This window comes from Pseudomonas sp. AC255 (genome assembly GCF_979258175.1).
In genome coordinates, this window is the sequence record NZ_OZ409841.1 from 1595221 (window position 1) to 1651717 (window position 56497).

Consider the following 56497-nt stretch of genomic DNA (forward strand, 5'->3'; position numbering starts at 1 on the left):
CGGGGTGCAGAAACCGCAGGATTCGCGAGCGAAGAACTGCTCCATGTTGCGCAGCAGCGAGACCATGTTGACGCTGTCATCCACCGCCATCGCCAGACCGGTACCCATCCGGGTGCCGACCTTGGCTATACCGCCGGCATACATTTGTGCGTCGAGGTGCTCGGGCAGGAGGAAACCGGTACCGGCGCCGCCTGGCTGCCAGGCCTTGAGCTTGAAGCCGTCGCGCATGCCGCCGGCGTAATCTTCGAACAGTTCACGACCGGTGACGCCGAATGGCAGTTCCCACAGGCCCGGGTTCTTGACCTTGCCGGAGAAGCCCATGAGCTTGGTGCCCATGTCTTCGGAACCTTCGCGGGCCAACGATTTGTACCAGTCAACGCCGTCGGCAATGATCGCCGGCACGTTGCACAGGGTTTCGACGTTGTTCACGCAGGTCGGCTTGCCCCACACGCCGACGGCGGCAGGGAAGGGCGGCTTGGAGCGCGGGTTGGCGCGGCGGCCTTCGAGGGAGTTGATCAGTGCGGTTTCTTCACCGCAGATGTAACGCCCGGCGCCGGTGTGGACGAACAGCTCGAAATCGAAACCCGAACCGAGAATGTTCTTGCCCAGCAGGCCGGCCGCCTTGGCTTCTTCCACGGCACGGTTGAGGTGCTTGGCGGCGGTGGTGTATTCGCCGCGCAGGAAGATGTAGCCACGGTAGGTTTTCAGCGCGCGGGCACTGATCAGCATGCCTTCGATCAGCAGATGGGGCAGTTGCTCCATCAGCATGCGGTCTTTCCAGGTGTTCGGCTCCATTTCATCCGCGTTGCACAGCAGGTAGCGGATGTTGATGGATTCGTCCTTGGGCATCAGGCCCCACTTCACGCCAGTGGGGAAGCCGGCACCGCCGCGACCCTTGAGGCCAGCGTCTTTGACGGTCTGGACGATGGCGTCCTGATCCATCTCGGCGAAGGCTTTGCGTGCAGCGGCGTAACCGTTCTTGGCCTGGTACTCGTCAAGCCACACGGCTTCGCCGTCATCGCGCAGACGCCAGGTCAGCGGGTGTGTCTCGGCCGAACGCTGGATGCGGTTGGCTGGACCAAAAGATGTCAGGGTCATACGTAGCCCTCGAGCAGTTTGGCCACGCCAGCAGGCTGCACGTCGCCAAAGGTGTCGTCGTCGATCATCAGCGCCGGTGCCTTGTCGCAGTTGCCGAGGCAGCAGACAGGCAGCAGGGTGAAACGACCGTCGGCGGTGGTCTGACCCAGGCCGATGCCCAGATTGTTCTGGATTTCGCTGACCACCGACTCGTGGCCGCCGATGTAGCAGACCATGCTGTCGCAGACGCGAATGATGTGGCGGCCGACCGGCTGACGGAAGATCTGGCTGTAGAACGTCGCCACGCCTTCAACGTCGCTGGCCGGGATGCCGAGGATCTCGCCGATCGCGTAGAGGGCGCCATCCGGCACCCAGCCGCGTTCCTTCTGAACGATCTTCAGGGCTTCGATCGACGCCGCGCGCGGGTCTTCGTAGTGATGCAGCTCGTGCTCGATGGCCGAGCGCTCGGTTTCACTCAAGGTGAAACGGTCTGTCTGGATAAGCGTGCTGTTCATGCTTAGCGGTCCACGTCGGCCATAACGAAGTCGATACTACCCAGGTACGCAATCAAGTCCGCGACCATGCTGCCTTTGATCACCGAAGGGATCTGTTGCAGATGCGGGAAGCTCGGAGTACGGATCCGGGTACGGTAGCTCATGGTGCCGCCGTCGCTCGTCAGGTAATAACTGTTGATGCCCTTGGTCGCTTCGATCATCTGGAAGGATTCGTTGGCCGGCATGACCGGGCCCCACGAAACCTGCAGGAAGTGCGTGATCAGGGTTTCGATGTGCTGCAGCGTGCGCTCTTTCGGCGGCGGCGTGGTCAGCGGGTGATCCGCCTTGTACGGGCCTTCCGGCATGTTGCGCATGCATTGATCGATGATCTTGATGCTCTGGCGCATCTCTTCGACGCGGACCATGCAGCGGTCATAGGCATCGCCGTTGACGGCCAGTGGCACTTCGAATTCAAAGTTCTCGTAGCCCGAGTACGGACGCGCTTTGCGCAGGTCGAAATCGCAACCGGTCGAACGCAGGCCGGCACCGGTGACGCCCCATTCCAGGGCCTCTTTGGTGTTGTAGGCAGCGACGCCGACAGTACGCCCCTTGAGGATGCTGTTCTGCAGGGCGGCCTTGGTGTATTCGTCCAGACGCTTGGGCATCCACTCGACGAAATCCTTGACCAGTTTTTCCCAGCCGCGCGGCAGGTCGTGGGCGACGCCACCGATGCGGTACCAGGCCGGGTGCAGACGGAAACCGGTGATCGCCTCGATCACCGTGTACGCCTTCTGGCGGTCGGTGAAAGTGAAGAACACCGGGGTCATGGCGCCGACGTCCTGGATGTAGGTACCGAGGAACAGCAGGTGGCTGGTGATCCGGAAGAATTCGGCCATCATGATGCGGATGACATCGACCTTCTGCGGCACTTTGATGCCGGCGAGCTTCTCGACCGAGAGCACGTACGGCAGGTTGTTCATCACGCCGCCGAGGTAGTCGATACGGTCGGTGTACGGAATGTAGCTGTGCCAGGACTGACGCTCGCCCATCTTCTCGGCGCCACGGTGGTGGTATCCGATGTCCGGGACGCAGTCGACGATCTCTTCACCGTCCAGCTGCAGGATGATGCGGAACGCACCGTGCGCCGAAGGGTGGTTCGGGCCGAGGTTGAGGAACATGTAGTCCTCGTTGGCACCGGAACGCTTCATGCCCCAGTCTTCCGGACGGAAGCGCGCGGCTTCCTCTTCCAGCTGCTGTTTGGCGAGGTTGAGGCTGAACGGATCGAATTCGGTGGCGCGCGCCGGGAAGTCCTTGCGCAGCGGGTGACCTTCCCAGGTCGGCGGCATCATGATGCGCGACAGGTGCGGGTGGCCTTTGAAGTCGATGCCGAACATGTCCCAGACTTCGCGCTCGTACCAGTTGGCGTTGGGCCAGATGCTGGTGACGGAAGGCATGCTGAGGTCGCCTTCGGACAAGGCCACCTTGATCATCACGTCACTATTACGCTCCAGCGACATGAGGTGATAGAACACGGTGAAATCGGCGCCGGTCGGCAGCCCTTGACGCTTGGTGCGCAGACGCTCGTCCACGCCGTGCAGGTCATAGAGCATGACGTACGGCTTGGGCAGGTTGCGCAGGAAAGTCAGGACTTCAACCAGTCTGGCACGGGCCACCCACAGCACCGGCATGCCGGTGCGGGTTGCCTGCGCGGTGAACGCTTCGGCGCCAAAACGGTTGTTCAGTTCGACGACCACATCCTGGTCGTCTGCCTTGTAAGGCGGGATGTACAGAGCACTGCCTGTAGTCATGGTTATTTTTTCGCTTTCGGTCAACGTAAAGAATGAAGCCAGCTTCTCGTTACTTGGAACAGAACTGGATCAGACTTCGTCAGGGCTGCGCAGATTGGTGACTGCGATTCGCTGTTCGCGGCGCTGTTCCTTCTGCGATGGCATGTCGGCGCGATACACGCCTTGATCACCAACGACCCAGGAAAGCGGACGACGCTCCTGTCCAATCGATTCCTGCAACAGCATCAAGCCTTGCAGAAATGCTTCCGGACGGGGCGGGCAGCCAGGTACGTAGACGTCCACGGGCAAGAACTTGTCCACCCCTTGAACCACGGAGTAGATGTCGTACATGCCGCCGGAGTTGGCGCACGAACCCATGGAGATAACCCATTTCGGTTCGAGCATTTGCTCGTAGAGACGCTGAATGATCGGCGCCATCTTGATGAAGCAGGTACCGGCGATAACCATGAAGTCGGCCTGACGCGGCGAGGCCCGGATGACTTCGGCGCCAAAGCGCGCGATGTCGTGGGGCGCCGTGAAGGCGGTGGTCATTTCCACGTAGCAGCACGACAGGCCGAAGTTGTACGGCCACAGGGAGTTCTTACGTCCCCAGTTGACCGCGCCGCTCAGCACGTCTTCCAGCTTGCCCATGAAAATGTTTTTGTGAACTTGATCTTCTAACGGATCGGCAACGGTTTCCCGCTGGCCAATCGGATACTGCTCGTTAGGAGCATCGGGGTCGATCCTGGTGAGATTGTATTGCATTGCCAAAGCCTCATTGTTTCAGCTTCGCCTGCCGCTTGCGACGAGCTTCCGGAGCCCAGTCAAGGGCGCCCACTCGGAACAGGTAGACAAGACCTGCCAACAGAATTGCTATGAAAACGAGAGCTTCGACGAATCCGGTCCAGCCGCTTTCGCGGACGGACACAGACCATGCAAAGAGAAAGAGGGCTTCGATATCGAAGATCACGAACAGCATCGCGACCAGATAGAATTTGGCTGAGAGCCGCAAGCGGGCGCCACCGGTAGGTAGCATGCCCGACTCGAACGGTTCGTTTTTGCTGCGACCCCAGGCTTTTGACCCGAGGAGGCTGGAGACGCCAAGCATGAAGGCACACAGGCCGACGACACCCAGAAGGAAAATGGCAAAGCCCCAGTTGTGGGCCATGAGTCCTGTCGCTTCGGGCATGCTGGTAATCCTTAACAGAGAGCAAAGGTCTCTGAGCTTGATAAGAAATAAGGCAGTGACGATATGTCGCAGCAATCAATCGGGCTGATTTTATGGCTAAACACCCGGCAAGTAAAATTCCAAAGGCGAAATTATTTACCGGATTAAGGACATAGCGTCTCCTGAAGGCGCTGCGGCCCATGCGTTGCGGGCATTAGCCGGGTTTCCGTCAATTATGTTTTGTAGGCTTTGTAACGAACATAGTTGCCGCTAAATGATAATTGATATCGTTTGGCGTGGTTTTGTAACTGTTTAATGAGTGAGTGGCTGGGAAGTTGTCTTACTTGCGCGTTACTGCAAGTAGCGAAGCCTACCGTTTTAACGGAAATTTCTGACGCTTGTAGCGCTTCAGATCAATGTTTCGTCTCGCGGCTGACGGTAGCCCGTGGGAGCGAGCCTGCTCGCGAAAGCGGTGGATCAGCCTCCAGATGTGCAAGCTGACTTATCGCCTTCGCGAGCAGGCTCGCTCCCACAGGAAATTTATGGGGGCTTTGAGATTCCAACAGGCAAAAAAACGCCCCGATCCAGTCGGGGCGTCAGTCTTGCGGCTTTGCGGTTAGCTTTTTATTCGATCCGCAAAGGCCGTTTGCTCAGGTGAAGCCGAATCAGTGGAACTGTTCTTCTTCGGTCGAACCGGTCAGCGCGGTCACCGAGGACGAGCCGCCCTGGATCACGGTGGTCATGTCGTCGAAGTAGCCAGTGCCCACTTCCTGCTGGTGCGCAACGAAGGTGTAACCCTTGGCGGCGTCAGCGAATTCCTGCTCTTGCAGTTTCACGTAGGCAGTCATGTCGTTGCGGGCGTAGTCGTGCGCCAGGTTGAACATGCTGTGCCACATGTTGTGAATGCCGGCCAGGGTGATGAACTGGTGCTTGTAGCCCATGGCGGACAGTTCGCGCTGGAACTTGGCGATGGTCGCGTCGTCCAGGTTCTTCTTCCAGTTGAAGGAAGGCGAGCAGTTGTACGACAGCAGCTGGTCCGGGTATTCCTTCTTGATTGCTTCAGCGAAGCGACGGGCTTCTTCCAGATCCGGCTTGGCGGTTTCGCACCAGATCAGGTCGGCGTACGGAGCGTAAGCCAGGCCACGGGCGATCGCTTGATCCAGGCCGGCACGTACCTTGTAGAAACCTTCCTGAGTACGCTCGCCGGTCACGAATGGCTGATCGTACGGGTCGCAGTCGGAAGTCAGCAGGTCAGCCGCGTTGGCGTCGGTGCGGGCCAGAATGATGGTCGGCGTGCCGGCAACGTCAGCTGCCAGACGGGCAGCGGTCAGCTTCTGTACGGCTTCCTGGGTTGGCACCAGAACCTTGCCGCCCATGTGGCCGCATTTCTTCACCGAAGCCAGTTGGTCTTCGAAGTGAACGCCGGCGGCGCCTGCTTCGATCATGCTCTTCATCAGCTCGTAGGCGTTGAGTACGCCGCCGAAGCCGGCTTCAGCGTCGGCCACGATTGGCGCGAAGTAGTCGATGTAGCCTTCATCGCCCGGATTCTTGCCGGCTTTCCACTGGATCTGGTCAGCACGACGGAACGAGTTGTTGATGCGCTTGACCACGGTCGGTACCGAGTCAACCGGGTACAGCGACTGATCCGGGTACATCGATTCGGCGGAGTTGTTGTCCGCAGCCACCTGCCAGCCGGACAGGTAGATCGCCTGGATACCGGCCTTGACCTGCTGAACAGCCTGGCCGCCGGTCAGGGCGCCCATGCAGTTGACGAAATCTTTCTCTGGACGGAAGGACGGCTTGGCACCCTGGGTAACCAGGTTCCACAGCTTCTCGGCGCCCATCTTCGCGAAGGTGTGCTCAGGCTGAACCGAGCCACGCAGGCGGACCACGTCAGCAGCGGAGTAAGTGCGAGTCACGCCTTTCCAGCGCGGGTTCTCGGCCCAGTCTTTTTCGAGGGCTGCAATTTGCTGTTCGCGTGTCAGTGCCATGGAGATAAACCTCGTCGCGTCTTTTATGAAAAGTTGTTCTGCGGTGGAAAATTCCTGCGCTCGCTGACCAGAAGCTTAGGTGGTCAAGTCGGATTCGGCGGGGTAGGCGACGGGATGAACGATGGGCTCGAGGGGAAGTGAGCAGGTAGTGGCGCGGTGCGGGCGCATTCCGGCGTCGTGGGCCTTTATACGGTCTGCAGCGTGAAGCCGGGTTACCTAAATACGCTTCCGTCCCTCGGGACAACTTCGTTCCAGTCGGCAACCTCGTCAAACACACCTTGTGGGCGGTACAGACACGAAACGGTTCGCGGGATAGGTGCGAACGGCGCTTCGAAGGCCCTTGCCAGGGCCTCTGATTAGCGGGAGCGAGGCCATCATGCCTTCGCTTTTTGGCCTCGTCAAACGTTTTGTAGTGCTTTTTTAAGGCACTACATCTTTCGTCTAATACGACTAATCAGTCAGTTTTCGGTGCTTTAGTCCAGTGTGTCGACTTTCACCCGCAAGGTCATGTCATCCCGGCCTTGAGTCGAGTAGCTGCGGGTAAGCCCCTGTTTATCGGCCTGAGTCTGGCTATTGACGCCGGCGAGAGTGATCCACTCACCGAGGCGCCCGGTGACGGTTGTGTCGGTACTTTGCACGTTCACTACATCGGGACGTTCCTGGCTCATGCGGTCACGGTTGGTACTGATCGCCAGATGAACGGTCTCGCCGGTGACGCTGGCGGTGACGTAGAAACCCTGGGTGACGTTGCGGTATTGGGTCTCGCTGCTGTAACCGCCGTAGGAGTCGCTCTGGGTGTTGGTGATCGGCACGCTCTGGCCAACCTGAATCAGCGCCGGAGTGCCTTCACTGGTCTGCACTTGCTGAACGCCGCCATTGCGGCTGGTGGTGCTGCGGCTGATGATCCGGGTCTGGTTCGGCTGGGCGCCGTTGACCGCATAACCTTCGTCGCCACGGCCATTGTTTTCGTTGGTGTCGACGGTGATCAGTAAGCGCTTCGGTGCGGTATCGAGTTGCGCCAGCAGATCTTTCAGTTCCTGTATCTTGCCCGGCTCGGCTTTGACGATCAGCTGATTGCCGTAAGCGCTGACCTGACCGTCCTGGCCGATGAAGTCCTGCGCCACCGGCAGCATGTCGGCGCTGGTGTGGTATTTGAGGGGGACGATTTCTGTGGCTGCCAGCACCGAAAAACTGCAGCCGAGCAGCAGGGTGGTGAGCAGGGTGCGTAGGGACATGTCCGTTATCTCCGCGTTCGAAAGGCTTGATATTGCCAGTTTGTCGGCCCGGGGTGGGGCAAGTTGAATCGTAGACAGCAAAACGCCCCGGCATCCGAAAATGGCGGGGCGTTTTGTGGTGTGCTGGCGGCCATTGTGGCGAGGGGATTTATCCCCGCTCGGCTGCACAGCAGTCGCCGACCCAGCGCGCTCGATTTAACTGACTCACCGAGTTTTCTGGATTTGGGGCTGCTTCGCAGCCCAGCGGGGATAAATCCCCTCGCCACAGGGATCTAGAGGTCTCGGAATCAGGCCGAATGCCGAACCATGTCGACATGCGGAATGCCGGCCTCGAGAAACTCCTCGCTGACCAGGCTGAAGCCCAGGCGCTCATAGAACGCCGTGGCCTGCACCTGAGCGCTGAGCTTTTGTTGCTTCAAGCCGCGCGCTTCGGCTTCGGCGATGACCGCTTGCATCAGCGCGTCACCGACCTTCATTCCGCGCCAGTCTTTGAGTACCGAAACCCGACCGATATGCCCATCGGGCAGCAGTCGCGCCGTGCCGATCGGGAAGTCGCCTTCGAACGCCAGAAAATGCACGGCGGTCGCGTCATCGGCGTCCCACTCAAGCTCGGGTGGCACCGATTGTTCGGCGATGAACACCGTTTCACGAATGCGCCGGATCTCGGCGATATCCTTCTGCCAGTCTGCGACACGAACGCGAATTTTATTCATCGGCGAACCCCAGGCTTCCTTGCTTGACCAGTTCGCAGAGCAGGCTGCGGCCGTCTTCATCGCTCAGCCATTCGCCGAGGTTGTCGGCGTGCAGCGCGTCAGCGGCGCAGATCAGCTTCAACAGTTCGCGCAGCTTGCCCGGCAGGTAACGGCTCTGGCCGCTGGCGAACAGCAGCAGATCGTCGTCGACTTCCGACCAGGCCAGGCGCGCACTCGGGTTGCGGATCAGCACAGCGCCGTCCTGCAGGGCGGCGAGGAAGTCTTCTTCTTCGACGTCTTCCGGGCCGACCACCAGTTCCGGGTAGCGCGGCTCGGTCATGTACTGGCCGAACCAGGTCAGCAGCAGGCGCTCATCGCTCATGTGTTCGGCGAGCAGGCTTTTCAGACGATCCAGCGCATCGTGTTGAATCTGGTGCGGATCGACCGCCGGCTTGGCGTCGGCATCGGTGTAGCGCTCTTCGTCGGTCAGGAACTGGCTGAGGAAGTCGGTGAAGTGGGTCAGCACTTCAGCAGCGCTCGGCGCACGGAAGCCGACCGAGTAGGTCATGCAGTTGTCGACTGCGACGCCGCAATGGGCCAGGCGCGGCGGCAGGTAGAGCATGTCGCCTGGCTCCAGCACCCATTCTTCGGTCTCGTGGAATTCAGCGAGGATGCGCAGGTCAGCGTGCTGCAGGAGCGGGCTCTCGGAATCGCACATCTGGCCGATTTTCCAGTTGCGCTTGCCATGGCCCTGCAGCAGGAACACATCGTAGTTGTCGAAATGCGGGCCGACGCTGCCACCCGGTGCGGCAAAGCTGATCATCACGTCATCGACGCGCCAGCTCGGCAGGAAGCGGAAGTTTTCCAGCAGTTCACTGACTTCCGGCACGAACTGATCAACCGCTTGCACCAGCAGTGTCCACTCTTTTTCTGGCAATTTGCTGAACTCGTCTTCGGCGAACGGGCCGCGACGCAGTTCCCATGGACGCTCGCCATGTTCGATCACCAGGCGCGATTCGACTTCTTCTTCCAGGGCCAGGCCGGCCAGTTCGTCGGCGTCGATCGGGCTTTCGAAGTCAGGAATCGCCTGACGAATCAGCAGCGGTTTTTTCTGCCAGTAGTCACGAAGGAATTCGCGTGCTGTGAGGCTGCCCAGAAGTTGAAGAGGAATATCGGAATTCATATGTAACCTATTGAAAAAAGCACTTTTCAGACGGGAATAAAAACGCCCGGCGCGGCCGGGCGTCTCAAACGGAGCAAACGGTCGATCAGATGCGTTTGGCTTGTGCCACAGCGTTGCCGATGTAGTTGGCCGGCGTCAGTTGCTTGAGCTCGGCTTTGGCTTCGGCTGGCATGTCCAGGCCATCGATGAAAGTCTGCAACGCTTCAGGGCTGATGCCCTTGCCGCGGGTCAGTTCTTTCAGCTTTTCGTACGGGTTTTCGATGTTGTAGCGACGCATCACGGTCTGGATCGGCTCAGCCAATACTTCCCAGCAAGCATCGAGGTCAGCGGCAATCTTCTGCTCGTTGAGCTCGAGTTTGCTGATGCCTTTGAGGCTGGCTTCGTAAGCGATCACGCTGTGGGCGAAGCCGACACCGAGGTTGCGCAGGACGGTGGAGTCGGTCAGGTCGCGCTGCCAGCGGGAGATCGGCAGCTTGCTCGCCAGGTGCTGGAACAATGCGTTGGCGATACCCAGGTTGCCTTCGGAGTTTTCGAAGTCGATCGGGTTGACCTTGTGCGGCATGGTCGACGAACCGATTTCACCAGCGATGGTGCGCTGCTTGAAATAACCCAAGGAGATATAGCCCCAGATGTCGCGGTCGAAGTCGATCAGGATGGTGTTGAAGCGTGCGATAGCGTCGAACAGCTCGGCGATGTAGTCGTGCGGTTCGATCTGCGTGGTGTACGGGTTGAAGCCCAGGCCCAGTTCGTCTTCGATGAAGGCGCGGGCGTTGGCTTCCCAGTCGATCTGCGGATAGGCCGACAGGTGCGCGTTGTAGTTGCCGACAGCGCCGTTGATCTTGCCCAGCAGCGGCACGGCAGCGACTTGAGCGATCTGACGCTCGAGACGGTAAACCACGTTGGCCAGTTCTTTACCCAGAGTAGTCGGCGAAGCCGGCTGGCCGTGGGTGCGCGACAGCATCGGCACGTCGGCGAAACGGATGGCCAGTTCGCGGATGGCGTTGGCGGTCTGGCGCATCAGCGGCAGCATCACGTCGTCACGACCTTCGCGCAGCATCAGGGCGTGGGACAGGTTGTTGATGTCTTCGCTGGTGCAGGCAAAGTGGATGAATTCGCTGACCTTGGCCAGCTCCGGCAGCTTGGCCGCCTGCTCTTTGAGCAGGTATTCGATCGCTTTGACGTCGTGGTTGGTGGTGCGCTCGATCTCTTTGACGCGCTCGGCGTGCTCCAGCGAGAAGTTTTCAGCCAGTTCATTGAGAACGGCGTTGGCCTCGGCGGAGAAGGCTGGCACTTCAGGGATGCCAGCGTGGGCGGCCAGGCGCTGGAGCCAGCGCACTTCAACCAGAACGCGGGCACGGATCAGGCCGTACTCGCTGAAAATCGGGCGCAGGGCCTGGGTTTTGCCGGCGTAGCGGCCGTCAACAGGGGAAACCGCAGTGAGCGAAGAGAGCTGCATGGGGTGTTCTCGGACAGTCGGGCAACGAAATGGGGCGCGTATCATACATGAAAAAATCCGCCGGTCCGTCGCCAACTGACCGGCGTATTACGCGTTACAGACTACAAAGCCTTCGTGACGCGGCGTTTACTCGCTGCGCATCAACGGATAAAGCTCTTTAAGCAACTTGCGGCGGCTGATCACCAACTGCCAGCGATGACCACCGAGCTGACGCCACAGGCGCGCCGAGCGGATACCGGCGAGGAGCAGGGCGCGGATCTTCGAGGCATTGCTCGGCTGTTGCAGGTTGCGCATGTCGCCGTGCACCTGAATGCGCTGGCGCAGAGTGCTCAAAGTGTCCTGGTACAACGCACCGCAAGCGGCCACGACGTTTTCGTGGGCCGGGCCAAAATGCTCCACCTGCGACTGGATCTGCGGCAGGCGTTTGGCAATCGTCTCAAGCATGTCGTCACGCTTGGCCAGTTGCCGCTCCAGACCGAGCATCGACAGGGCGTAGCGCAACGGCTCGCGCTGCAAGGTGCTCGGATCGCGCTCAAGGGCGCCAATCAGCGCGCGATAACCCTCGCGCAGATTGATGTCGTCGCCGCCGTACACGTCCAGCGTATCTTTCGGGTCGCGGACCAGCAGGCTGCCGAGCATGCAACTCAGGCCGGCTTCGTTGGTCTGGCCAGTCTTGGCGATGCGATCGACCAGCACGGCGGCGAGAAACACGCCGCCCAGCGCCGTCAGTTGCTCCTGAGTCGGGCTCATGCCTGGCCGCTCCACGGCTCGGCCACTTCGATCACGCCGCCGCCGAGGCAGATTTCACCGTCATAGAAAACCACCGACTGGCCCGGCGTCACCGCACGTTGCGGTTCGTCGAACACGGCGCGATAGCCGCTGGCGGTTTTTTCCAGGGTGCAGGCCTGATCGCTCTGGCGATAGCGCACTTTCGCCGTCAGGCGCAGCGGCTGGCTCAGATCTATCGGATTGACCCAGTAGATTTCCGAAGCGAGCAGGGCGCTGGAGAACAGCCACGGATGGTTGTTGCCTTGGCCGACGATCAGCTCGTTGCTCTGCAGATCCTTGCGCAGCACGTACCACGGCTCGTCACCGGCATCCTTCAAGCCGCCGATGCCGAGGCCCTGGCGCTGGCCGATGGTGTGGTACATCAAGCCGTGGTGACGGCCGATGACTTCGCCTTCGGTGGTCTTGATCTCGCCCGGTTGTGCCGGCAGGTATTGCTTGAGGAAATCGCTGAAACGGCGCTCGCCGATGAAGCAGATCCCGGTGGAATCCTTCTTCTTGGCGGTGGCCAGTTCGTACTTCTCGGCAATCTCGCGCACTTGCGGCTTTTCCAGTTCGCCGACCGGGAACAGGGTCTTGGCGATCTGTTCGCCGCCGACGGCGTGCAGGAAATAGCTCTGATCCTTGTTCGGATCGAGGCCTTTGAGCAGTTCGGTGCGATCATCGATATCACGGCGGCGCACGTAGTGGCCGGTGGCGATCAGGTCGGCGCCGAGCATCATCGCGTAGTCGAGGAACGCTTTGAACTTGATCTCGCGGTTGCACAGGATGTCCGGGTTCGGCGTGCGCCCGGCCTTGTATTCGGCGAGGAAGTGCTCGAACACGTTGTCCCAGTACTCGGCGGCGAAGTTGGCGGTGTGCAGCTTGATGCCGATCTTGTCGCAGACAGCCTGAGCATCCGCCAGGTCGTCCATCGCGGTGCAGTATTCCGTTCCGTCGTCTTCTTCCCAGTTCTTCATGAACAGGCCTTCCACTTCGTAACCCTGCTCGATCAGGAGAAGGGCGGAAACGGAAGAGTCCACGCCGCCGGACATGCCGACAATGACGCGCTTCTTGGATGTGTCAGAAGGGGCTGGATCACGCATAGGGATTCAATGAGTGTCTTGGAAAAGGGCGCGATTCTATCAGGCTCGCGGCCGCAAGGCTAAAGAGAAGGGCGGATCAGTTCGAGGCTGAAGTGATGACCGGCCAGATAATCGTCGATGCAACGGATGATCAGTTCACTGCGCCAGTTATCGCGCTGGGCGATTAATTCGTCGCGGGTCAGCCACTTGGCGCCGACGATGCCGTCGTCAAGCTGGTAATCCGGGTGATGCTGCACGGCTTTGGCGCTGAAGCATATGCGCTGGTAAGTCACGCCGTTGCTCGGTGCGGTGTACAGATAAATGCCGATCACGCCTGTCGGTTCGACGTCCCAGCCGGTTTCTTCGAGGGTTTCGCGAATGGCCGCATCGATCAGGGTTTCATCCGGATCGAGATGGCCGGCGGGCTGGTTGAGCACATTACGCCCACCTTTGTGCTCTTCGACCATCAGGAAGCGACCGTTGTCCTCGACGATGGTGGCGACGGTGATGTGGGGGAGCCATTCCATAAAACCTTCCTCAATCTATTGGTTAAACCCCAATCCCTGTGGGAGCTGGCTTGCCAGCGATAGCGGTGGTTCAGTCACCATCCATGCTGGATGATAAACCGCCATCGCTGGCAAGCCAGCTCCCACAAAGTTTTGTGATGATCACAAAACCCGGAAACACAAACCCCGGCACAAGGCCGGGGTCTGTTCACCGCATTACAACCTTAAACCAGCGCAGCAATCGCCGCGTTGAAGGTTGCGCTTGGACGCATGGCCTTGCTGATCAGCTCGGCGTCGGCGTGGTAGTAACCGCCGATGTCGACTGGCTTGCCCTGAACGGCGTTGAGCTCGGCAACGATGGTTGCCTCGTTCTCGGTCAGGGTTTTGGCCAGAGTCGCGAACTGCGCTTGCAGTGCAGCGTCTTCGGTCTGGGCAGCCAGGGCCTGAGCCCAGTACATCGCCAGATAGAAGTGGCTGCCGCGGTTGTCGATGTTGCCGACCTTGCGCGATGGCGACTTGTTGTTGTCGAGGAACTGGCCGGTGGCCTGGTCCAGGGTTTTCGACAGCACCAGTGCTTTCGGGTTGTTGTAGTTCACGCCCAGGTGCTCAAGGGAAGCGGCGAGGGCAAGGAACTCACCCAGCGAATCCCAGCGCAGGAAGTTTTCTTCAACCAGTTGCTGCACGTGCTTCGGAGCCGAACCGCCGGCGCCGGTTTCGAACAGACCACCGCCGTTCATCAGCGGCACGATCGACAGCATCTTGGCGCTGGTGCCCAGTTCCATGATCGGGAACAGGTCGGTCAGATAGTCGCGCAGTACGTTGCCGGTCACCGAAATGGTGTCCTTGCCTTCGCGGGTGCGCTGCAGGGTGTACTTCATCGCGTCGACCGGCGCCATGATCTGGATGTCCAGACCGCTGGTGTCGTGGTCCTTCAGGTAGGCCTGAACCTTCTCGATCACCACGCCATCGTGAGCGCGCATCGGGTCGAGCCAGAAGATCGCCGGCGTGCTGCTCGCGCGAGCACGGTTGACGGCCAGTTTGACCCAGTCCTGGATCGGCGCGTCTTTGGTCTGGCACATGCGGAAGATGTCGCCGGCTTCGACAGCCTGTTCCATCAGCAGCTTGCCCTTGCTGTCGGTGACGCGAACAACGCCGTCAGCCTTGATCTGGAAGGTCTTGTCGTGGGAACCGTACTCTTCGGCTTTCTTCGCCATCAAACCGACGTTCGGCACGCTGCCCATGGTGGTCGGGTCGAAAGCACCATTGGCTTTGCAATCTTCGATCACAGCCTGGTAGATGGTCGCGTAGCAACGATCCGGGATCACAGCCTTGGTGTCGTGCAGCTGACCGTCGGTGCCCCACATCTTGCCGGAGTCACGGATCATCGCTGGCATCGAGGCGTCAACGATGACGTCGCTCGGCACGTGCAGGTTGGTGATGCCTTTGTCGGAGTTGACCATCGCCAGCGAAGGACGAACGGCGTAGACCGCTGCGATATCGGCTTCGATCTGCGCTTGCTGCTCGGCCGGCAGGGCCTTGATGCGCGCGTACAGATCGCCGATGCCGTTGTTCAGGTTGAAGCCGATCTGGTTCAGCACGTCAGCGTGCTTGGTCAGTGCGTCTTTATAGAACTCGGCAACGATCTGGCCGAACATGATCGGGTCCGAGACCTTCATCATGGTCGCTTTCAGGTGAACCGAGAGCAGTACGCCCTGGGCCTTGGCGTTTTCGATCTCGGCAGCGATGAACGCACGCAGGGCGTTTTTGCTCATCACGGCGCAGTCGAGGATCTCGCCAGCCTGAACGGTGGTCTTTTCTTTCAGAACGGTAGCGGCACCGTCCTTGGCGATCAGTTCGATCTTCACGGCGTCAGCGGCGTCGATCAGGACAGCTTTTTCGCTGCCGTAGAAATCGCCGGTGCTCATGTGAGCGACGTGGGACTTGGAGTCTTTGGCCCAGGCGCCCATTTTGTGCGGGTGCTTGCGCGCGTAGTTCTTCACCGACAGCGGAGCGCGGCGGTCGGAGTTGCCTTCACGCAGAACCGGGTTCACGGCGCTGCCCTTGACCTTGTCGTAACGCGCCTTGGCGTCTTTGTCGGCGTCGCTGGTCACGGTTTCCGGGTAGTCCGGCAGGTTGTAGCCCTGCGCCTGCAGCTCTTTGATCGCGGCTTGCAGCTGTGGCACCGAAGCACTGATGTTCGGCAGCTTGATGATGTTGGCTTCAGGCGTAACGGCCAGGTCGCCCAGTTCGGCGAGGTGGTCGGCTACGGCTTTGTCGCCCAGTTGCTCGGGGAAGCTTGCCAGGATGCGCGCTGCAAGAGAGATATCGCGGGTTTCCACGGCGATATCGGCCGAGGCGGTGTAAGCCTCGATGATCGGCAGCAGGGAATAGGTGGCGAGGGCAGGAGCTTCGTCGGTGAAGGTATAGATGATCTTCGAGCGGGTGGGCATATTCGGATTAACTCTCTCTTCTTTGCTAAAGCGTGCGCAGAAACTCGAGGGGCGCCGGGTAAGCGCGTTCGTTCAAAGTCATCCATGAACCGAATGTCGAGATTCTTCGCGGTGATGTTGGGTGCATCAGTAGAGCGTCAAGCAGTCAGGCTGCGGTAACAACCCGACCAATCAGGCGGAAAGTCTCGTGCTAGAGAGGCCAGCCGTCGTGACCCTGTGGTCAGCGGGCGGCATTATACATAGGTAGCTGGCAATCTGCCGATGGTTCATATGCAACGATTCTCGTCCATTGGTCTAAAGGTCGCAGGGCGCGACCGGGCAAAGACTCGTTACGAATGCTGGAGTTTGGCGCTTTTCCCTTTGCTTTCAGGCTTGTAGGAAACGAGATGTGCGCGGCGCAGGAACATAGGGTTTGCGTGTTGATTCAACTGGGTTACGCTCGAAGCAAGCCAGGTGTTCAATCCAAACAATGGAGTTCAGCATGGGTTACAAGAAGATTCAGGTTCCAGCCGTCGGCGACAAAATCACCGTCAATGCAGACCATTCTCTCAATGTTCCTGATAACCCGATCATCCCCTTCATCGAAGGTGACGGTATTGGTGTCGACATCAGTCCGGTGATGATCAAGGTTGTCGATGCTGCTGTTGAAAAGGCCTACGGCGGCAAGCGCAAGATTTCCTGGATGGAAGTCTACGCCGGCGAAAAGGCCACTCAGGTTTATGACCAGGACACCTGGCTGCCGCAGGAAACCCTCGACGCGGTCAAGGATTACGTGGTTTCGATCAAAGGCCCGCTGACCACTCCGGTCGGTGGCGGCATCCGCTCGCTGAACGTGGCCCTGCGTCAGCAGCTCGACCTGTACGTCTGCCTGCGTCCGGTGCGCTGGTTCGAAGGCGTGCCAAGCCCGGTGAAAAAGCCCGGCGATGTCGACATGACCATCTTCCGCGAGAACTCCGAAGACATTTACGCCGGTATCGAATGGAAGGCCGGTTCGCCGGAAGCCACCAAGGTCATCAAATTCCTTAAAGAAGAAATGGGCGTCACCAAGATCCGTTTCGACGAAAACTGCGGCATCGGCGTCAAGCCGGTCTCCCGCGAAGGCACCAAGCGCCTGGCGCGCAAGGCTCTGCAATACGTGGTCGACAATGACCGCGACTCGCTGACCATCGTGCACAAAGGCAACATCATGAAGTTCACCGAAGGTGCCTTCAAGGAATGGGCCTACGAAGTGGCGGCCGAAGAATTCGGTGCGACGCTGCTCGATGGCGGTCCGTGGATGCAGTTCAAGAACCCGAAAACCGGCAAGAACGTTGTGGTCAAGGACGCCATCGCCGACGCCATGCTCCAGCAGATCCTGCTGCGCCCGGCCGAATACGATGTCATCGCTACGCTTAACCTCAACGGTGACTACCTGTCTGACGCCCTGGCGGCGGAAGTGGGCGGTATCGGTATCGCGCCGGGTGCCAACCTGTCCGACACCGTAGCGATGTTCGAGGCGACCCACGGTACCGCACCGAAATATGCCGGCAAGGACCAGGTCAACCCGGGCTCGCTGATTCTCTCGGCCGAGATGATGTTGCGTCATATGGGCTGGACTGAAGCGGCGGACCTGATCATCAAGGGCACCAACGGTGCGATCGGCGCGAAGACTGTTACTTATGATTTCGAGCGTTTGATGGATGGCGCGAAGCTGGTTTCGTCCTCCGGGTTCGGAGAAGCGCTGATTTCGCATATGTAAAAGTTGCAGGCACGCAAAAACCGCCTGACTCGATGGGTTGAGTCAGGCGGTTTTTTATGACCGAATGTTTTGAAGCTTCAACTGGTTGCCGTTTGTTTTTCCGTGGCAATCGAGCTTGGCGCCGAAGCGACTTCGACCGAAGTTATCTTCACGGCATGCAAGCCTTTAGGGCCTTGAACGATCTCGAAGTTCACCGCCTGACCCGCTTTCAGGGTCTTGTACCCATCCATTTCAATGGCCGAGTAGTGGGCAAAGAAATCAATGTCCTTGCCATCCTCATCGCGACCTTCCCGGGCGTCGGTATTGATAAAGCCGAATCCCTTGGCATTGTTGAACCATTTCACCTTGCCGACAGCCATGCTCAAATCCCTCTGCAACAGACTCCATCGCTGGAGTATCATCCACGACATCCGCAATCGAATTCGATAAAAGAATTGACTCCGCGGATCTTTTTTACCCACTGTGGGCTCTATTGGTTGTAACACCGTTTTCCCGATAGTCAAGGTGACCGGGCAGTCGTAGTTGAAAACGTGTGCAACCGCCCCCACCACTGTATTCGCACAACTGACGAACCTTTTTTTCCATGCATGCAATCAGCCAGATTCGACTAACATTCAATCAGGATCGCCCGCTTCTCCAAAAGGATCTTCCACAGGAGCACGACGACGATTCGGCAGGCGTTGCTGTTCAGGAAGCAAAGCCCGCGTTACAGGCGCCGCCGATGTACAAGGTGGTTTTGTTCAATGATGACTACACACCGATGGATTTCGTCGTCGAAGTGCTCGAGGTGTTTTTTAACCTGAATCGCGAGCTGGCGACCAAGGTCATGCTGGCCGTCCATACAGAAGGACGGGCAGTATGTGGAGTGTTTACCCGCGACATCGCCGAGACAAAGGCCATGCAGGTCAACCAGTACGCCAGGGAAAGCCAGCATCCGCTACTCTGTGAAATCGAGAAGGACGGTTAATCGCCGACCACTTGGGTATGAGGTGAAGCTATGTTAAACCGCGAGCTCGAAGTCACCCTCAATCTTGCCTTCAAGGAGGCTCGTTCGAAGCGTCATGAGTTCATGACCGTCGAACATCTCCTGCTGGCCCTATTGGATAATGAGGCTGCCGCCACCGTTTTGCGTGCCTGCGGCGCAAACCTCGACAAACTCAAGCATGATCTGCAGGAGTTCATCGACTCCACCACGCCATTGATCCCCGTCCATGACGAGGATCGCGAAACCCAGCCAACCCTGGGCTTCCAGCGTGTCCTGCAGCGTGCTGTTTTTCACGTACAGAGCTCGGGCAAGCGCGAAGTGACCGGCGCCAACGTGCTGGTCGCCATCTTCAGTGAGCAAGAGAGTCAGGCCGTGTTCCTGCTGAAACAGCAGAGCGTGGCGCGCATCGATGTCGTCAACTACATCGCCCACGGCATTTCGAAAGTACCGGGGCACGGCGATCACTCTGAAGGTGAACAAGATATGCAGGACGACGAGGGCGGTGAGTCTTCTTCTTCAGGCAATCCTCTGGATGCTTATGCCAGCAACCTCAACGAACTCGCGCGCCAGGGTCGCATTGATCCGTTGGTTGGTCGTGAGTCGGAAGTCGAGCGTGTCGCGCAGATTCTTGCGCGCCGGCGCAAGAACAATCCGCTGCTGGTGGGCGAGGCAGGCGTGGGTAAGACCGCGATTGCCGAAGGCCTGGCCAAGCGCATCGTCGACAATCAGGTGCCGGATCTGCTGGCCAATGCGGTTGTTTATTCGCTCGACCTCGGCGCTCTGCTTGCGGGTACCAAGTATCGCGGTGATTTCGAGAAGCGCTTCAAGGCGCTGCTCAATGAACTGAAGAAACGTCCGCAGGCGATCCTGTTCATCGACGAGATCCACACCATCATCGGTGCGGGTGCTGCGTCCGGTGGCGTGATGGATGCATCCAATCTGCTCAAGCCGCTGCTGTCGTCTGGCGACATTCGCTGCATCGGTTCGACCACGTTCCAGGAATTTCGCGGCATCTTCGAGAAGGACCGTGCCTTGGCGCGTCGCTTCCAGAAGGTCGATGTCGTCGAGCCGTCGGTGGAAGACACCATCGGTATCCTGCGTGGTCTGAAAGGGCGTTTCGAACAGCATCACAATATCGAATACAGCGATGAGTCGTTGCGTGCCGCTGCCGAATTGGCGTCGCGCTACATCAATGACCGGCACATGCCGGACAAGGCCATCGACGTGATCGACGAGGCGGGCGCCTACCAGCGTCTGCAACCGGTGGAGATGCGCGTCAAGCGTATTGAAGTGCCGCAGGTCGAGGATATCGTCGCGAAAATCGCGCGGATTCCGCCGAAGCATGTCACCAGTTCCGACAAAGAGCTGCTGCGTAACCTGGAGCGTGACCTGAAGCTGACGGTGTTTGGTCAGGACGCGGCGATCGATTCGCTGTCCACTGCGATCAAGCTGTCGCGTGCCGGGCTCAAATCGCCGGACAAGCCGGTCGGTTCGTTCCTGTTCGCCGGGCCTACCGGTGTTGGTAAAACCGAGGCCGCGCGACAGTTGGCCAAGGCGCTGGGGATCGAGCTGGTGCGCTTCGACATGTCCGAGTACATGGAGCGTCACACCGTATCGCGTCTGATCGGTGCGCCTCCAGGCTATGTCGGTTTCGATCAGGGCGGTCTGCTGACCGAAGCGATCACCAAGCAGCCACATTGCGTATTGCTGCTCGATGAAATCGAGAAGGCGCATCCGGAAGTCTTCAACCTGCTGTTGCAGGTCATGGACCACGGCACGCTGACCGACAACAACGGGCGCAAGGCGGACTTCCGCAATGTGATCGTGATCATGACCACCAACGCCGGTGCCGAGACGGCAGCGCGGGCTTCGATCGGTTTCACCCATCAGGACCACTCGTCCGATGCGATGGAAGTGATCAAGAAGAGCTTCACGCCGGAATTCCGTAACCGTCTGGACACCATTATCCAGTTTGGTCGCCTCAGCCATGAGGTCATCAAAAGTGTGGTGGACAAGTTCCTCACCGAGCTTCAGGCGCAGCTGGAAGACAAGCGTGTGTTGCTTGAGGTTACTGATGCGGCACGCAGCTGGCTGGCGGCGGGTGGTTATGACTCGGCGATGGGCGCACGTCCGATGGCGCGTCTGATCCAGGACAAGATCAAGCGTCCGCTGGCGGAGGAGATTCTGTTTGGCGAGCTGGCCGAGCATGGCGGTGTGGTGCACATCGACATCAAGGATGGGGAGTTGACGTTCGACTTCGAGACCACTGCAGAAATGGCCTGACGGCTTGATGTGGATTGGAAAGGCGCCTTCGGGCGCCTTTTTGTTGCTCGTTGTTTGGTGGGTTTGGGTGAATATCCGTTGCTTCGGTAGCGGCCACTGACGGTTTCGCCTGACGGCGACTTACTTTTTACAAGCGCCAAAAAAGTAAGCAAAAAACGCTAGCTCCTGCGTTCGGCCCTCGCAGGCTCGGGTTCCTTCGCTCCGGGATCGATCCGGGCGCAGCGGCTACGGTTTGCTTCGCTGCACCTCCTTCCGCTGTGTCTGGCTGCGCCAGACGGTCGCTGCGCTCCCACCCCCGGATCAATCCCTCCGCTCAGCCTTCCGACGTCGCCGGTGGATCAAGATCAAAAGCACTCGAGCTAACGCTCATTGTTGAGTGGTGCGGCTTCGCCGCGGGCAGCTGCGCTGCTTTGCCTTTTGTGGGAGCGAGCCTGCTCGCGAAGGCGGCCTGACAGCCGACCTGTTTCTTGAGGTTGTACTCGATCCAATTGTAGGAGTGAGCCTGCTCGCGATGGCGCCCTGCTGGTCAACCAATTTCCATCAGAGACCCACGATCCAACTGTAGGAGCTGCCGAAGGCTGCGATCTTTTGATCTGGCTTCTGCTTTTGCTCTGGCTCTTGATCTTTTGCCCCTTCGGCAGGCTTCGTTACGGGATCGATCCGGGCGTGGGAGCGCAGCGACCGTACGACGCAGTCGTACACAGCGAGTGTAGGTGCAGCGAAGCAAACCGGAGACGCTGCGCCCGGATCGATCCCGTAACGAAGGTACCCCGAGCCCCAGCGAGCGGCCCGTACGCCGGGGCAAAGCCTTTGGGTTACCTTTTCGCTGGGCCGGCACTCCGGCGTTTGAAAAAGTGAGTCGCTGTAAGAGCGAAACCGCCAGCCGCAGCACCCGCAGCAACGGATATGCCCGCAAAACGCACAAAAATCCAAACCCCAGACAAACAAAAACGCCCGGCATAACCCGGGCGTTCTGTATTGACTTGATTAACGAGCGCGGTAAGTGATCCGCCCTTTGCTCAAGTCATAGGGCGTCAGCTCGACGCGCACTTTGTCACCGGTAAGAATACGAATGTAGTTCTTGCGCATCTTGCCGGAAATATGCGCGGTTACGACGTGCCCATTTTCCAACTCCACACGAAACATGGTGTTGGGCAGGGTGTCGACGACAGTGCCTTCCATTTCGAAGCTGTCTTCTTTCGACATGCAGTAAAGCCCTCGGTATCCAATGAATGGCCCGGTGCAACTGCGCCAGGCAAAAGCGGCGTGCATTGTGCCCGAAAAATGGTGTTTACGCCAAGGGGTTTAGGCCGCAGGTTCAGTTCAGGATGACCCAGCGCTGATTGATCAGCAATTCGATGGGCCGATATTGCGTCTTGTAGTTCATCTTTTTGCAGTTCTTGATCCAGTAACCCAAGTACACGGCCTCAAGGCCCAGACGCTGGCTCTCGGCGATTTGCCAGAGGATTGCGTAACGGCCGAGGCTGCGGCGTTCTTCGTTCGGTTCGTAGAAGGTGTACACCGCTGACAAACCGTTGGGCAGCAGATCGGTCACCGCCACCGCGAGCAACCGTCCGTCGAGTCGAAACTCGTAGAAGCGCGAGAAGGGCAGGTCACGCACCAGGAACGTCGAGAACTGATCGCGGCTTGGCGGGTACATGTCGCCGTCGGCATGGCGCTGTTCTATGTAGCGCTGGTACAGGTCGAAATATTCTTCGCTGAAGTGCGGTTTGACCGGCTGCACCTGCAAATCCGCGTTGCGTTTGTAGATGCGCTTTTGCTGGCGATTGGTGATGAATTGTGCGGAGGGAATGCGCGCAGGCACGCACGCATTGCAATTCTGGCAATGCGGCCGGTACAGATGATCGCCGCTGCGGCGAAAGCCCATTTCCGACAGGTCTGCGTAGACATGCACATCCATGGGCTGACTCGGGTCGAGAAACAGCGTCGTGGCCTGCTCCTCGGGCAGATAACTGCAAGAGTGGGGCTGAGTGGCATAAAACTTCAAACGCGCCAACTCGGTCATGAATCAACCCTCGGGATAAGCTGGTGGATTAAGTGTAAGCCACCTGCGCAAAAGTCGCTCAGCAAACCCAGGTCGCTGAATTCGGTTGATCTAGATGGCGCCGCAGATAGTCGGCGAATTCGCCGCGCGGAATCGACCGCGCACCGAGGCTGTGCAGGTGATCGGTCGGCATCTGGCAGTCGATCAGCACAAATCCGGCGGCTTTCAAATGCTGGACCAGCGTGGCAAAGCCATATTTGGACGCGTTGTCAGCGCGGCTGAACATCGACTCGCCAAAAAACAGTTGGCCCATCGCCAGGCCGTACAGGCCGCCGACCAGCTGTCCCTCGTCCCAGACCTCAACCGAATGAGCGAAACCGCGCCGATGCAATTCTACGTAAGCATCCTGCATGGCCTCGGTGATCCAGGTGCCGTCGGCGTAATCACGCGGTGCAGCGCAGGCGCGGATGACGGCGTCGAAATCCTGATCGAAGGTCACTTGATAGCGTTGCTTGCGCAGCAGCTTGCCGAGACTGCGCGAGACGTGCAGTTCGTCGGGAAACAGCACGGTGCGAGGGTCTGGCGACCACCAGAGAATCGGCTGGCCCTCGGAGAACCAGGGAAAGCAGCCATGGCGATAGGCCTGGATCAGTCGATCGGCGGAAAGATCGCCGCCGGCGGCGAGCAATCCGTTCGGCTCGCGCATGGCTTTTTCCAGTGGCGGAAAGGTCAGGGAGTTACGTTGTAACCAAGTCAGCATGGCATCCAGGCTTGCAGAAGGGGAGGGCAGTCAGGGGCGTGCAGGCCCCGCGAAAGAGTTTGCCGCGAAACGGCGCCGCTGTCCTGCACAGATGTCTGCTGCAGTGAGCACCGAGCTGCAACTTGATGTGTCGCCCGTGGTCGTAAGCGTCGCCGTGTCGATGCTGTCGAGCATTCCTGTGAGCCTGATCCGGCCAGCTTCGCTACGTTCATCAAATACAGCTCATAAGCCTTTGTCACAAAAGACAATGCATGCTCCAATTGCAACGCAGTGCATGTACGTTTGGCTATGCTCAAGGCTGGGGTCTCAAACATGGCATCGGACGCACAAACCCGTACAATGCCGGGTTGTGACAGGCTATACGCTGCGCACAGTGTTTATGGCTGTGTTTATAAAACCAGTGGCACAGTGTTAAAAGTAGTCCCAGTTGAGCTTTTCACCTTTTTTACCTGCCTGGATTGGGCAGTTTTTTATCGTCATTCAATAGATGGACGCGCCTCGGGCGCAGGAAAAGAAGCGTTTTGAAGAAGACCACCGAAGCACCCAAAACAGTCGTTCCGCTCTGGCGCCAGCAACTGCACTACCGGCTCAAGGAAGGTGCATTGATCGCCATTGGCGCTTTGTGCCTGTTCCTGATGATGGCTTTGCTGACCTACGGCAAGGACGATCCGGGGTGGAGCCATAACAGCAAGATCGACGATGTGCAGAACTTCGGTGGCCCGGCCGGCTCATACAGCGCCGATATCCTGTTCATGGTGCTCGGTTACTTCGCCTATATCTTTCCGTTGCTGCTGGCGGTCAAGGCGTACCAGATCTTCCGTCAACGCCACGAACCATGGCAGTGGAGCGGCTGGCTGTTTTCCTGGCGTCTGATCGGTCTGGTATTCCTCGTGCTCTCCGGTGCTGCGCTGGCGCACATTCATTTCCATGCCGCGACCGGTCTGCCGGCCGGCGCTGGCGGTGCCCTGGGCGAAAGCCTTGGCGATCTGGCGAAGAATGCGCTGAACATTCAGGGCAGCACGCTGTTGTTCATCGCTCTGTTCCTGTTCGGCCTGACCGTATTCACCGACCTGTCGTGGTTCAAGGTGATGGACGTCACCGGCAAGATCACCCTCGATCTGTTCGAACTGTTCCAGGGCGCGCTCAACCGCTGGTGGTCGGCGCGCACTGAACGCAAGCAACTGGTTGCGCAACTGCGTGAGGTTGATGACCGCGTCCACGATGTGGTCGCACCGACTGTCACCGACAAACGCGAACAGGCCAAGGTCAAGGAACGCCTGATCGAGCGTGAGCAAGCGTTGAGCAAGCACATGTCCGACCGCGAGAAGCAGGTGCCACCGGTGATCGCGCCGGCACCAGCCAAGGCGCCGGAGCCGAGCAAGCGCGTGCAGAAAGAGAAGCAGGCGCCGTTGTTCGTCGACAGCGCGGTCGAAGGCACCTTGCCGCCGATCTCCATTCTTGATCCTGCGGAAAAGAAACAGCTCAACTATTCGCCTGAGTCCTTGGCAGCGGTCGGCCACTTGCTGGAAATCAAGCTCAAGGAATTCGGCGTCGAAGTCACCGTTGATTCGATCCATCCGGGTCCAGTGATTACCCGATACGAAATCCAGCCTGCCGCCGGGGTAAAAGTCAGCCGCATCGCCAACCTGGCCAAAGACCTGGCGCGTTCGCTGGCGGTGACCAGTGTGCGGGTGGTCGAGGTGATTCCGGGCAAGACCACTGTGGGTATCGAGATTCCCAACGAAGACCGCCAGATCGTGCGTTTCTCCGAAGTGCTGTCGACACCCGAGTACGACAACTTCAAATCGCCGGTCACCCTGGCGCTCGGTCACGATATTGGCGGCAAGCCGGTCATTACCGACCTGGCGAAGATGCCGCACTTGCTGGTGGCCGGTACCACCGGTTCCGGTAAGTCCGTGGGCGTGAACGCGATGATCCTGTCGATCCTGTTCAAGTCCGGCCCGGACGATGCCAAGCTGATCATGATCGACCCGAAGATGCTTGAGCTGTCGATCTACGAAGGCATTCCGCACCTGCTTTGCCCGGTAGTGACCGACATGAAGGACGCCGCCAACGCCTTGCGCTGGAGCGTTGCCGAGATGGAGCGTCGCTACAAGCTGATGGCGAAAATGGGCGTGCGTAACCTGTCCGGCTTCAACGCCAAGGTCAAGGAAGCCCAGGATGCCGGCGAGCCGTTGAGCGATCCGCTGTACAAGCGCGAAAGCATTCACGACGAAGCGCCGCTGCTGCAGAAACTGCCGACCATCGTCGTAGTGGTGGACGAATTCGCCGACATGATGATGATCGTCGGCAAGAAGGTTGAAGAACTGATCGCGCGTATTGCGCAAAAGGCGCGTGCGGCGGGGATTCACTTGATTCTTGCCACCCAGCGCCCGTCGGTGGACGTGATCACTGGTCTGATCAAAGCCAACATCCCGACACGTATGGCGTTTCAGGTATCGAGCAAGATCGATTCGCGAACCATCATCGACCAGGGTGGCGCCGAGCAACTGCTCGGGCACGGTGACATGCTCTACATGCCGCCGGGCACCAGTTTGCCGATCCGGGTTCACGGCGCGTTCGTCTCCGACGATGAGGTTCACCGCGTGGTCGAGGCCTGGAAATTGCGCGGTGCGCCTGAGTACAACGACGACATTCTGAACGGTGTCGAAGAGGCGGGCAGCGGCTTTGAAGGCAGCAGCGGTGGTGGCGACGGTGATGATCCGGAAGCCGACGCGCTGTATGACGAAGCGGTGCAGTTCGTCCTCGAAAGTCGTCGTGCGTCGATTTCCGCTGTGCAGCGCAAGCTGAAGATCGGCTACAACCGCGCCGCGCGGATGATCGAGGCGATGGAAATGGCTGGCGTCGTTACCTCAATGAACACCAACGGTTCGCGTGAAGTCCTGGCCCCAGGCCCGGTACGCGACTGAAACGCAACGACTCGAGTGGCGCAATGACGCGCCACTCGCTCTCCCACGAGTATTCAAGAGGACTCTCATGCGCCTTATCCGCATGCTGTTGCCAGTACTGGCGCTGACCACACTCACGGCCCACGCCGATGAAAAGGACGTGGCGCGTCTGACCCAATTGCTCGAAACATCGAAAACCCTGTCGGCGAACTTTTCGCAGTTGACCCTCGATGGCACCGGCACCCAGTTGCAGGAAACCACCGGCAACATGACCCTGCAGCGTCCGGGCCTGTTCTACTGGCACACCAATGCGCCGGCCGAGCAGACCATGGTTTCCGATGGCAAGAAAGTCACCCTGTGGGACCCGGATCTGGAGCAGGCAACCATCAAGAAGCTCGATGAGCGTCTGACCCAGACGCCGGCCTTGCTGTTGTCCGGCGATGTCTCGAAGATCAGCCAGAGCTTCGATATCAGCGCGAAAGAGGCGGGCGGCGTGATCGACTTCACTCTCAAGCCGAAAACCAAAGACACTCTCTTCGACAACCTGCGCCTGTCGTTCCGCAACGGCCTGCTCAATGACATGCAACTGATTGACAGCGTCGGCCAGCGCACCAATATCCTGTTTACCGGGGTCAAGGCCAACGAAGCGGTGCCTGCGTCCAAGTTCAAATTCGACATTCCCAAAGGTGCCGACGTTATCCAGGAATAAACACCGGCCCTTTGCGTCAGGGCCTTTGTGGTGAGGGCCTGCTATTGAGGGGGTATTGTGGCGAGGGATTTATCCCCGTCCGGCTGCGCAGCAGACGTCGCTTTTGGGGCCGCTTCGCAGCCCAACGGGGATAAATCCCCTCACCACAGTTTCTTCAGCAGATTTCAGAAAATCAGAGGTTTCAACGCTACGTGATGGATCTGTTTCGCAGTGCACCGATTGCCCAGCCCTTGGCCGCCCGTCTGCGTGCGGCCAATCTGGATGAGTACGTCGGTCAGGAACACGTGCTCGCTCGCGGCAAGCCTCTGCGTGAGGCGCTGGAGCAGGGCGCGCTGCATTCGATGATCTTCTGGGGGCCGCCGGGCGTGGGCAAGACCACCCTGGCGCGCTTGCTCGCAGAAGTCTCGGATGCGCACTTCGAAACGGTCTCGGCGGTGCTCGCCGGGGTCAAGGAAATCCGTCAGGCCGTTGAAATTGCCAAGCAGCAGGCCGGCCAGTACGGCAAGCGCACGATCCTGTTTGTCGACGAAGTACACCGTTTCAACAAGTCGCAGCAGGACGCGTTTCTGCCTTACGTTGAAGACGGCACGCTGATCTTCATCGGCGCCACCACCGAAAACCCTTCGTTCGAACTGAACAACGCCTTATTGTCTCGGGCCCGCGTCTACGTGCTGAAAAGCCTCGACGAAGCGGCCTTGCGCAAACTGGTCCACCGCGCACTCACCGAAGAGCGCGGCCTGGGCAAGCGCAACCTGACCCTAAGCGATGAAGGCTTCCAGATGTTGCTGTCCGCCGCTGATGGCGATGGCCGGCGTCTGCTCAATCTGCTGGAAAACGCCTCCGATCTGGCCGAAGACAACAGCGAAATCGGCATCGAGCTGCTGCAAAGCCTGCTCGGCGATACGCGTCGGCGTTTCGACAAGGGCGGTGAAGCGTTCTACGACCAGATCTCGGCCCTGCACAAATCCGTGCGCGGCTCCAATCCCGACGGCGCGCTGTACTGGTTTGCGCGGATGATCGACGGCGGTTGCGATCCGCTGTACCTGGCGCGACGCGTGGTGCGCATGGCGAGCGAAGACATCGGCAACGCCGACCCGCGTGCGCTGAGCCTGTGCCTGGCGGCGTGGGAAGTGCAGGAGCGTCTTGGCAGCCCCGAGGGCGAATTGGCAGTCGCCCAAGCCATTACTTATCTGGCCTGTGCACCGAAAAGCAATGCGGTGTACATGGGCTTCAAAACCGCGCTGCGCGCGGCGGCTGAGAACGGCTCGCTGGAAGTGCCGCTGCATCTGCGCAACGCACCGACCAAGCTGATGAAGCAATTGGGTTACGGCGACGAATACCGCTATGCCCATGATGAACCGGATGCTTATGCTGCCGGTGAAGACTATTTTCCGGAAGAACTCGAGCCGATTCCGTTCTATCAGCCCGTGCCCCGCGGCCTGGAGTTGAAGATCGGCGAAAAACTCAATCACCTCGCTCAACTCGATCGTCTGAGCCCTCGGCAGCGGAGAAAATAGTGGTTCCATTGATACTCGCAGTGTCGGTCGGCGGTGTTGCCGGCACCTTGTTGCGCTTCGCCACCGGTAATTGGGTCAGCGCCAATTGGCCGCGGCACTTCTATACCGCGACGCTGGCCGTTAATATCGTGGGCTGCCTGCTGATTGGCGTGTTGTACGGCCTGTTTCTGATACGCCCGGAGGTGCCGATCGAGGTGCGCGCCGGGTTGATGGTCGGCTTCCTCGGGGGGCTGACGACTTTTTCATCCTTTTCACTGGATACGGTGCGCCTGCTGGAAAGCGGGCAAGTGTTGCTGGCCCTGGGCTACGCGGCACTCAGCGTATTCGGCGGGCTGCTCGCAACGTGGGCCGGCCTGTCCCTGACCAAACTTTGATAACGAGAAACCGACATGCTCGATTCCAAACTGTTACGTAGCAACCTTCAGGACGTAGCGGACCGCCTGGCTTCCCGTGGCTTTGCCCTGGACACCGCGCGCATCGAAGCGCTGGAAGAACAGCGCAAGACCGTCCAGACCCGCACCGAAGCACTGCAGGCTGAGCGTAACGCGCGTTCCAAATCCATCGGGCAGGCCAAGCAGCGCGGCGAAGACATCGCGCCGCTGATGGCGGACGTCGAGCGCATGGCAGGCGAGCTGAGCGCTGGCAAGGTCGAGCTGGACGCGATCCAGACCGAACTCGATTCGATCCTGCTCGGTATCCCCAACCTGCCGCACGAATCGGTTCCGGTCGGCAAGGACGAAGACGACAACGTCGAAGTGCGCCGTTGGGGCACCCCGACTCAGTTCGATTTCGAAGTGAAAGACCACGTCGCCCTTGGCGAGAAGTTCGGCTGGCTGGACTTCGAAACCGCCGCCAAGCTGTCCGGTGCTCGTTTCGCCTTGTTGCGTGGCCCGATCGCGCGTCTGCATCGTGCACTGGCGCAGTTCATGATCAACCTGCATGTCACCGAACATGGCTACGAAGAGGCTTACACGCCTTATCTGGTTCAGGCTCCGGCGCTGCAAGGTACCGGCCAGCTGCCGAAGTTCGAAGAAGATCTGTTCAAGATTGCCCGCGAAGGCGAAGCCGATCTGTACCTGATTCCAACCGCCGAAGTGTCGCTGACCAACATCGTTGCCGGCGAAATCGTCGATTCGAAGTTGTTGCCGATCAAGTTTGTCGCCCACACCCCATGCTTCCGCAGCGAAGCCGGCGCGTCGGGTCGCGACACGCGTGGCATGATCCGCCAGCACCAGTTCGACAAAGTCGAAATGGTCCAGATCGTCGAGCCGTCGCAATCGATGGAAGCGCTGGAAAGCCTGACTGCCAACGCCGAAAAAGTCCTGCAGCTGCTCGGTCTGCCTTACCGCACCCTGGCGCTGTGCACTGGCGACATGGGCTTCAGCGCGGTCAAGACCTACGACCTCGAAGTGTGGATTCCGAGCCAGGACAAATACCGCGAAATCTCCTCGTGCTCCAACTGCGGTGACTTCCAGGCGCGTCGCATGCAGGCGCGTTTCCGTAACCCGGAAACCGGCAAGCCTGAGCTGGTGCACACCTTGAACGGCTCTGGTCTGGCGGTCGGTCGTACTCTGGTTGCGGTACTGGAAAACTACCAGCAGGCCGACGGTTCGATCCGTGTGCCGGACGTGCTCAAGCCGTACATGGGTGGCCTTGAGGTCATCGGCTAAATGAAATATCTGCCGCTGTTTCACAACCTGCGCGGCAGTCGTGTGTTGGTTGTCGGTGGGGGAAATTGCCTTGCGCAAATCCCGCCTGCTGGCCGATGCCGGTGCGCTGCTGCGGGTGGTCGCACCTGAAATCGAAACGCAACTGGCCGAACTGGTCGCTGCCAGCGGCGGTGAATGCCTGTTGCGCGGTTACGCCGAAACGGATCTGGACGGTTGCGGGCTGATCATTGCCGCTACCGACGACGAAACGCTCAACGCGCAAGTCTCCACCGACGCCCACCGCCGTTGCGTGCCGGTCAACGTGGTCGATGCGCCGGCCTTGTGCAGCGTGATCTTCCCGGCGATCGTCGATCGCTCGCCGTTGATCATCGCCGTGTCCAGCGGCGGCGATGCGCCGGTACTGGCGCGTCTGATCCGCGCGAAAATCGAAACCTGGATTCCTTCGACCTACGGTCAATTGGCAGGGCTGGCTGCGCGTTTTCGCAATCAGGTGAAAAACCTGTTTCCGGATGTTCAGCAGCGTCGCGGCTTCTGGGAAGACGTTTTCCAGGGCCCGATCGCCGATCGTCAACTGGCCGGGCAGGGCGCTGAAGCCGAGCGCCTGTTGCAGGCCAAGGTCGATGGCGAGCCAATGGTCACCACTGGCGAGGTTTATCTGGTCGGTGCCGGTCCGGGTGATCCGGATCTGTTGACCTTCCGCGCACTGCGTCTGATGCAGCAAGCCGATGTGGTGCTCTATGACCGCCTGGTGGCGCCGGCGATTCTCGAGTTGTGCCGTCGCGATGCCGAGCGGGTGTATGTCGGCAAACGGCGCTCCGAACACGCCGTGCCGCAGGATCAGATCAACCAGCAACTGGTCGATCTGGCCAAGGCTGGCAAGCGTGTGGTGCGGTTGAAGGGCGGCGATCCGTTTATCTTCGGCCGCGGTGGCGAAGAGATCGAAGAACTGGCGGCCCACGGTATTCCATTCCAGGTGGTGCCAGGCATCACGGCGGCCAGCGGTTGCGCCGCTTATGCGGGGATCCCGCTGACCCACCGTGACCATGCGCAGTCCGTGCGGTTTGTCACTGGCCACTTGAAGGATGGTTCCACCGATCTGCCATGGGCTGACCTGGTGGCTCCGGCGCAGACGCTGGTGTTCTACATGGGCCTGGTGGGCCTGCCGATCATCTGCGAGCAGTTGATCAAGCATGGTCGCGCGGCGGATACCCCGGCGGCGTTGATTCAGCAGGGCACTACAGTCAATCAGCGGGTTTTCACCGGAACGCTGGCGGATCTGCCGCGAATGGTGGCGGAGCATGAAGTGCATGCGCCAACTCTGGTGATCGTCGGCGAAGTGGTGCAGCTGCGCGAGAAACTGGCGTGGTTTGAAGGGGCTCAGGCGCAAATCTGAGTCAAAGCAAAAGATCGCAGCCTTCGGCAGCTCCTACAGAGGAACGCATTCTCATGTAGGAGCTGCCGAAGGCTGCGATCTTTTGCTTCTGCTGTTAGCCCTTTAACCAAACCCCTTTCCCGATCAACCGCGACCGGTCATGCGCCACGCTGAAATCCTGCTGCGGCCCCTTCGGCACCACGCCGGTCGGGTTGATGGTCTTGTGACTGCCATAGTAGTGATGCTTGATGTGCTGGAAGTCCACCGTCTCGGCAATCCCCGGCCACTGATACATCTCGCGTAGCCAGTTCGACAGATTCGGGTAATCGGCAATCCGCCGCAGGTTGCACTTGAAGTGCCCGTGATACACCGCGTCGAAGCGAATCATCGTAGTGAACAGGCGCACATCGGCTTCGGTCAGGTATTCCCCGCTCAGGTAGCGATTGGCACCCAGCAGTTGCTCCAGATGATCCAGTTCGGCGAATACTTCATCGAACGCCTGTTCGTACGCCTGTTGCGAGGTGGCGAACCCGGCACGATAGACTCCGTTGTTCACCGCCGGGTAGATCCGCTCGTTCAGCGCATCGATTTCGTTGCGTAGCGGCGCCGGATAAAAGTCCAGATCGTTACCAGTGATCCCGTCGAAGGCGCTGTTGAACATGCGGATGATTTCCGCCGATTCATTGCTGACAATGCGCTTGAGTTTCTTGTCCCACAACACTGGCACCGTCACGCGCCCGGTGTAGTCAGGCGTATCAGCCGTATACCGCTGGTGCATGAAATCGAAGCCATCGAGTTTGTCGCCTGTCGAACCGAGCGCCTTGTCGAAGGTCCAGCCGTTCTCCAGCATGAGCCAGCTGACCACCGACACGTCGATCAGACTTTCCAGCCCTTTGAGTTTGCGCACGATCAGCGTGCGATGCGCCCAAGGGCAGGCGAGGGAAACGTACAGGTGATAGCGTCCGGCTTCGGCAGTGAAACCGCCTTCACCGCTGGGGCCTGGCTGACCATCGGCGGTCACCCAGTTGCGGCGTTGCGCTTGTTCGCGCTGGAACGCGCCGTCCTTGCTGCTTTCGTACCACTTGTCCTGCCAGTGGCCGTCGACGAGTAAACCCATGATCAAGACTCCCTAAACCAATATTCGTTGGAGTCGAGTCTATTCCGATGAGTTCGAACAAAAAGCGCAAAGATCGGGCGCTAATGATCGGTTAGATCGATGTGTTGCGCGCCGCCCAATACTGCTCGGCGGTTGCGAACGCCTGTTCGCGATTCTGACCGAGACCGCGCAGGGCGAGGGCCATGGTCGCAATCAAGGCCATTTGCGGGTAACTGTCGACCACATTGCCACGCCACACGGCTTTCAAGTGCTCGATTTCCAGCGAAGCGGGTTTGACGTGGCGCTGCGCTGACAGCTGCGGCCATTCTTCATCCCAGCTCTGACCGCCGCTGGTGCCATAAAGGTGGCTGGTGGCGTCGGGGTTGATCTCGATTTCACCGCCATCGCCCTTGACCACAATTGCCGTGTCGCCGAGCAAGCCGCTGGCATCGCGATGTACCGCCTGATAGCCCGGGTGAAAAATGCTTTGCAGGCCGCAGCGTGCGCCCAACGGATTGAGAATCCGCGCCAGCGAGTGGATCGGCGACCGCAGGCCCAGGGTATTGCGCAGGTCGATCATCTTCTGCAGTTGCGGCGCCCAGTCCACCAGCGGCATAAAGGCCAGGCCGCCGTTGCCCAGTGCCGTGCCGACCTGCTGCCAATCACGGCACAGGGGAATGTTCAGTTCGCCCAGCAGTTGTTCGCTGTACAGACGCCCGGCCGTGTGCGCGCCGCCGCCGTGCATGAAGATCCGCACGCCGTTTTGCGCCAGGCATTTGGCTGCCAGCAGATACCACGGCAGATGGCGTTTTTTGCCGGCGTAGGTCGGCCAATCCAGGTCGACATTCAGCGCCGGTGCCTGCAAGCGTTCGCGCAGGGCTTCGGTGAAACCGGCCATTTCCTCTGCGCTTTCTTCCTTGTGCCGCAGCAACATCAGGAAGGCACCCAGTTGCGTATCTTCGACCTTGTCATCGAGCACCATGCCCATGGCCTCGCGGGCTTCCTCGCGCGTCAGGTCGCGGGCGCCGCGCTTGCCCTTGCCGAGAATGCGCACGAATTGCGCGAACGGGTGCTCGGCAGGCGTTTCGAGGGTCAATGCTGGAAAGTCGTTCATAGGCAATTCGTCGGTTTGGGCAGGCCCGCCAGTTTCGCGGCGAGTTTGGCAGGGGTGCCTTTGAACAGTCGGTTCAGGTGCAGGCTGTTGCCTTTGTCCGCGCCGAGTTTCAACGCGGTGTACTTGATCAGCGGCCGCGTGGCCGGCGATAGCTGGAATTCGGCGTAGAAGCTACGCAGAAGCTCAAGGACTTCCCAGTGTTCGGGCGTCAACTCGATGTCTTCAGCGGCGGCGAGGGCGCTGGCGACTTCAGCCGACCAGTCGCTGAGGTCAACGAGAAAGCCATCCTTGTCCAGTTCGATGGCGCGGGCGCCGACGGTCATTGAATTCATAGCCAGCTGTTGACCTTGGCGTGATGGATCGACAGTTCGACAAACGCCGGGTAGTCGATGGCCTCGGCCCAGTCTGGAATCTCGATCGCACGCGCCTGTGCGTCCTCAACCAATACGAACAGATTGATTGGTCGCTCTTGCAGAGCAGAGAACGGCGCAGTGTCCGGTTGCAGCGCATACACCGCATCGCCGCACAACAACACGGCATCGGCGCTGCCGAGCAGGCGCAGGCAACTGCTCAGACGATCGTCGCCGTAGGGGGAATGAGACAACACATGCAAAGTCGACATCAGAGGGTGATCACCTGATCGTAACGGTCAATAAGGGCGGTGATGTGGTCAGCAGCAAGCGGCTGCGCCTCGTCCAGCGACAGGTTGCCAAGACCGCGAGCATTGGCGCTTTCGGCGCAATAGAACAGCTCTTCGACACCAAACATCGGCAGCGCCTGCAGATTGGCGCTGAGGTCTTTCTGCTGCAAGGCCTTGGCGTTCTGCCCGGCGGCCAGTTGCAGCACGCCGTCATCGAGAAACAGCAGACCTATCGGTAGATCGAAGGCGCCACCGGCCAGCACGATATCCAGCGCTTCCCGCGCACCGGGGCCTGACCATGGCGATTGGCGGCTGATGATCAACAGCGATTTGGCCATGTTCAAGCGCCTCCGAAACAGATGAGACGGTCAGCGTCCTGCACGGCATCGTGCAATTGACCCAGGCCGGACAATTCCCACGGCGCGCTCAGCGAAATCGCTTCACGCTGGTAACGCTTGGATTCTTCTTCGTTCAACACGCCACGGCGCAGAGCGGCGGCGATGCAGACCACGCCATCCAGTTGCTTTTCGTTGATGAAGGCGCGCCATTGCTTGGGCAAGTCCTGTTCATCCTGCGGCGTCACCACTGCATCGGAGGCGTTGAACACGCCGTCCTGATAGAAGAACAGCCGGACAATCTCATGGCCGCCGGCCAGCGCGGCCTGGGCAAACAGCAGGGCACGGCGCGAGGAGGGCGCATGGGCGGCGGAAAACAGCGCGATGGCGAACTTCATGATGGACTCGATCAGCGAAACTGCGGCCATGATAAAGCTTTATCGCTCGTGCCGCGAAACCCGAGTTTTACGCAGATACCTTTGTAGGAGCTGCCGAAGGCTGCGATCTTTTGATCTTGAAGAGCAAAATCAAAAGATCGCAGCCTTCGGCAGCTCCTACATCGATTACGGGGTGATGCCGTAAAGATCGCAATACTCGATCCAGTCCATCCCCGCCATTTCCGCCACTTCCCGATGCACTTCCAGCCGTTGCGCCTGATAGTCCTCGGGCGAAGCAGCGGTCAACTGCAACGTCAGCTCCCAGGCAAACAACCCCTGGCTTTCCGCCTCAGCCTCGAATGCTTCATGCAAGCGTTCTTCGCGGTACTGCGCCTGGGTTTCACCCTTGGCCTGAGCCAACAGCGGATTGAGGTGGTCGAGAGTCTCACGCAGTTCGGGTCGCGCATCGAGAAACAGTTTCAAGGCGTGTTCATGTCGTTGGTCGCTAGGCGCCATGTAATGTCCTTGTGTGGCTGAAGATCTCAGAGTGCCGCAGCTGCTCACGCGTGTCGCGCATAAAAACAGTAAAGCAGAACGATTTGCCGCGTTGCAGTGCTACAGTCCGCTTTTTCTCGATGAGCAAATGCAATGCGAATGCTGATGGTAGTGCTGGCGGCGGCCCTGTTGGCCGGGTGCGCCGGTTCGGTGATGAACGATGCTCGCAGCAAGAGCCCGGACAAGGTCCTGACCTCGGACAAGCCGGAGAAAGACGTCGCCCGGTGCGTGCAATTCGCCTGGCAGGATGAAGCGGTTTTCGGCGTCGACGCGGCGGCCTATCTGGAGCCGCGCGAGTCTGGCGGCACGACGGTCTACACGCGTTCAGCGGAGTCGTTTGTCGATGTGATTACCGAAGCCTCGGGTACGACTTTGAATTACTACGCACAGCAGAGTGATTTTGTCGCGATGCGGCGCATGGCGGCGATGGCGACCTGCCTCTGATTGTGTGTCGAGGCGGCTGGCGCTTTCGCGAGCAGGCTCGCTCCCACCGATTGAATGCTTTCCAGTGTGGGAGCGAGCCTGCTTGCGCAAAGAGCGACACAGTCAGTTGATCAGCCGCTTTTGGAAAAAATGCCGCTTGTGCCCCGGTGGATAGTCAACGATCTCACCGAACTGGCTGAAGCCCAGCTTCTTGTAGAACTCCGGCGCCTGAAAATCGAAGGTGTCGAGCCAGATTCCGTAGCAGTTCCTGTCTTCGGCCAACGCTTCTGCCTGTGCCATTAACCGGGAACCAATCCCCTCTCCGCGACTTTGTTCCGGTACTGACAGCAAATCGATGAACATCCAGCGCAAAGTCACTCGCCCGTACAACCCGCCCAGTATCGCGCCATACTCATCTTTTACCATCAAGGCGAACGGTTCGGTTTTCGATATGCCGGTCTTCGCATCGTTGTATTCAATCAACGGTTGGAGAATGGCCTGACGCTGTTCCTCGGTAGGATTGTCCGTCAACTCGATACGCAAATTCATGCATGACTTCCTTGTGTGATTGAACGCCCAGCCTAACCCGTCCGGGCAAACGCCTCCAAGCCCTTCGATCGAACAAGCGGAACCGTCAAACCAGCGTTGCGGTCTAGGCTTTTATCGCGTCTTTCCCTGAGCGCGATTGATGAGGAAATCCCGTGAATATTTTTGAAGCCCTGCGCGAAAGCCACGAGCGCCAGCGCACTTACGCCAAGGCTCTGATCGCGACCAGCGGCGACAGCCCTGAGCGGGTCGAGGCCTACAAGCAGCTCAAAGCAGAACTGCAAGCGCATGAAACCGCTGAAGAGCGGCACTTCTACATTCCGTTGATGGAAATCGACGAAGGCGTTGACCTGAGCCGCCACGCCATCGCCGAGCACCACGAAATGGACGAGATGATGGAAGAACTCGACGAGACCGAAATGTCCAGTCCGGCGTGGCTGGCCACGGCCAAGAAGCTCTCCGACAAGGTTCATCATCACCTTGAGGAAGAAGAGCACAAGTTCTTCCAAATGGCCGGCAAACTGCTCGACGATAAACAGAAAACGCAACTCGCCGGGCAGTACGAAAAGGAGTATCAGGCGCAACTGTCTGAATGACCAAAGGCGACTCGGCGTGTAGGTGTTCAGCTACACGTTGAGTGCGATGCGTCGTCGGGCACTGGTTATCCATCCAGTTTTTTCGGGTTTTTTACGTCCTGCAAAATCGCATTGCGACAAAAGCGCCAATGGACAAAAAATTCACCTCCGTTAGCTTGAAGGCCTCTCCTCGGGAAGGAGAGTTCTCAAATCAACGGAGTGAAGACGATGAATCAGGCAATCCCACAAACCCAACTCAAACACGGTCGTGTCATCTCGCCAGCAAGTCGCGGCGCATTGGCCATTGACCTCGGCTTGCTCGGCGCTTGGCAAGTCAATGAAATGGAGGGCGGCAAAAACTTTCCGGCCGTGAATGCCGGGCCGTTCCCGCAACCCTTCGAGACCGACTCGGACAGCGTCGCGCCGCCGGCCGATGGCTACATTCTCAGCGGCGGCAAGACCGATGCCCGCGATTGCGTCAATTACACCGACGACGAGATGAGCAAGAAGCTCGGCCGTTCATTCAACTGGCCGCTGCTTAATGTCGATCCGGGGCAGATTCTCGAGGTCAGCTGGGCGTACACCGCGCCGCACACCACCCGTGGTTATCGCTGGCTGATCACCAAAGACGGCTGGGATCCACAGCAACGCATCAGCCGTGCGCAGCTCGAAACCCAGCCGTTCTTCGAAGACTTCTACCCGCAAGTGCCGTATTACAGCCATGCCGGCGAATTGAAGGCCAAGGTTGATCACCAAGTGCAACTGCCGACGAACAAGAAGGGTCATCACGTCATTGTGCTGATGTGGATCGTCGCCAACACCGGCAACGCCTTCTACCAGGCCTTCGACGTCGACTTCCAGTAACAACCCAGGCTGAACGAGCCCGGTAGCGCTGCCGGGCTTTTTTGTCGGCGCAATTGTCCGACCATGGCAGTCCCCCATGAAAACAGGATCAGACGCGATGTCCAACACAGCCGAACGGGTCAACATCGTCGACACTCAGGTGTTGTCCCACGACTGGTATCTGTTGAAGAAAATCACTTTCGATTACCACCGCAACAACGGCGAATGGCAGCGCCAGACCCGCGAGGTATACGACCGGGGCAACGGCGCGGCGATTCTGCTGTTCAACCGCGAAAAGCGCACGGTGGTGCTGACCCGCCAGTTTCGTTTGCCGGTGTTCGTCAACGGCCACGATGGATTGTTGATCGAGGTGGCGGCGGGGTTGCTGGAAGGTGCCGCGCCGGAGCAACGCATTCGTGACGAAGCCGAGGAGGAAACCGGTTATCGCGTGCATGACGTGAAGAAAGTATTCGAGGCGTATATGAGCCCCGGCTCGGTGACGGAGAAGCTGCACTTTTTTATCGCCGAATACGACGCCGCGTCCAAAGTCAGCGACGGTGGTGGGCTGGAAGAGGAAACCGAAGAACTGGAAGTGCTCGAGTGGCAATTCGCTGAGGCACTGGCAGCGTTTCAACGCGGCGAGATCTGCGATGCCAAGACCATCATGCTGTTGCAGTACGCAGCGATGAATAACCTCTTCGCTTGATTCGGGCAGGAGCTGCCAACGGCTGCGATGGCTCAGCATACTGGCTGAACGGGGAGGCGCAATACGCAAAGCCGGCCATACTGCTTGTTGCTCCTGAAGCGCTGCCCTGCGTTTTGCGCAGTCCCCAAAAACAAAAAGAGATCGACTCATGAAGTACGAACCTTTGGCCAGATCGCTCATTGCGACCTCCCTGGCGCTCAGCTGTCTCATGGCTCACGCGGCATCAGTGGCGCCGGTGGCGGCGGAAAACGGCATGGTGGTCACCGCGCAACATCTGGCGACCCATGTCGGCGTCGATGTGTTGAAAAACGGCGGCAATGCCGTGGATGCGGCAGTGGCCGTGGGCTATGCGCTGGCGGTGGTCTATCCGGCTGCGGGCAATCTTGGCGGTGGCGGGTTCATGACCATTCAACTGGCGGACGGACGCAAGACCTTTCTCGACTTCCGCGAGAAAGCCCCGCTGGCAGCGACCGCCAACATGTATCTGGACAAGGACGGTAACGTCATTCCGGAACTGAGCACGCGCGGCCATCTGGCCGTCGGGGTGCCGGGAACCGTGTCCGGCATGGAGCTGGCGCTGAGCAAATATGGCACCAAACAGCGCAAGGACATGATTGCCCCGGCGATCAAACTGGCCGAAGACGGTTTCGAGCTGCAGCGGGGCGATGTCGAGCTGCTCGAATACGCGACGGATGTGTTCAAGAAGGACATGCGCGATTCCGGCTCGATCTTCCTCAGCAACGGCGAGCCGATGCAGGTCGGGCAGAAACTGGTGCAGAAGGATCTGGCGAAAACCCTGCGGACGATTTCCGAGAAGGGCGCCGACGGCTTCTACAAAGGTTGGGTCGCCGATGCCATTGTCACTTCCAGCCAGGCCAACAAAGGCATCATCAGCCAGGCCGACCTGGACAAATACAAGACTCGCGAACTGGCCCCGGTGGAATGCGATTATCGCGGCTATCACGTAGTCTCGGCGCCACCGCCCAGCTCCGGCGGGGTGGTGATCTGCCAGATCATGAATATCCTCGAAGGCTATCCGATGAAGGACCTGGGCTTCCATTCCGCTCAGGGCATGCACTACCAGATCGAAGCGATGCGCCACGCGTACGTTGATCGCAACAGCTACCTCGGCGATCCGGATTTCGTGAAGAATCCGATCGAGCACCTGCTGGACAAGAACTATGCGACCAAACTGCGCAACGCCATCCAGCCGCAAAAGGCCGGCGTGTCGGCTGAGCTCAAACCCGGTGTAGCGCCGCATGAAGGCAGCAACACCACGCACTATTCGATCGTCGACAAGTGGGGCAATGCCGTTTCGGTGACGTACACGCTCAACGACTGGTTCGGCGCGGGCGTCATGGCGAGCAAGACCGGGGTGATCCTGAACGATGAAATGGACGACTTCACCTCCAAGGTCGGCGTGCCGAACATGTACGGGCTGGTCCAGGGGGAGGCCAATGCCATCGCACCGGGCAAGGCGCCGCTGTCGTCGATGAGTCCGACCATCGTCACCAAGGATGGCAAGGTGGTGATGGTGGTCGGCACGCCGGGTGGTAGCCGGATCATCACCGCGACCTTGCTGACCATGCTCAACGTGATCGATTACGGCATGGGGCTGCAGGAAGCGGTCGACGCGCCGCGCTTCCATCAGCAGTGGATGCCGGAGGAAACCAACCTCGAAGACTTCGCCGCCAGCCCGGATACGAAAAAGCTCCTCGAGAGCTGGGGCCACAAGTTTGCCGGCCCGCAGGATCCCAACCACATCGCCGCGATTCTGGTCGGCGCGCCGTCACTGGACGGCAAACCGGTTGGCAAGAATCGCTTCTACGGCGCCAATGATCCACGGCGTAATACCGGCTTGTCACTGGGTTACTGAGCGGAGTAAAAGGGGCGGGCTCAGGTCCGCCCCATCTCAAGGACTGATCAAGGAAGGCTCGACATGACCACCGCATTACTGATCATCGACGTCCAGCAAGCACTGTGTGCTGGTGAATATCAGTGTTTTGAAATCGACCGCGTGATCGCCACGATCAATGATCTCAGCCAGCGCGCCCGCACAGCTGGCGTTCCGGTGGTGTTGATTCAGCACGAAGAAAAGGACGGTCCGTTCGTGCATGGCGCGGACGGTTGGCAACTGGCCGAAGGTTTGCTGACTTCGACGAAAGACCTGCGTGTAGGCAAGACTACCGGGGATTCTTTCTACCAGACCGATCTCGGCAAGCTGCTGCCCAGCGAAGACTTCGAACGTCTGATCATCTGCGGTCTGCAGACCGATTATTGCGTCAACGCCACGGTGCGCAGCGCGCATTCACTGGGCTACGACATCGTCGTCGCGCAAGATGCACATTCGACGGTCGATAACGGCAACATGAGCGCTGAAGACATCATTGCCCAACACAACAAGGACTTCGCCGCCCTGACCAGTTCCGTGGCACGGATCGACGTCAAACCGGCAGCCGAGATCACCTTCTGAACTCACACAAACCTCCTGTGGGAGCGAGCCTGCTCGCGAAAGCGCTATGACAGCCAAGATCAAACCGACTGATATACCGCCTTCGCGAGCAGGCTCGCTCCTTGGGTGAGCAGGCTCTACGACAACAGCGATTTACGGCAGCAGCACTGGCATAATCCCCGCCGCCCGAAGAATGGAATCTCTCATGTTCGCTATCTACCTGCGTCACGCCGTGGCGCTGGCCTCTCTCGTCATTGCCTGCACCGCCCACGCCAGCAGTTTCGATTGCACCAGTGCCACCAGCAAAACCGAAAAAGCCATCTGCACTGATCCCTACCTCTCGAGCCTCGACGACAAGCTCGCCACGCAATGGCGGAACACGCTGGGCAAAGTTGCTGATCCCAAAACTCTGAAATCCGACCAACGCCAGTGGCTGAAACACCGCAACGCTTGCGGTGCCCAGAGTGCGTGTCTGCGTCGTGAATATCTGATGCGCCTCAGCGAACTCGGACACGCCGTCCAACCGTTCAGTTGGGACGCCACTTGGCAATTGATCCCGCCCGGCACCTCGACCTCGGCGACCCTTGTCACCCAACGTCGTGATGCCACGCATATCGCCATCGATATCTCAGCAGGCGAGGGCGCCAATTCCGGAGACTTGACCGGCGTTGCCATACTCAAGGATGGAACAGCCCTGTACGCCGAGGACGCCTGCAAACTCGCCTTCACGTCCATCAATGGCGTACTGAACGTCACGCAAACCGGTGCGGATTCCGACTGCGGCGGTGGCATGGGCGTGTATTACGCCGGTCGGTATGTCGCCTCCGAACAACCGCTGAAGCTGGATTACGATCTGCTCAGCCTGGGTCTGGCTCGCACACCCGCAGAAGATCAGGTACTGCGTTCGCTGCTCAAGACCGACTACCAGAAACTGGTAGAGACCTCCGGTTCCTTGCAGGTCGGCGAAGACTCAAAAGATGTGGCCGATGCTCAGGTTGTAGAAATGTGGATGCGCGGTCTCGGCGGCATCGGCATTCTGATGAGTGCTGCAGACGCACAGGTCTGGCTGATCTTCAAAAGCTACGATGATCAGGGCCATGAACATCTGCGGTACTACACCAACGTGGCGAAGTGGAAGAAGCGGTTGCCCGATGTGCTGCAGGGCTGGTATGACCGCATGCAAGAAAATCAGTCGTCACTGGTTCTGGAAATGATGCCCTGAGCCACATCTCCATCCGCCTCACACAGCAACCGCTCGATCTGCGCCAGTTCCCATGTGCTGAGCAGACTCACCGGGTCCGTGCCATAACGCTGCCAAGTGTCCAGCGTCGCTTCATCCCCGGCGCAGTTGCGCGCGTATTCACAGTGATGCAAATGTCCGTCGGCGAAGTCCAACAGCAGATGCCAGCCCTCGATGTAAACGGCAATCAGCCCGGACTGGGACATTACCTCGCAGACTTCGAACGCAAGCACGCCCAGCGCAGCTTCGCGCAGACGCTGACACACATCCCGGGCGGACAAAAACGCTGACATGCTGCGACTCGATTCGATGGACAAGCCTGCAAGGATAAGGTCCGCGCTACTCCATGTCAGCGTTTCACTGGCCCGAGGCCGAACAATTCCGTAACATTCGCCTCCCTCTTTTTTCGCGAAAACAGCAGCCGTGCCCAGCGGCCGCTCAGTCAGGTAAGCCATGAAACCGATTCGTCTGCGCGCCGATGTCCTCGCCGGACTCACCACCTCGTTCGCCCTGTTGCCCGAATGCATTGCTTTCGCCCTGGTCGCGCATCTCAATCCGCTGATGGGCCTGTACGGCGCGTTCATCATTTGCACGCTGACAGCGTTGTTTGGCGGCCGGCCGGGCATGGTTTCCGGCGCGGCGGGCTCGATGGCGGTGGTGATCGTCGCGCTGGTGGTGCAACACGGCGTGCAATATCTGCTGGCAACGGTGCTGCTCGGCGGTCTGATCATGATGGCGTTCGGGCAGTTGCGCTTGGGCAAACTGGTGCGCATGGTGCCGCATCCGGTGATGCTCGGTTTCGTCAACGGCCTGGCGATCATCATTGCCCTGGCGCAACTGGAGCACTTCAAAAGCGGCGAGCACTGGCTCAGCGGTACGCCGCTGTATCTGATGACCGGGCTGGTGCTGCTGACCATGGCCATCGTTTACATTCTGCCGCGCCTGACCAAAGCGGTACCGCCGGCCCTGGTGGCGATCCTTGGTGTCGGCCTGCTGGTTTACCTCTTCGGCCTGCCGACCCGTACCCTCGGCGACATGGCGCACATTGCCGGCGGTCTGCCGACTTTCGCCATGCCAGACATTCCGTGGAGCCTGGAAACGCTGCGCATCATCGCTCCGTACGCGATCCTGATGGCGATGGTCGGCCTGCTGGAAACCTTGCTGACACTGAACCTGACCGACGAAATCACCGAGACCCGTGGCTATCCGGATCGTGAGTGCGTGGCGCTCGGCGCGGCCAACATGGTGTCCGGTGCGTTCGGCGGCATGGGCGGTTGCGCGATGATCGGGCAGACCGTGATCAACCTCAGCTCCGGCGGGCGCGGGCGCTTGTCCGGCGTTGTGGCCGGTGTGCTGATTCTGTTGTTCATTCTGTTTCTGTCACCGCTGATCGAGCGTATTCCGCTGGCCGCACTGGTGGGGGTGATGTTTGTGGTATCGCAGCAGACGTTCGCCTGGGCGTCGTTGCGGGTGATCAACAAGGTGCCGCTGCACGATGTGCTGGTGATCATCGCCGTGACCACCATCACCGTGTTCACCGATCTGGCCACGGCCGTGCTGTGCGGGATCATCATCGCCGCGCTCAACTTCGCCTGGCAGCAGGCGCGCGAACTGTACGCCGATGAACACCTGGAGGCCGACGGCAGCAAGCTCTATCGCCTGCACGGCACGCTGTTCTTTGCCTCGACCACGCCGTTTCTCAATCAGTTCGATCCGGCCAACGATCCGGCGAAAGTCACTCTCGACTGCCGACACCTGAGCTTTGTCGATTACTCGGCGATTGCCGCGTTGAAAACCTTGCGTGAACGCTACGCCAAGGCTGGCAAGCACTTACAGGTGTTTCATCTGTCGGAACGCTGCAAGAAATTACTCAAGCGCGCCGGCGTCGATCACGACTGACGCCGCTGGTTTTGCGTCCTTGAGCCAGGTCTTGCCGAGAATCCGTGAGACCTGTTCGGCGGAGTAGGGCTTGGCGAGAAACTCGAAACCTTCGTAACCGCTGCGGGCCAGTTCTTCGCTGTAGCCGGAGGTCAGAATCACCGGTAGATCGGGGCGGCGCTGGCGCAGCTCCCTGGCCAACGCGACGCCGGTGATGCCCGGCATGACCACGTCGGAAAACACCGCATCGAACGCGCTGGCATCGCCGCCCGCCAACTGCAGGGCTTCTTCAGCGTTGGTTGCCCATGCGGTTTCATAGCCCAGATCCTGGAGGATCTGGTTGGCAAAACGACCAACATCGAGATTGTCCTCGACCACCAGTACCCGGCGTTTTTCGCAGGCCGGCTGCACCTCGCCATCGTCCTCAGTGTTGTCCTGTTCAGCCTCGTCCGCCGGCACTTGCGGCAAATACAAGGTGAACTCGGTGCCTTGTCCAAGGACGCTGGAGACGTCGACGTTGCCGCCCGATTGCTTGGCGAAGCCGAACACCTGCGACAGCCCCAGCCCCGTGCCTTTGCCGACAGCCTTGGTGGTAAAGAACGGTTCGAAGATGTGTTCAAGGGTGTGTGCGTCGATGCCGGCACCGGTGTCGGCCAGGGCAATCGACACGAAATGGCTGCTGGACCCGGCGTGACCGCGAATCGGCGGCAGCGCTTTGTGGCACTCCAGGCGCAATTTCAGCTCACCTTGACCATTCATGGCGTCGCGGGCGTTAAGCGCAATGTTGATCAACGCGGTTTCGAACTGACTGAGGTCGACACGGATGTAGCAGGGGTGATCCGGGCGTTCGACGCACACGTGAATCTGCGCGCCGGTGACCGATTCGAGCATCTCGCCGATGTTTGCCAAACGTTCGCCGGCGTCGACTACCTGCGGATTGAGCGGCTGGCGGCGGGCGAAGGCGAGCAACTGGCTGGTCAGCTTGGAGGCGCGCTCGACGGTGTCGGACACCGCGCGCATGTAGCGCTGACGGCGTTCTTCCGGCAGGTTGGGCTGGCGCAGAAAATCCACCGACGAACGAATGATCGTCAGCAGATTGTTGAAGTCGTGGGCGACGCCGCCGGTCAATTGGCCGATGGCTTCGAGCTTCTGCGACTGGCGCAACGCAGACTCGGCCTGGGCCAGGCGCAAGCTGCGCTCTTCGACCCGTTGCTCCAGCGTGGCGTTGAGCTCAGCCAGAGCCAGCAGGCCTTCACGCACATTGGCATCGGCGCGCACCCGCTCGATGTGCGCCCAGCACCGTTCGGTCACTTCGCTCATCAATGCCTGCTCAAATTGCGACCAGACCCGCGGCACTTTGTCGTGGACGGCCATCAATGCGGTCAGACGGCCCTGCTTGATCAGTGGTACACAAATGGTCGCGGTAATACCGATGGCCTGAAAGGTCGCCGACTCTTCCGGTGGTAGCTCGCTGCGGTTGTCATGGATGACCAGCGGTTCCCCGGCGCGCAGCAGAGTCACTGCCTTCTCACCGAAATCGCGCAGGCGGTAGTGGCCGACGATGCTTGGCGAACCCGGTGCCGCATAGTCGCCGCGAATGGTGAAGCCGTCCTCGTCGGCATCCATGTCGGCGTACGCGCAGTTGGACAATTGCAACTGCTCGACCATCAGCCGGGTGCTCGCCGCCAGGATTGCTTGCGCATCGGTGGCATTGGTCACCGCTTCGCCGATGGCATCGAGGACGGCCAGGCGTTGGTTGAGATAAACGGTCTGGGTGGTCTCGGTGACCGTGTCGAGCATGCCGACGACATTGCCGTGGGAGTCACGAATCGGGCTGTAACAGAAAGTGAAGAACGCCTGCTCCGGACCGTTGCCGCGTTCGATCTTCAGGGCAAAGTTTTCGATGTAGGTGGCTTGGCCGGCATAGGCCGCCTCGGCTATCGGGCTGATCTCATGCCAGGCTTCTTTCCAGATGTCGCTGAAAGGACGTCCCAGCGCATGCGGCTTGTCGCCGAGAATCGGCACGAAGGCGTCGTTATAGAGAGTGATCAATTGCGGCCCCCAGACGATCGCCTGAGGGAAATGCGACGCGAGACTGAGCGAGACAGTGGTCTTGAGTACATCGGGCCAGTTTTCCAACGGGCCGAGGGGCGAATTCGCCCAGTCGTGACGGCGGATCTGCCCGGCCATCTCGCCGTTGTCTTGCAACCAGTCTGTCATGGGGTTCGTATCTTTCCGGGCATTTGTCTGAGAACAAAGACCTGCGCGCAGGGTGTTTGGTTTCAGCGCACCAGACACTGTTTGCGCTGCGAATTATTCTGACCTACATCATGGCAGCAAAACAGCGCTGGCGAAAAGAGCATCTTTTCGCCAGCGGATTTTTCTTCAGTTCGTGAGCGACTGCTCAGGCCTCGACGGTCGGGAAATCAATGTCGGTCAACGCCGTGTTGTTCAGGTAGTTGGTCAATGTCTGCACGGCCACCAGGGCAATCACTTCGATAATCTTGCGGTCATCGATACCGGCAGCGCGAGCAGCGGCCAACTGTTCATCGCTCAAGTGGCCACGGGTTTCGGTCAGTTGGCGGGCGAGGGCGGCGTAGGCATTCAGTTCGCCTTGACGGGCCGCGACGATGTCCTGTGGCGAGAGCCCGGCCTTGCCGGCGAACATTGTGTGTGCGGACAGGCAGTAGTCGCAGCCGTTGACTTGCGAAGTGGCGAGGTAGACGGCTTCTTTTTCCTGGGCGCTGAGCGAAGTCTTGCCGAGGATCGCCGAAGCTTGCAGGTAAGTGTCGAATGCAACCGGCGCTTGGGCCAGGGTAGTGAAGACGTTGGGCAGGAAGCCGATTTTTTCTTCACGCCTTCCAGTGCAGGACGGGTGGCATCGGTGGCGGTGTCGAGGCTGATGGTGGGGATGCGGCTCATGGTAATTCTCCTAAATTCCGCAGCGAAGTGCAGCGGCGATGGAGAGATCTTAGGGGCTGCCAATGGCGCTTTGGCGGCAAATCGTCGAGGATATGCGGCAGATCGTCCAGATATGCCTTCGGGAGTCAGCCATGGATCGCCTTTCCACATTACTCAGTCATTTCGGCGTGAACGCCGGCACCTTTCATAGCGGCGCGTTTTGCGGCGTGAGCGTTCACGAAGGCGAGCCGGTCGGGCACGTGCATGTTCTGCAAGCCGGGGCGTTGCTGCTCAAACCGGGCAACGAGCGGGAGATCCGTCTGGACGAACCGTCACTGATTTTCTTTCCCCGGCCGTTTACCCATCGAATGTTTGCCGACGAAGCCATGGCCAGTCAGATTGTCTGTGCCTCGCTGACCTTCGACGGCGGCTCGGGCAATGCCCTGGCCGCCGCGCTACCCGACTATCTGGTATTGAAACTCACCGACATCCCGGAACTGCGCAGCACCCTTGACTGGCTGTTCAATGAAGCCTTTGAAGGGCATTGCGGGCGCGTGGCGGTGATGGATCGCCTGTTCGAATTGCTGGTGATTCTGTTGCTGCGCCATCTCATCGGCAGTCGAGATCAGCAACCGGGCATGATGGCCGGGCTGGCTGACCCGCGCTTGTCTCGCGCTTTGAACCTGATCCATGAGCAGCCGCACAAGCCCTGGAGTGTGGCCGATCTCGCGGCGGCGGCGAACCAGTCCCGCGCCGGTTTTGCCGAGCAGTTTCGCCGCGTGGTCGGGCAGACGCCGGCCGATTATCTGCTGAGCTGGCGCGTCAGTCTTGCGCAGAAACGCCTGCGCGAAGGCCGGCCGATTGCGTTGATTGCCGAAGAGGTCGGTTACGAAAGTCCGTCGGCGCTGGCCCGGGCGTTTCGGCGCAAGACCGGTCTCAGTCCTCGGCAATGGAAAGCCGAACACTGAACATTACCTGGCGAATTTCTTCGCTCCGGCCACGCAGAGAATCACCCCAAGCGTTACGCCGAGCATGCCGACGCTGACCTGCTCGTGCAGCAACGTCGCCGCCAGTGCCAGACCAAAAAACGGCTGCAGCAACTGCAACTGCCCGACCGCCGCAATCCCGCCCTGGGCCAGGCCGCGATACCAGAACACAAAGCCGATCAGCATGCTGAACAGCGACACGTAGCCCAGGCACATCCACGCAGGCAAGCTGATGTTGCCGAACGAGGCGGGCGCCAGCCACAGGCTCAGCACTGCCATCAGCGGTAACGACATTACCAGCGCCCAGCAGATCACCTGCCAGCCGCCGAGGCTGCGTGACAGTTTCGCGCCTTCGGCGTAACCGAGGCCGCAGGCGAGAATCGCCGCGAGCATCAGTAGATCCCCAGTCGGCGAGGCGCTCAGTCCCTGGGACAGGGCGAAGCCCACCACCAATGCGCTGCCCAGCACCGAAAAGATCCAGAACACCGGCCGTGGCCGCTCACCGCCACGCAAGACACCAAACATTGCTGTGGCCAGCGGCAGCAATCCTACAAACACGATCGAATGCGCTGACGTTAAGTGCTGCAATGCCAACGCGGTCAGCAGCGGAAAACCCAACACCACGCCCAGCGCCACAATCACCAGCGACAGCCACTGATGGCGCGACGGTCGCGGTTGCTTGAACAACAGCAGAAGTCCGACCGCCAGTGCGCCGGCAATCGCTGCTCGCACCACGGTCAGAAACACCGGATCGAATTCCAGCACCGCCAGCCGTGTCGCCGGAAGTGAACCGCTGAAAATCAGCACGCCGATAAAACCGTTGATCCAGGCACTGGTCTTTTCCAGCGCCGGGTTGGCCGCAGTCGATGTTGTGTGCATGTCGGTCGCGCTCAAATAGTGGGTTGTATTGCGGCGATCCTAGGGCTGAGAATCAGCACAATCAAAAAATTGTCATGGATACAGCCGGCATGCCCCGATCCCGTTACAAGACCTTGGTTGACCGTTACGCGGCGGATATTCGTGGCGGACGACTGCCGCCGGGCACGCGATTGCCTACGCATCGGCAACTGGCGGCGCAGGAAGGACTGGCGCTGGTTACCGCTTCACGGGTTTATGCCGAGCTTGAGGCGATGGGCCTGGTCAGTGGCGAAGCCGGGCGCGGCACTTTTGTGCGGGAAACGTCGCTGGCTCCGGGGCAGGGCATCGATCAGAAAGACGTTGCGGTCGGCATGATCGACCTGAATTTCAACTATCCGTCGTTGCCCGGTCAGGCTGAGTTGTTGCGCACGGCGTTGCGGCAACTGGCGTTGTCCGGCGATCTCGAAGCGTTGCTGCGTTATCAACCCCACGCCGGACGTGCCCACGAACGCGCCTCGGTGGCGCGACATTTGTCGACACGCGGCGTGACCGTTGAAGCCGACCAAGTGCTGATCGTCAATGGCGCTCAGCAAGGTTTAGCGGTGACGCTGATGGCCCTGCTCAAACCCGGTGATGTGATCGCCGCCGATGCGCTGACGTATTCCGGGTTCAAGGTGCTGGCCGACGCGTTGCATCTGGAAGTGCTGGCGATCCCGATGACAGAGCACGGCCCGGATTTGCCGGCACTGGACAGACTCTGCCGCCAGCGTGCGGTGCGCGCCGTGTACAGCATGCCGACGCTGCACAATCCGCTGGGCTGGGTCATGCCACTGGAACAGCGCGAGCAATTGGTGGCGATTGCCCGGCGCTATGATCTGACACTTATCGAAGATGCGGCCTACGCGTTTCTGGTGGAAAATCCGCCGCGAACCTTGATCGATCTGGCACCGGAACGGACGTTTTACGTATCGGGCCTGTCGAAAAATATCGCCACCGGTTTGCGCGTCGGCTTCATCGCGGCGCCGCTGCCTCAAGTGCCCGCACTGGAGCGAATCATTCGCGCGACAACGTGGAACACGCCCGGGGTGATGACCGCCATTGCGTGCGGTTGGCTCGACGACGGCACCGTCACCGTGCTTGAGGAGCAGAAACGTCGTGATGCGATGGCGCGACAGGCTTTGGCCGCCGAGGTGCTGAAGGGGCTGCGCTACATTGCTCATCCGGCCTCGTATTTTCTGTGGTTGCCGTTGCCCGAAGATGTGCGTGCCGATCAGATCGTGGTCGAGTTGATGCAGCAGCAGATTTCGGTCACCAGTGCAGAGCCGTTTTCGCTGGCGGCCAATACGCCCCATGCGATTCGTCTGGCGCTCGGCTCGGTGGACATGCAGGTGTTGCGTCAGGCGTTGATCACTGTCAGAACGATTGTCGGCGCTTATCTGTAAACTGCGTTCACGCCATGAAAAGCCAGGTTTGGACTGTTTAATGAAATTCACCACAGCACTGCTTCTCGCCTTGATCTTCAGCACCAGCGCTCAGGCTGAGGGCGATCCTGAGGCCGGAGAGAAGATCTTTCCGCGCCTGTGCGGCGGTTGCCATCAGGTTGGCGAGTCGGCTCGTTCGGGGTTTGGTCCGCAGCTCAACGGCATCATTGGCCGGGCTGCGGGGACTTCGGCAAATTATGTTTATTCCGATGCGATGAAGAACTCGGGGATTACTTGGGATCGGGCGACATTGAAAGCGTATCTGAAGGATCCGAAAGGGGTGGTGCCGGGGACGCGGATGATTTTCTGGGGGCTGAGTGATGAGGAGAAGTTGAATAATTTGTTGGCTTATCTGCAGAGGTTCAGTGCTGAGCCCTAGTCGGGCGATGGTTTCCTGGCTGATTGAGTACATATCCATTGCTGCGGTAACGGCTGCTTAGGGTTCCGCCCTTACGGCGGGTCACCTTTTTCAAACGCCAAAAAGGTAACCCAAAAGGCTTGCTCCTGCGTTCGGCCCTCGCAGGCTCGGGTCCCTTCGCTGCGGGATCGATCCGGGCGCAGCGGCTCCGGTTTGCTTCGCTGCACCTACACTCGCTGTGTCTGGCTGCGCCAGGCGGTCGCTGCGCTCCCACGCCCGGATCAATCCCTCCGCTCAGCCTTCCGACGTCGCCGGTGGATCAAAAGCAAGATCAAAAGCACTCGAGCTAACGCTCATTGTTGAGTGGGGCGGCTTCGCCGCGGGCAGCTGCGCTGCTTTGCTTTTCTGTGGGAGCGAGCCTGCTCGCGAAAGCGGTTCTCCTGCCGACCCATATTTGCGGTTTTCCCCCATCCCTGGAGGAGCTGGCTGGCCAGCGAGGCCGGCGGGCCGACCTGTCTCAGGTTGATATACGCGGTGTCAGTGAGCATGGAACGCCACCTGATTGCGCCCCGCAGCTTTCGCCTGATACAGCTGCTGATCGGCGCGTTTGATCAGGGCCGTGTGGTTGTTGTCTGCCGGATCTGCCAGGCCAAGGCCAATACTCACCGTGACGTTGCCGACGCCGGGAAACTGCGCTTCGGCGACTGCCATGCGAATTTTTTCGGCAACGACTTCCGGGGTGTCGGGTTGCGCGACTTCCGGCAGCAGTACGGCGAACTCTTCGCCGCCGTAGCGGGCGACGAAATCGGTGCTGCGCACGCTGTTCTGGATCAAGGTCGCCAGTTGTTGCAGGACCTCGTCACCGACCGCGTGGCCGTGGCTGTCATTGATGCGTTTGAAGTGGTCGGCATCGATCAGCAGCAGGGCAAAGGGCGCCCGGTGCGTCGGGACAGCAGCGAGTATTCAGTGATTTTTTCGTCAAAGCGGCGACGGTTGTAAACGCCGGTCAAGCCGTCGTGTGTGGCCAGGCTCAGCAGCTCGGCGTTGGCCTCGGTGAGTGCGGCGGTGCGTTGTGCCACGGTGGCTTCCAGCGAGGCGTTGGCTTCTTGCAGTTCGCGCTCCTTGCCTAGTAGCGACTGCGTCATTGCGTCGATGGACTGGCCGAGCTGGGCGATTTCCAGTACCGGATGCTGGAGCTGGAACTGCGCGCCGGACTGGTTGTTCTGCACCTGTTTGGCCGAGTGCGCGAGTTGTTCGATCGGCCGGCTCAGGTACAGCGCCAGGTAATAAGCCACGAGACCGAAAACGATGGCGGCGAAAACGCCGAGTATCAACAGTTCATATTGCAGCGTTCGCGCTGGTTGCAGCGCGGTCTCCAGTGGCTGGCGAATGGCGATCGACCACGACAGCGCCGTGCCCGATGGCGTCGGCACAGTGACCATGCTGGTCAGGTAACCGTTGGCCGCCGTCCAGCCCGACAATACCGGATCGTTGGTCGCCAGCTGTTGGCCCATCAGCGCTTCGGGGTAGAGCACCTTGCCGTCGTGGTCGACGATCAGCGCCTGGATATCCGGCGCCGAGTTCTTGTGGGAAAACGCCGCCGACTCGACGATGCGCGTCACCCAACTCCAGTGTGCATGTGCGCCCAGCACGCCAATCACCTGTCCTTCGGCATTGTGGATTGGCGCGGCGAAATCGATGAAGCGCAGCGGCTCGCCATTGGGCAGGCCCGGCAACAACTTGGCCAGCAACACCGCTTCGTGGGGATCGCCGGTGTATTGCCGGCGCAAGCCGATCTGGAACCACGGGCGTTTCTGCACCGATTGACCGACCAGCAGATCATTGACCGCTTGGCGAACGTTGCCCTCGGCGTCGGTGACGCCCATCCACGCATATTCGGCGCGCGCCTGGGTGCGCAGCTGCATCGACTTGAGGATGGCTGGGTTGTCCAGATCTCCGCGCTCCAGATGCGGTGCGCGACTGAGCAGGTAGACCTCCAGTTGCCGTTCGCGCAGCTGTTCGCCCAACAGCGTCGCCGCTGCACGCGCGGTGTTCAGCAAGGCGTTGCCGCTGGCCTGCTTCATTTGTTCGGTGGCGATATGACCGACATAAAAGCCGACGCTCAATAACGTCAGCAGGGACAAACCGCCGAACCACAGGGTGAGATGGCTACGCAGACTGGCTTTGAACATGGAGGCGGGTGTCTGTATTTATTGAAGTGGCGCCATGGTATGCGACATCGCCGATGGGCGGCCAGCGAACGGGTTCATGTAAATACAAAGAAGATTGATGCCAATGAGCCATCATTTTGGTTAGAATGCGCGCCGCCCGAGAGACGGATCCCGGGCGTTTTCCCATGGAGTTTTACCGTGAAATACCTCAGCAAAGTAGTCGCCGCCACACTGTTCGGTGTGGTTCTGGCAGGTTGCACCGGCGCCCCGATGAAAACCGCCCATTACGACAGCAACCAATACACCGTGGTTGGCCACAGCGAAGCATCGGCCACCGGCCTGCTGCTGTTTGGCATCATCCCGATCCGCCAGAACAGCCGATTTGTGCGCGCGCAAAACGCGGCCATCCAAGCCAAGGGCGGCGATGCAATGATCAACACACAGGTTCAGGAAAACTGGTTCTGGGCCTGGGTCCTGACCGGTTACACCACCACCATCTCCGGTGATGTGGTCAAGCTGAAAACCGCGCAATAAGCGACGGCTGAATGCAAAAAAGCCCGGCTGATCAGGCCGGGCTTTTTCATGGGTGTTGCGGTCATGCAGTAGATTCATGCAACGCGGCGCTCGATCAGACGATCAGATCCACCTTCAGCAACGCGGCGTTCGAGCAGACGATCAGAGCCACCTTCAGCAACGCGGCGTTCGAGCAGACGATCAGAACCACCCTCGGCAACACGGCGTTCGAGCAGACGATCAGAGCCACCTTCAGCAACGCGGCGCTCGATCAGACGATCAGAGCCACCTTCAGCAACGCGGCGTTCGAGCAGACGATCAGAGCCACCTTCAGCAACGCGGCGATCGATCAAGCGATCGGAGCCACCCTCGGCAACACGGCGTTCGATGAGACGATCCGAACCGCCTTCAGCAACACGGCGTTCGAGCAGACGATCTGAACCACCTTCAGCCAGACGGCTTTCGATCAGCTTGTCCGAGCCGCCTTCAGCGACCAGGGTGTGGGCAGGGGTTGCTGCAAAAGCGTTAACTGCGAAAACCGAGAAAGCGATGCCGAGAAGGGTTTGGCGTTTCATGATCGTGTGCTCCAGAAAGTTGTTTGTTTGTCTGGAGCCGATGTTACGCCGCGCAGTTTTTATGAGAACTTCATTGACGTGATGGTGAACATCGACGCCGATGATGTTTGCCATAAGCGGCGATTCAGAGGGCTTTTGCCCGAATGCACAACTCGCCGCTGGCACGAATCAGCGCCATGTCATGCAGCGCATCGGCGGCCAGACCGTTGCGGACATTGGCCAGCCATGCCGGGCAATTCGGATCCTGGCGATAAGGCGCGAAGGCGGCGTACTGCTGCAACAAGCGCTTTTGCAGTTCATCCAGGCGCGGGCGGATCTGTTTGCCCAGATCCGGACGCGGTGTGTCCGGTGCAGCACCTGCCGCTTGCCATTGCGCGAGCAGACCGTATTGCACCAGTTTGTTCGCTTCCATCTGTGCGGCGATCAGTTGCGCGACATCGTCTGCGTCGAGTTGATGTTCGGCGGCCAGAGTTCGGGCATTGGCGATGACCTGCGCCTCTCTCGGGCTGTCCTGGATCGGCTTGCCGCTGTCCCACTTGGTCAACGCAACCAGATCGCCGATGCTCAGGCGTTCATTCAAAGTGGCCAGTAGCGGTTTCAATGAAGCAGGCGCCGCTGCGGGTGCGCCCGCCTGAGCGCAGGCGGCGAACAGAACGAGGAGGGAACCGAGCAGAAAATTTGCAACGTTACGCATGAACCGAGCCTCAATAGTCAGTGTCGAGAGAATCGCTGATTTACCACAGCCGCACACTGACACAAAGCGATGCCTGGCATTTACACAAATGCAAAACAGGCAATCAACGCCGATGGGAAATGTTGATTGCACGCTGCACGCAACTCACCGAAGCTATCGTCAATCAGGCCTGCCGCCGTCGAGATGGACCTCCATTCAATGCAAAGCGCCACCTTCGCCAAGCCGCTCTGGCAAACCTATCTGCTGTTTCTCGCGCCGATGGTCCTGTCGAACTTCCTGCAATCGATGTCCGGGACGGTCAACAGCATCTACATCGGCCAGATGCTCGGCACCCAGGCGCTGGCGGCGGTATCCGGCATGTTTCCCGTCGTGTTCTTTTTCATCGCCCTGGTCATCGGCCTTGGAGCTGGCGCGGGCGTGTTGATCGGTCAGGCGTGGGGCGCGCGCGAAACGCACATGGTCAAGGCGATTGCCGGAGCGACGTTGCTACTGGGTGTGTTGATCGGTTTGGTCGCGGCGGTGCTGGGCACGGTGTTTGCGCGACAGGCACTGACGGGGTTGGGCACGCCGGCGGATGTGCTCGACGACGCGGTGGACTATGCCCACGTCATGTTGTGGATTCTGCCATCGCTACTGGTATTCGTGCTGTTCACCCAATTGCTGCGTGGTGTCAGCGATACGCTGTCGCCATTACTCGCGCTGATCGTCTCCACCACCGTGGGGCTGGCGCTGACGCCGGCATTGATTCGCGGCTGGCTGGGCTTGCCACCGTTGGGCATTCAGAGCGCGGCGTATGCCGGGCTGGCGGGGAATCTCTCAGCAATGGCGTGGCTGGCCTGGCGGCTGATCCGCAAGGGCCATCCGCTGGCGCCGGATCGAGAGTTCTTTGCCGCATTGCGACTGGATCGGGTCATTCTCGGCAAGGTCCTGCGCATCGGCCTGCCCACCGGCGTACAGATGATCGTGCTGTCGTTATCGGAGCTGGTGATCCTGGCACTGGTCAACCAGCACGGCTCGCAAGCGACGGCGGCGTATGGCGCAGTAACGCAGATCGTCAACTATGTGCAGTTTCCGGCGCTGTCGATTGCGATCACCGCATCGATTCTCGGTGCCCAGGCAATCGGCGCCGGGCATCTGCAACGCATGGGTCCGATCCTGCGCACCGGGCTGTTGATCAATGTGTGCCTGACCGGTGGCCTGATTGTGCTGGGTTATCTGCTATCGCACTGGTTGCTGGGCCTGTTCCTGACCGAGGACTCGACCCGGGCGATGGCCGAGCATCTGCTGCACATCATGCTCTGGAGCCTGTTGGTGTTCGGCTTCCAGGCCATCATCGGCGGGAT

Annotated in this window: 52 protein-coding genes and 3 pseudogenes (2 of these 55 running past the window's edge); 22 read left to right on the forward strand and 33 right to left on the reverse strand. The window is 59.6% G+C overall.

Translation table 11 applies throughout. The annotated features are described in order from the left end of the window. From nuoF to ACZZ0K_RS07450, 14 genes are all read right to left on the reverse strand, one after another. Positions 1-1098 carry the 5' portion of an NADH-quinone oxidoreductase subunit NuoF gene (nuoF, locus tag ACZZ0K_RS07385; protein WP_024013417.1) on the reverse strand. The gene continues 258 nt to the left of window position 1, outside the view, so only the first 1098 of its 1356 coding nucleotides appear in the window; it begins with the start codon at positions 1096-1098; the stop codon falls past the left edge of the window. After that, on the reverse strand, positions 1095-1592 hold the full coding sequence (gene nuoE / locus ACZZ0K_RS07390) for an NADH-quinone oxidoreductase subunit NuoE (protein WP_003223804.1): 498 nt from the start codon (positions 1590-1592) through the stop codon (positions 1095-1097). Before nuoE ends, nuoF begins: the two co-directional genes overlap by 4 nt. Positions 1593-1594: 2 nt before the next feature. Further along, positions 1595-3379, reverse strand: a complete 1785-nt coding sequence (gene nuoC / locus ACZZ0K_RS07395) for an NADH-quinone oxidoreductase subunit C/D (RefSeq protein WP_056788887.1) — start codon at positions 3377-3379, stop codon at positions 1595-1597. 69 nt (positions 3380-3448) lie between these two features. Next, complete coding sequence (locus tag ACZZ0K_RS07400) at positions 3449-4123, reverse strand: NuoB/complex I 20 kDa subunit family protein (protein WP_016775278.1); 675 nt, start codon at positions 4121-4123, stop codon at positions 3449-3451. A 10-nt stretch (positions 4124-4133) separates the two neighbouring features. After that, entirely contained in the window at positions 4134-4547 is a 414-nt protein-coding gene (locus ACZZ0K_RS07405; RefSeq protein WP_003223812.1) for an NADH-quinone oxidoreductase subunit A, read from the reverse strand. A 644-nt stretch (positions 4548-5191) separates the two neighbouring features. Continuing rightward, on the reverse strand, positions 5192-6517 hold the full coding sequence (aceA, locus tag ACZZ0K_RS07410) for an isocitrate lyase (protein ID WP_003223815.1): 1326 nt from the start codon (positions 6515-6517) through the stop codon (positions 5192-5194). A gap of 473 nt (positions 6518-6990) precedes the next feature. Then, complete coding sequence (locus ACZZ0K_RS07415; protein WP_056788890.1) at positions 6991-7752, reverse strand: secretin N-terminal domain-containing protein; 762 nt, start codon at positions 7750-7752, stop codon at positions 6991-6993. Positions 7753-8039: 287 nt separating this feature from the next. Continuing rightward, positions 8040-8465 (reverse strand): GNAT family N-acetyltransferase, encoded by a 426-nt coding sequence (locus tag ACZZ0K_RS07420; protein WP_016775275.1) that lies wholly within the window; start codon positions 8463-8465, stop codon positions 8040-8042. Beyond that, positions 8458-9627 carry a ribosomal protein uL16 3-hydroxylase gene (locus ACZZ0K_RS07425; RefSeq protein ID WP_258706916.1) on the reverse strand — a complete coding sequence of 390 codons (1170 nt, stop codon included), beginning with the start codon at positions 9625-9627 and terminating at the stop codon, positions 8458-8460. The genes ACZZ0K_RS07420 and ACZZ0K_RS07425 overlap by 8 nt, the downstream gene beginning before the upstream one ends. Positions 9628-9712: 85 nt before the next feature. Then, positions 9713-11083 carry an adenylosuccinate lyase gene (gene purB / locus ACZZ0K_RS07430; RefSeq protein WP_003223822.1) on the reverse strand — a complete coding sequence of 457 codons (1371 nt, stop codon included), beginning with the start codon at positions 11081-11083 and terminating at the stop codon, positions 9713-9715. A gap of 126 nt (positions 11084-11209) precedes the next feature. After that, entirely contained in the window at positions 11210-11833 is a 624-nt protein-coding gene (gene hflD / locus ACZZ0K_RS07435) for a high frequency lysogenization protein HflD (RefSeq protein ID WP_039763308.1), read from the reverse strand. After that, positions 11830-12954, reverse strand: coding sequence for a tRNA 2-thiouridine(34) synthase MnmA (gene mnmA / locus ACZZ0K_RS07440; protein ID WP_150634940.1), 1125 nt, complete (start codon positions 12952-12954; stop codon positions 11830-11832). Before mnmA ends, hflD begins: the two co-directional genes overlap by 4 nt. Before the next feature lie 59 nt (positions 12955-13013). Beyond that, positions 13014-13460, reverse strand: coding sequence for an NUDIX hydrolase (locus tag ACZZ0K_RS07445; protein ID WP_016775271.1), 447 nt, complete (start codon positions 13458-13460; stop codon positions 13014-13016). 203 nt (positions 13461-13663) lie between these two features. Beyond that, the gene (locus tag ACZZ0K_RS07450) at positions 13664-15889 is read right to left on the reverse strand and encodes an NADP-dependent isocitrate dehydrogenase (RefSeq protein WP_056788894.1); all 2226 of its coding nucleotides are present in this window, start codon (positions 15887-15889) and stop codon (positions 13664-13666) included. Between the two features lie 481 nt (positions 15890-16370). Here ACZZ0K_RS07450 and icd point away from each other — a divergent pair, with 481 nt between their 5' ends. Continuing rightward, a complete protein-coding gene (gene icd, locus ACZZ0K_RS07455) occupies positions 16371-17627 on the forward strand; it encodes an NADP-dependent isocitrate dehydrogenase (RefSeq protein ID WP_252884464.1) in 1257 nt (418 codons plus the stop codon). Positions 17628-17704: 77 nt separating this feature from the next. Here icd and ACZZ0K_RS07460 read toward each other — a convergent pair whose 3' ends face one another. Beyond that, positions 17705-17986 carry a cold shock domain-containing protein gene (locus ACZZ0K_RS07460; RefSeq protein WP_095182061.1) on the reverse strand — a complete coding sequence of 94 codons (282 nt, stop codon included), beginning with the start codon at positions 17984-17986 and terminating at the stop codon, positions 17705-17707. Between the two features lie 224 nt (positions 17987-18210). Between ACZZ0K_RS07460 and clpS the strand changes: the two genes are divergently transcribed. Together clpS and clpA are read left to right on the forward strand one after the other, a co-directional pair. Next, positions 18211-18594 carry an ATP-dependent Clp protease adapter ClpS gene (gene clpS / locus ACZZ0K_RS07465; protein ID WP_011334948.1) on the forward strand — a complete coding sequence of 128 codons (384 nt, stop codon included), beginning with the start codon at positions 18211-18213 and terminating at the stop codon, positions 18592-18594. A 30-nt stretch (positions 18595-18624) separates the two neighbouring features. Beyond that, positions 18625-20895, forward strand: coding sequence for an ATP-dependent Clp protease ATP-binding subunit ClpA (gene clpA, locus ACZZ0K_RS07470; protein ID WP_016775266.1), 2271 nt, complete (start codon positions 18625-18627; stop codon positions 20893-20895). 987 nt (positions 20896-21882) lie between these two features. Here clpA and infA read toward each other — a convergent pair. The 3 genes from infA to aat form a co-directional block, all read right to left on the reverse strand. Then, on the reverse strand, positions 21883-22101 hold the full coding sequence (infA, locus tag ACZZ0K_RS07475) for a translation initiation factor IF-1 (RefSeq protein ID WP_002553999.1): 219 nt from the start codon (positions 22099-22101) through the stop codon (positions 21883-21885). Between the two features lie 112 nt (positions 22102-22213). Further along, positions 22214-22921 (reverse strand): arginyltransferase, encoded by a 708-nt coding sequence (locus tag ACZZ0K_RS07480; RefSeq protein WP_041477071.1) that lies wholly within the window; start codon positions 22919-22921, stop codon positions 22214-22216. 58 nt (positions 22922-22979) lie between these two features. Beyond that, entirely contained in the window at positions 22980-23660 is a 681-nt protein-coding gene (aat, locus tag ACZZ0K_RS07485; RefSeq protein ID WP_095182060.1) for a leucyl/phenylalanyl-tRNA--protein transferase, read from the reverse strand. 521 nt (positions 23661-24181) lie between these two features. Here aat and ftsK point away from each other — a divergent pair. The 6 genes and pseudogenes from ftsK to cysG all read left to right on the forward strand — a co-directional run bounded on the left by ftsK (position 24182) and on the right by cysG (position 31858). Next, positions 24182-26590: a DNA translocase FtsK gene (ftsK, locus tag ACZZ0K_RS07490; protein WP_041477069.1), complete on the forward strand. Its 2409-nt coding sequence runs from the start codon at positions 24182-24184 to the stop codon at positions 26588-26590. A 67-nt stretch (positions 26591-26657) separates the two neighbouring features. After that, complete coding sequence (gene lolA, locus ACZZ0K_RS07495; protein WP_016775262.1) at positions 26658-27278, forward strand: outer membrane lipoprotein periplasmic chaperone LolA; 621 nt, start codon at positions 26658-26660, stop codon at positions 27276-27278. 194 nt (positions 27279-27472) lie between these two features. Then, complete coding sequence (locus tag ACZZ0K_RS07500; RefSeq protein WP_051600478.1) at positions 27473-28795, forward strand: replication-associated recombination protein A; 1323 nt, start codon at positions 27473-27475, stop codon at positions 28793-28795. After that, positions 28795-29169, forward strand: coding sequence for a fluoride efflux transporter CrcB (gene crcB / locus ACZZ0K_RS07505; protein ID WP_016775261.1), 375 nt, complete (start codon positions 28795-28797; stop codon positions 29167-29169). Before ACZZ0K_RS07500 ends, crcB begins: the two co-directional genes overlap by 1 nt. Positions 29170-29184: 15 nt before the next feature. Continuing rightward, on the forward strand, positions 29185-30465 hold the full coding sequence (gene serS / locus ACZZ0K_RS07510; RefSeq protein ID WP_041477066.1) for a serine--tRNA ligase: 1281 nt from the start codon (positions 29185-29187) through the stop codon (positions 30463-30465). Next, a pseudogene (gene cysG, locus ACZZ0K_RS07515) lies at positions 30466-31858 on the forward strand (siroheme synthase CysG). It begins immediately after the preceding gene. A gap of 94 nt (positions 31859-31952) precedes the next feature. On the opposite strand, the gene ACZZ0K_RS07520 reads toward cysG, so the two are convergent. The 7 genes from ACZZ0K_RS07520 to ACZZ0K_RS07550 form a co-directional block, all read right to left on the reverse strand. After that, the gene (locus ACZZ0K_RS07520) at positions 31953-32954 is read right to left on the reverse strand and encodes a glutathione S-transferase family protein (RefSeq protein WP_150741138.1); all 1002 of its coding nucleotides are present in this window, start codon (positions 32952-32954) and stop codon (positions 31953-31955) included. Positions 32955-33045: 91 nt separating this feature from the next. After that, positions 33046-34047: a glycosyl transferase family protein gene (locus ACZZ0K_RS07525; protein ID WP_258706915.1), complete on the reverse strand. Its 1002-nt coding sequence runs from the start codon at positions 34045-34047 to the stop codon at positions 33046-33048. Continuing rightward, positions 34044-34379, reverse strand: a complete 336-nt coding sequence (locus tag ACZZ0K_RS07530) for a TusE/DsrC/DsvC family sulfur relay protein (RefSeq protein ID WP_016770652.1) — start codon at positions 34377-34379, stop codon at positions 34044-34046. Before ACZZ0K_RS07530 ends, ACZZ0K_RS07525 begins: the two co-directional genes overlap by 4 nt. Further along, positions 34376-34669, reverse strand: a complete 294-nt coding sequence (tusB, locus tag ACZZ0K_RS07535; RefSeq protein ID WP_252882280.1) for a sulfurtransferase complex subunit TusB — start codon at positions 34667-34669, stop codon at positions 34376-34378. Before tusB ends, ACZZ0K_RS07530 begins: the two co-directional genes overlap by 4 nt. Next, the gene (gene tusC / locus ACZZ0K_RS07540) at positions 34669-35025 is read right to left on the reverse strand and encodes a sulfurtransferase complex subunit TusC (RefSeq protein ID WP_095182056.1); all 357 of its coding nucleotides are present in this window, start codon (positions 35023-35025) and stop codon (positions 34669-34671) included. The genes tusB and tusC overlap by 1 nt, the downstream gene beginning before the upstream one ends. Positions 35026-35027: 2 nt before the next feature. Continuing rightward, positions 35028-35420, reverse strand: a complete 393-nt coding sequence (gene tusD, locus ACZZ0K_RS07545) for a sulfurtransferase complex subunit TusD (RefSeq protein WP_150741136.1) — start codon at positions 35418-35420, stop codon at positions 35028-35030. Between the two features lie 165 nt (positions 35421-35585). After that, positions 35586-35915 carry a DUF6388 family protein gene (locus tag ACZZ0K_RS07550; protein WP_258706914.1) on the reverse strand — a complete coding sequence of 110 codons (330 nt, stop codon included), beginning with the start codon at positions 35913-35915 and terminating at the stop codon, positions 35586-35588. Positions 35916-36047: 132 nt separating this feature from the next. Here ACZZ0K_RS07550 and ACZZ0K_RS07555 point away from each other — a divergent pair, with 132 nt between their 5' ends. Continuing rightward, positions 36048-36398: a hypothetical protein gene (locus tag ACZZ0K_RS07555; protein WP_041477055.1), complete on the forward strand. Its 351-nt coding sequence runs from the start codon at positions 36048-36050 to the stop codon at positions 36396-36398. A 102-nt stretch (positions 36399-36500) separates the two neighbouring features. Here ACZZ0K_RS07555 and ACZZ0K_RS07560 read toward each other — a convergent pair whose 3' ends face one another. Continuing rightward, positions 36501-36926, reverse strand: coding sequence for a GNAT family N-acetyltransferase (locus ACZZ0K_RS07560; protein WP_095182055.1), 426 nt, complete (start codon positions 36924-36926; stop codon positions 36501-36503). Between the two features lie 152 nt (positions 36927-37078). On the opposite strand from ACZZ0K_RS07560, the gene ACZZ0K_RS07565 reads away from it, so the two are divergent. From ACZZ0K_RS07565 to ACZZ0K_RS07590, 6 genes are all read left to right on the forward strand, one after another. Next, entirely contained in the window at positions 37079-37519 is a 441-nt protein-coding gene (locus tag ACZZ0K_RS07565) for a hemerythrin domain-containing protein (RefSeq protein WP_016775257.1), read from the forward strand. A 207-nt stretch (positions 37520-37726) separates the two neighbouring features. After that, on the forward strand, positions 37727-38362 hold the full coding sequence (locus ACZZ0K_RS07570; RefSeq protein WP_258706913.1) for a lytic polysaccharide monooxygenase auxiliary activity family 9 protein: 636 nt from the start codon (positions 37727-37729) through the stop codon (positions 38360-38362). A 97-nt stretch (positions 38363-38459) separates the two neighbouring features. Next, on the forward strand, positions 38460-39047 hold the full coding sequence (locus tag ACZZ0K_RS07575; protein ID WP_056788927.1) for an NUDIX domain-containing protein: 588 nt from the start codon (positions 38460-38462) through the stop codon (positions 39045-39047). Between the two features lie 148 nt (positions 39048-39195). Next, positions 39196-40923: a gamma-glutamyltransferase gene (ggt, locus tag ACZZ0K_RS07580; protein WP_258706912.1), complete on the forward strand. Its 1728-nt coding sequence runs from the start codon at positions 39196-39198 to the stop codon at positions 40921-40923. 63 nt (positions 40924-40986) lie between these two features. Continuing rightward, complete coding sequence (locus ACZZ0K_RS07585) at positions 40987-41520, forward strand: cysteine hydrolase family protein (RefSeq protein WP_150634951.1); 534 nt, start codon at positions 40987-40989, stop codon at positions 41518-41520. A gap of 184 nt (positions 41521-41704) precedes the next feature. Beyond that, positions 41705-42721: a lysozyme inhibitor LprI family protein gene (locus tag ACZZ0K_RS07590; RefSeq protein ID WP_258706911.1), complete on the forward strand. Its 1017-nt coding sequence runs from the start codon at positions 41705-41707 to the stop codon at positions 42719-42721. Here ACZZ0K_RS07590 and ACZZ0K_RS07595 read toward each other — a convergent pair. Continuing rightward, entirely contained in the window at positions 42688-43032 is a 345-nt protein-coding gene (locus ACZZ0K_RS07595; protein ID WP_252878503.1) for a DUF7693 family protein, read from the reverse strand. The genes ACZZ0K_RS07590 and ACZZ0K_RS07595 overlap by 34 nt on opposite strands. Before the next feature lie 160 nt (positions 43033-43192). Between ACZZ0K_RS07595 and ACZZ0K_RS07600 the strand changes: the two genes are divergently transcribed. Then, positions 43193-44638: a SulP family inorganic anion transporter gene (locus ACZZ0K_RS07600; protein ID WP_258706910.1), complete on the forward strand. Its 1446-nt coding sequence runs from the start codon at positions 43193-43195 to the stop codon at positions 44636-44638. Here ACZZ0K_RS07600 and ACZZ0K_RS07605 read toward each other — a convergent pair. Both ACZZ0K_RS07605 and ACZZ0K_RS07610 read right to left on the reverse strand, forming a co-directional pair. Continuing rightward, positions 44606-46837, reverse strand: a complete 2232-nt coding sequence (locus ACZZ0K_RS07605; protein ID WP_258706909.1) for a GAF domain-containing protein — start codon at positions 46835-46837, stop codon at positions 44606-44608. The two genes, ACZZ0K_RS07600 and ACZZ0K_RS07605, sit on opposite strands and share 33 nt — an antisense overlap. A gap of 184 nt (positions 46838-47021) precedes the next feature. Beyond that, positions 47022-47539 (reverse strand): annotated as a pseudogene (locus ACZZ0K_RS07610) (carboxymuconolactone decarboxylase family protein). 131 nt (positions 47540-47670) lie between these two features. On the opposite strand from ACZZ0K_RS07610, the gene ACZZ0K_RS07615 reads away from it, so the two are divergent. After that, positions 47671-48486, forward strand: a complete 816-nt coding sequence (locus ACZZ0K_RS07615) for an AraC family transcriptional regulator (RefSeq protein ID WP_258706908.1) — start codon at positions 47671-47673, stop codon at positions 48484-48486. A gap of 3 nt (positions 48487-48489) precedes the next feature. Here ACZZ0K_RS07615 and ACZZ0K_RS07620 read toward each other — a convergent pair whose 3' ends face one another. Continuing rightward, a complete protein-coding gene (locus tag ACZZ0K_RS07620; protein ID WP_258706907.1) occupies positions 48490-49383 on the reverse strand; it encodes a DMT family transporter in 894 nt (297 codons plus the stop codon). Between the two features lie 89 nt (positions 49384-49472). Here ACZZ0K_RS07620 and ACZZ0K_RS07625 point away from each other — a divergent pair, with 89 nt between their 5' ends. Both ACZZ0K_RS07625 and ACZZ0K_RS07630 read left to right on the forward strand, forming a co-directional pair. Beyond that, a complete protein-coding gene (locus tag ACZZ0K_RS07625; RefSeq protein WP_258706906.1) occupies positions 49473-50804 on the forward strand; it encodes an aminotransferase-like domain-containing protein in 1332 nt (443 codons plus the stop codon). Between the two features lie 40 nt (positions 50805-50844). Next, positions 50845-51222 (forward strand): c-type cytochrome, encoded by a 378-nt coding sequence (locus ACZZ0K_RS07630; protein WP_258706905.1) that lies wholly within the window; start codon positions 50845-50847, stop codon positions 51220-51222. A gap of 516 nt (positions 51223-51738) precedes the next feature. On the opposite strand, the pseudogene ACZZ0K_RS07635 reads toward ACZZ0K_RS07630, so the two are convergent. Further along, positions 51739-53393 (reverse strand): annotated as a pseudogene (locus ACZZ0K_RS07635) (sensor domain-containing diguanylate cyclase). 177 nt (positions 53394-53570) lie between these two features. Between ACZZ0K_RS07635 and ACZZ0K_RS07640 the strand changes: the two are divergent. Further along, complete coding sequence (locus ACZZ0K_RS07640; RefSeq protein WP_095182042.1) at positions 53571-53906, forward strand: hypothetical protein; 336 nt, start codon at positions 53571-53573, stop codon at positions 53904-53906. A 74-nt stretch (positions 53907-53980) separates the two neighbouring features. Here the strand turns inward: ACZZ0K_RS07640 and ACZZ0K_RS07645 are convergent, their stop codons facing one another. After that, entirely contained in the window at positions 53981-54460 is a 480-nt protein-coding gene (locus ACZZ0K_RS07645; RefSeq protein ID WP_258706904.1) for a phage infection protein, read from the reverse strand. Positions 54461-54584: 124 nt separating this feature from the next. Beyond that, entirely contained in the window at positions 54585-55154 is a 570-nt protein-coding gene (locus ACZZ0K_RS07650; RefSeq protein ID WP_258706903.1) for a chorismate mutase, read from the reverse strand. A 198-nt stretch (positions 55155-55352) separates the two neighbouring features. Between ACZZ0K_RS07650 and ACZZ0K_RS07655 the strand changes: the two genes are divergently transcribed. Further along, on the forward strand, positions 55353-56497 hold the 5' portion of the coding sequence (locus ACZZ0K_RS07655) for an MATE family efflux transporter (RefSeq protein ID WP_095182040.1). 214 nt of this gene lie beyond the right edge of the window; 1145 of the gene's 1359 nt are visible here — the first part of the coding sequence; the start codon lies at positions 55353-55355; its stop codon lies beyond the right edge, outside the window.

Excerpts from the sequence above, each read along its gene's own strand:
- ACZZ0K_RS07425 (WP_258706916.1), bottom strand. The coding sequence starts at position 9,627 with ATGAATTCCGATATTCCTCTTCAACTTCTGGGCAGCCTCACAGCACGC.
- ACZZ0K_RS07625 (WP_258706906.1), top strand. The coding sequence starts at position 49,473 with ATGCCCCGATCCCGTTACAAGACCTTGGTTGACCGTTACGCGGCGGAT.
- lolA (WP_016775262.1), top strand. The coding sequence starts at position 26,658 with ATGCGCCTTATCCGCATGCTGTTGCCAGTACTGGCGCTGACCACACTC.
- ACZZ0K_RS07530 (WP_016770652.1), bottom strand. The coding sequence starts at position 34,379 with ATGAATTCAATGACCGTCGGCGCCCGCGCCATCGAACTGGACAAGGAT.
- ACZZ0K_RS07570 (WP_258706913.1), top strand. The coding sequence starts at position 37,727 with ATGAATCAGGCAATCCCACAAACCCAACTCAAACACGGTCGTGTCATC.
- ACZZ0K_RS07590 (WP_258706911.1), top strand. The coding sequence starts at position 41,705 with ATGTTCGCTATCTACCTGCGTCACGCCGTGGCGCTGGCCTCTCTCGTC.
- nuoE (WP_003223804.1), bottom strand. The coding sequence starts at position 1,592 with ATGAACAGCACGCTTATCCAGACAGACCGTTTCACCTTGAGTGAAACC.
- tusB (WP_252882280.1), bottom strand. The coding sequence starts at position 34,669 with ATGTCGACTTTGCATGTGTTGTCTCATTCCCCCTACGGCGACGATCGT.
- ACZZ0K_RS07420 (WP_016775275.1), bottom strand. The coding sequence starts at position 8,465 with ATGAATAAAATTCGCGTTCGTGTCGCAGACTGGCAGAAGGATATCGCC.
- ACZZ0K_RS07615 (WP_258706908.1), top strand. The coding sequence starts at position 47,671 with ATGGATCGCCTTTCCACATTACTCAGTCATTTCGGCGTGAACGCCGGC.
- hflD (WP_039763308.1), bottom strand. The coding sequence starts at position 11,833 with ATGAGCCCGACTCAGGAGCAACTGACGGCGCTGGGCGGCGTGTTTCTC.
- ACZZ0K_RS07600 (WP_258706910.1), top strand. The coding sequence starts at position 43,193 with ATGAAACCGATTCGTCTGCGCGCCGATGTCCTCGCCGGACTCACCACC.
- ACZZ0K_RS07630 (WP_258706905.1), top strand. The coding sequence starts at position 50,845 with ATGAAATTCACCACAGCACTGCTTCTCGCCTTGATCTTCAGCACCAGC.
- ACZZ0K_RS07620 (WP_258706907.1), bottom strand. The coding sequence starts at position 49,383 with ATGCACACAACATCGACTGCGGCCAACCCGGCGCTGGAAAAGACCAGT.
- icd (WP_252884464.1), top strand. The coding sequence starts at position 16,371 with ATGGGTTACAAGAAGATTCAGGTTCCAGCCGTCGGCGACAAAATCACC.
- ACZZ0K_RS07480 (WP_041477071.1), bottom strand. The coding sequence starts at position 22,921 with ATGACCGAGTTGGCGCGTTTGAAGTTTTATGCCACTCAGCCCCACTCT.
- ACZZ0K_RS07400 (WP_016775278.1), bottom strand. The coding sequence starts at position 4,123 with ATGCAATACAATCTCACCAGGATCGACCCCGATGCTCCTAACGAGCAG.
- ACZZ0K_RS07555 (WP_041477055.1), top strand. The coding sequence starts at position 36,048 with ATGCGAATGCTGATGGTAGTGCTGGCGGCGGCCCTGTTGGCCGGGTGC.
- ACZZ0K_RS07645 (WP_258706904.1), bottom strand. The coding sequence starts at position 54,460 with ATGAAACGCCAAACCCTTCTCGGCATCGCTTTCTCGGTTTTCGCAGTT.
- ACZZ0K_RS07460 (WP_095182061.1), bottom strand. The coding sequence starts at position 17,986 with ATGGCTGTCGGCAAGGTGAAATGGTTCAACAATGCCAAGGGATTCGGC.
- tusC (WP_095182056.1), bottom strand. The coding sequence starts at position 35,025 with ATGGCCAAATCGCTGTTGATCATCAGCCGCCAATCGCCATGGTCAGGC.
- ACZZ0K_RS07450 (WP_056788894.1), bottom strand. The coding sequence starts at position 15,889 with ATGCCCACCCGCTCGAAGATCATCTATACCTTCACCGACGAAGCTCCT.
- ACZZ0K_RS07585 (WP_150634951.1), top strand. The coding sequence starts at position 40,987 with ATGACCACCGCATTACTGATCATCGACGTCCAGCAAGCACTGTGTGCT.
- aat (WP_095182060.1), bottom strand. The coding sequence starts at position 23,660 with ATGCTGACTTGGTTACAACGTAACTCCCTGACCTTTCCGCCACTGGAA.
- ACZZ0K_RS07605 (WP_258706909.1), bottom strand. The coding sequence starts at position 46,837 with ATGACAGACTGGTTGCAAGACAACGGCGAGATGGCCGGGCAGATCCGC.
- ACZZ0K_RS07520 (WP_150741138.1), bottom strand. The coding sequence starts at position 32,954 with ATGGGTTTACTCGTCGACGGCCACTGGCAGGACAAGTGGTACGAAAGC.
- ACZZ0K_RS07595 (WP_252878503.1), bottom strand. The coding sequence starts at position 43,032 with ATGTCAGCGTTTTTGTCCGCCCGGGATGTGTGTCAGCGTCTGCGCGAA.
- infA (WP_002553999.1), bottom strand. The coding sequence starts at position 22,101 with ATGTCGAAAGAAGACAGCTTCGAAATGGAAGGCACTGTCGTCGACACC.
- ACZZ0K_RS07560 (WP_095182055.1), bottom strand. The coding sequence starts at position 36,926 with ATGAATTTGCGTATCGAGTTGACGGACAATCCTACCGAGGAACAGCGT.
- ACZZ0K_RS07415 (WP_056788890.1), bottom strand. The coding sequence starts at position 7,752 with ATGTCCCTACGCACCCTGCTCACCACCCTGCTGCTCGGCTGCAGTTTT.
- purB (WP_003223822.1), bottom strand. The coding sequence starts at position 11,083 with ATGCAGCTCTCTTCGCTCACTGCGGTTTCCCCTGTTGACGGCCGCTAC.
- clpA (WP_016775266.1), top strand. The coding sequence starts at position 18,625 with ATGTTAAACCGCGAGCTCGAAGTCACCCTCAATCTTGCCTTCAAGGAG.
- ACZZ0K_RS07550 (WP_258706914.1), bottom strand. The coding sequence starts at position 35,915 with ATGGCGCCTAGCGACCAACGACATGAACACGCCTTGAAACTGTTTCTC.
- ACZZ0K_RS07500 (WP_051600478.1), top strand. The coding sequence starts at position 27,473 with ATGGATCTGTTTCGCAGTGCACCGATTGCCCAGCCCTTGGCCGCCCGT.
- clpS (WP_011334948.1), top strand. The coding sequence starts at position 18,211 with ATGCATGCAATCAGCCAGATTCGACTAACATTCAATCAGGATCGCCCG.
- ACZZ0K_RS07650 (WP_258706903.1), bottom strand. The coding sequence starts at position 55,154 with ATGCGTAACGTTGCAAATTTTCTGCTCGGTTCCCTCCTCGTTCTGTTC.
- ggt (WP_258706912.1), top strand. The coding sequence starts at position 39,196 with ATGAAGTACGAACCTTTGGCCAGATCGCTCATTGCGACCTCCCTGGCG.
- ACZZ0K_RS07405 (WP_003223812.1), bottom strand. The coding sequence starts at position 4,547 with ATGCCCGAAGCGACAGGACTCATGGCCCACAACTGGGGCTTTGCCATT.
- serS (WP_041477066.1), top strand. The coding sequence starts at position 29,185 with ATGCTCGATTCCAAACTGTTACGTAGCAACCTTCAGGACGTAGCGGAC.
- ACZZ0K_RS07445 (WP_016775271.1), bottom strand. The coding sequence starts at position 13,460 with ATGGAATGGCTCCCCCACATCACCGTCGCCACCATCGTCGAGGACAAC.
- nuoC (WP_056788887.1), bottom strand. The coding sequence starts at position 3,379 with ATGACTACAGGCAGTGCTCTGTACATCCCGCCTTACAAGGCAGACGAC.
- mnmA (WP_150634940.1), bottom strand. The coding sequence starts at position 12,954 with ATGCGTGATCCAGCCCCTTCTGACACATCCAAGAAGCGCGTCATTGTC.
- ACZZ0K_RS07575 (WP_056788927.1), top strand. The coding sequence starts at position 38,460 with ATGTCCAACACAGCCGAACGGGTCAACATCGTCGACACTCAGGTGTTG.
- ACZZ0K_RS07525 (WP_258706915.1), bottom strand. The coding sequence starts at position 34,047 with ATGAACGACTTTCCAGCATTGACCCTCGAAACGCCTGCCGAGCACCCG.
- aceA (WP_003223815.1), bottom strand. The coding sequence starts at position 6,517 with ATGGCACTGACACGCGAACAGCAAATTGCAGCCCTCGAAAAAGACTGG.
- tusD (WP_150741136.1), bottom strand. The coding sequence starts at position 35,420 with ATGAAGTTCGCCATCGCGCTGTTTTCCGCCGCCCATGCGCCCTCCTCG.